Genomic DNA, 57,671 nt, shown 5'->3' with positions numbered 1-57,671 from the left:
ATTTGTGACCGTAGAAGAACTGGTGAACGTAACCGCATGGATGCCGCCCTCCTGAAGCAGCTTCAGCAGTTCCTCATCGTCTTCCCCGCACAGCACGTTCTCATAGGTCACGGCTTCGGTCACGTGCAGTCCCATATCCGCCAGCTTCTCCGGCAGCCACCTGCGTCCTAAATCCCCGCGAGGCAGCAGCACATGCTGACCTGGCTGGAGCTCAGAGCCGTAAGCATCAATAAGGCCTTCCGCCTGAAAACGCTCCTTGAGCACCTCGGCTGTAATGCCGTAATTGCCGAGGGCATCAGCTGTAGCCGGACCAACCGCAACGATGCGGGCAGCGGCCAAGGAACGAATATCCCGCCCATTCTCCTTCAAGTGACGGAAGAAAAACTCCACCCCGTTGACGCTGGTGAAGAACACCCAATCATACGTAGGCAGCTTGTCCAGCGCTTGTTGAATTCCGGCAAGTATTTCATCTGAGGAAGGCATTACCGTTTCGATAACAGGGAACTCATAGGGTTCTCCGCCCAAATCCTCAATTTGCGACACCAATGAGCTGGCCTGGCTTCGAGCCCTTGTGACCAGAATCCGCTTGCCGAACAGAGGCAGTCGTTCCGCCCACTTCAGTCGCTCCCGCTGAAGCACAACCTCCCCAACCACAATAACGGCAGGCGGCTGAAAATTCGCTGCCTTGACCTTATCCTCAATGTCTGCCAGCGTTCCCGTCAGCGTATCTTGCTCTGCACGGGTTCCCCATCTAATAAGAGCCACTGGCGTTTCCGGCGATCTGCCGTGCTTGATCAGCTGACGGCTGATATAACCGATCTTGGCCACGCCCATCATAAAAATCAAAGTTCCTGTTGCATGGGTAACCTTATCCCACTGAATCATACGATCCAGCTTCTCCGGACTCTCATGTCCTGTAATGATGGATAAGGAGGAGGCATGATCGCGATGTGTCACAGGAATGCCTGCATAAGCCGGCACACTGATTGCCGAAGTAATTCCCGGCACGATTTCATAGGAAATGCCATGACGGTACAACAGCTCCGCTTCTTCGCCCACTCTTCCGAAGATGGTCGGATCACCGCCCTTTAAGCGGACAACCGTCTTGCCTTCCAGAGCAAAATCAACCAGCAGCTGATTGATTTGCTCCTGTTTCATCGTATGCCGATCCGGAAGCTTGCCCACATAAACCTTCTGCGCCCCGGGCTTCGTCCACCGCAGCAACCGAGGGCTGGCTAATCGGTCATACACCACGACATCCGCCTTTTCAATACATTCCTTGCCTTTAATCGTAATCAGGCGCGCATCGCCCGGACCTGCTCCCACCAGATAAACCTTACCTGCCATCCCCTCAGCCCCTAACTTGTGCCAGAATCTTCTCCGCTCCTTTGGCTTTCAGCTTTGCAGCTACTTCCACTCCGAGCGATTCAGGGTCGGTTCCTTCCGCGCTTTCCTTCAATATGATCTCGCCGTCAGGAGAACCTACCATTCCTGTTAATTGTATAACGTTTTGTTCTCCGCGGGAATCTCCTGTGTCCACATTCTTCAGGATGGCATAAGCCCCAATAGGCACTTGGCATCCACCGTTCAGCTCGCTTAGAAACTTGCGTTCAGCCGCAACGGTTCTTGCGGTGACCTCATCGTTATAAAGTGACAACAGATGCAGGAGCTCCGAGTCATTTTCACGGCATTCAATGCCAAGTGCGCCTTGGCCTACGGCAGGCAGACTGATTTCAACCGGCAAATGCGAAGTGATCCGGTCCTCCCAGCCCATACGCTGGAGGCCTGCGGTCGCCAGAACGATGGCCTGAAATTCGCCTTCCTCCATTTTGCGAATACGGGAATCGATATTTCCCCTAATCCAATCGATCTGCAGGTCCGGGCGGTATGCCTTAAGCTGACTGGAACGACGCAGACTGCTCGTCCCCACCTTGGCACCTTGAGGCAGGTCATCCAGCGTCGCACCTTCCTTGGAGATCAAGCAGTCACGAGGGTCCTTTCTTGCCGGCACCGCGCCGGATACCAGACCCTCGGGCAGAACAGAAGGCATATCCTTCATGCTGTGAACAGCCATATCAATTTCTCCGTCCAGCATTGCTTGCTCGATTTCTTTAACAAACAACCCCTTGCCGCCTACTTTGGAGAGGGTGACATCCAGAATGCGGTCGCCTTTGGTGACGATTTTCTTGACGGTAAAGTCATAATCCAAACCGTGCTCCTTCGCTAAACGCTTCAAATCATCGATAACCTGTCCCGTCTGTGTCAGTGCGAGGGCACTTTGTCTACTCCCAACCACAATTGTGCGCATCTTCATTCCTCCTGATTGTTCTCGATCCATAGCTTGATTTTGTCCGAATTCCAGGGTACGTAACCTCCGCGGCGAATCTCGCTCAGGACATCCATGCGATATACCTTGTCGAGCAGCCGCCTGCGTACTTCTGCAGACTCTACCTCTTCCCTAATCATCGAACGCATCCTGTATAACAAATCCAAATAGTCCTCATACTCAGGCCCGAACTGTTCTTCCAGCCGCTCACGAATATCGTGTGAAACCTTCGGCCCCGCTCCCGATGTGGATATAGCCAGCGTAAGCCGTCCCCGACGCATCACGGTCGGATAAATAAACGTTCCGGCCTCGCCGTTACTGGCTACATTGGCTAATATTCCAAGACTGTCGGCATCCTCTGCAATCTTCATGTTGAGCTGGGAATCATCCGTCGCAGCGTGAACCAGAAAAGCCCCGTCCAAATCATTGGGCCTGTACTTTCTGTCCGTCCATTGAAGAACCTTGCTCTTGGCTAAGTGTTGAAGCGCCTCGCTTCTTAATACAGGGCTTACAATATGTACGCTTGCCCCGGCATTAAGCAAGGTGAGTGCTTTGCGCTCCGCCACCTTGCCACCGCCGATAATCAAGCATGAACGTCCTCTGCAATTCAACAGCACGGGTACGTATTCATCATACGCCATTCTGCCATCACACTCCTGACCAACTGTGGAAAGCGGACCACGCATTACAAAAAAAAGTTCAGGATGATAAATCCATACCCGATTAATGCCCATATGGCCGCTTCCCTGCCCGATCTTCTCCATAAACGGCGTTTAACAAAATAAACGATATACATCGCAAGTGCCGTCAGTGTAGACAGTACCTTGATATCCAGAAACAAGGTCCAGCGTCCTGCCATTGCCACCGACATCGCCGCTAAAATGAGCGACGCCACCAAAATAATTGTCCCGGCCATCAGCGCTTTATACGAATAAATATCCAGTTTCTCCAGGCTTGGCAGCCGGCGCATCGTATCGTTCCACTGCTTGTGCTTCAGCTTCCGATGCAAAAACATATAAATCGCTGCAAACACAGCCCCAACGGTTAATGCAGCAAAGCTGACACTCGCCAGGGCGATATGGACCAGCAGCAGACGATGCTCCGTCTCCCAGCTGTACATGGCGTTGTCTCCTGTCGTGAACCATAACCGATTGATCAGCATGACACTGAACCCTACAAGGTTCATCAGCAGGACGGCGAATTCCGAACGCTTCATGTAGGCCAGCGCAATCGAAGTAATGGATATGCAGAATGCCAGTAGGAAGAGAAAATCAAACAGCGTAAATACCGGAAAGTGAAGATGTCCCCCTTCCATGGCTCGGATGCCGATTCCGGCAGATTGAAAGAGTGCTGTAATGACAAGAAGCCCTGTGCCTATCCGCTTCGCCACCGAATTGCGTGAAATGCAATCCGAGATATAAAACAGAAGGCTCAGGGCATAGATACAAATGCCGGTGATATAAATTATATTTAACAGCATGGGATGAACTCACCCTCCTCAAAGGGTGGCTGGGGCAAGAGAGACCTTAAGCGGTTTCTCTTCTGCCTGCTGATCTACAGCATTCGGTATCCGTTCAGCTTTAACGGGTGCAGCTGCTTTCTTGATGTTGCTGTGGGCTTCCTGCTCCTTCTCTTCGATCAGGCTTTCCAGCGCAAAGATTTGTGAAAAATACTCCAGTGCTTCTCCGCCCTGCTTGCCGCCCGTCATTTCTTTGATCCGGTTAATCGGATCATGCATCATCTGGTTGACAATGCTCTTGGTCAACCGACGAATGACTTTCCGCTGGCGTTCGTCCAGTTCCGGAAGCTTGTTGAACAAACTTTCCATCGTTTCTTCATGAATAACATTGGATTTTTCCTGCAAGGCTCGAATCGCCGGTCTGACACCGAGCGTCTTCAGCCATGTGTGGAATGCCTCCATCTCTTCTTGAATCATCACTTCAATCTTCGCTGCTTCCACACGGCGCATTTCCATGTTGGTCTCTACGATGCCTTCCAGATCATCGATGTCATACAAGAATACGTTGGACAGATCGCCAACCGTCGGATCGATATCCCGGGGAACCGCAATATCAATCATGAACAACGGACGGGACTGACGTTTCTTCATGCTCTCTTTAACCCGCTCCGCATTCAGAACATATTCATTAGCTCCCGTTGAGCTAATCACAATGTCGACGTCATTCAGTGAATTTACAGCCTCGACAATTGTGCACGGCGTGCCTTTGAACTTGCGGGCTAACTCCTCCGCACGGCCGAGCGTGCGGTTGGCAACAATCACTTCTGCAGCTCCGTTGGCGTACAGATGTTTGACCGTGAGCTCGCTCATTTTGCCTGCGCCGAGAATCATCACTCTTTTATCGTTAAATGTACCAAAAATTCGTTTGCCCAGCTCAACCGCAGCATAACTGACAGATACCGCACTCTCCCCAATCGATGTTTCGGAATGAGCACGTTTGCCAAGCGTAACGGCCTGCTTGAATAACATATTAAACCACGTACCGGTCGCCTGATTCTTCTGCGACGTCAAAAAAGCATTACGCACCTGTCCCAGGATTTGCGTCTCTCCAATGACCATGGAATCCAGACCGCAAGTGACCTTAAACAGATGGGAAATTGCCTGTTCGTCTTCATATATATAGAGGTGCTGTGTAAATTCTTCACGATTAATGCCGAACCACTGTTCCATGAAGCTGCGGATAAAGTAGCCGCACATATGAAGGCGGTCTACCACAACATAAATCTCAGTACGGTTGCAGGTAGCGACAATGACGCCCTCCAATACGCTCTTGGTCGAATTAAGCTGCTGTAACGCCTCAGGCATGTCTTCATCCGAGAATGTAAAGCGTTCTCTGACCTCCACAGGCGCCGTGCGATAGTTCAACCCAACAACGACGATGTGCATTGCATGTTCACCTGCCTATTTCTCCGAGTAGTTTTGCCGTTCACAACGGACTGTCTTGACCCTGTTCATTATATCACAGTATGCTGAGCACTCTTGTCTATTTTATGAAATGTTTATGAAATCCCCATACTTCATCATTCCATTCATAAACATTCTTGACTGTTCCGTAACACCTTACTATTGTGGATAGAGAACACTTGATATATACGTGTAATTTCTTCGAAAGCGGCTTTCAGAGGAATGCGTTTCGTTTTTTGTCACGCTTACTCGTCTCTTCAAAATAAATAACCATGGAAACATCCATGGTTATCAGTATACATATTTTTTAGTGGCTAATTAAACGAGCTCAGCCTGTTTCATCTCTGGCGTTTCGACAGTCATTTCGCCGAGTCCGCGCACGAGTTTCTTAGCATAGCATTTTTCAGGTTTCAAAGCGGATACCAGATAGTCAATAGCTAACTGCGGATCTACTGTCTCCCCGCAGGTATAACAGTCAATCGCAGCAAAACCTCTCTCAGGGTAAGTGTGAATCGAGAGATGGCTTTCCGACAGCAACACCAGCACAGTAGCACCTTGTGGTTCAAACTGCTTGGATTGGACGGACAATACCGTTGCTCCACATGCTTCAGCGGCTTCCACCATCTGAGCTTGTAAAAATTCTGCACTGTTCAATAGTTCAAAATCGACTCCCCAAGTATCAACAGCAACGTGTCTTCCGAAAGTTGAGTATTCCATCTTCCGGTTTCCCCCTTCCTAGGAATAAAATGTTTGAAAAATTTCATCCGCTAGGACCTACGTCATTCACTTCCCGAGGGAATAATCTCTCGCAACATTACATGTCCTGAGTGAATCCTGGTTCCTATATTCTTTTCAACGAGATTAAAAATAACATCTATAACGTTTAATTGCAACACCTTTTTTAAAATTAACCCATAAATATTTTACAGCTCAATATATGTGTGTCTGCACAACTTGGTGCCAGAGAACGACCAAATGGATCTTATCATCATTTATATTCATAAACATACAAGAAACAAATGTATACATTTAAAAAAACGCATAAAAAAAGCTGCCCCTTACGGGCAGCCTTCCCTAGGCTTCTAGCACAAATAACCGTTGATTAAACCGTCGCAGCCGTTCATCTATAGTCTGAGTAATATGTTTATCATTCCCTGCTGCAATCCGCTGGTCCAAAAGCACGTTGATATGGTACTGGATGGATTCAATCTCTTTCTCTGCTTCATTGCTGTTGAAGAGACGCTGCAACTCGCCTGCCGTATTCTTGTACTCATAAATAACAATGCTGTCGCTTCCGGCAATCTGCGTAATTCTGTGCACCGTTCCAGCGTGGTAGTCGTAGCTCATCGTAAAACCGCGATAAATCCGATTCACTCTGCCTGATCCTTTAAAAGCCGCAAACAGTTTGCGTACGGCATTTGTCAGGTGAGGAGTGACCAATCGGCACGACAGCTCACAGACGTACAAGCCATTCTTGCGTTCAAAGGGCAAATGAACTTCTTCCCCGCTTTCATCTTCGAGCACAAACTCCTGCTCTCCGCTATCCATGACTTTTACCCGGTTCGTAACCCGGAAAGCTTGGGTATACTGCAGAAATTGATCCATTTGAACATCCGTCATTTGCATTGTGGCATTAACATATTCTGTGGCTAACCGCTGAGCCATAAAAATCTCCCTCAATTCTTTTAACTTACTACCATTATACAGCAGACCCAGGCGGTCTTTCCTGCCGTCCGAATGAGAATATCCATCATATTTCATAAAAAAACGGAATTAGCCGGAATCAGACTGACATTTCCCACAAGATGCTCACTTTCCTGTAAAGAATGCACCGATTCCCTATATCACCCTTGAAAAAAACATCATCAAACAAACGGGATCAGGCTTGTTCATTGCCTTCCGTTTCCGAATCAAGGGATAACTCTTCCTCTTCGTGCTGAGTCCCCATATGAGACTCCATAATAGCCCATAACTCATCTTTACCCAGTCCGAGCTCAGATGAAAACATCACGAATGAATGATAGGGCTTAAAGCCCAGTGTATCCTTAACGATTTTCACATGCTTCTGACGGCGTGTTTTCGGGATTTTATCCGCTTTGGTTGCAACCACACATACCGGACGGTTGTAATGCTGCAGCCATTCATACATGCTGATATCATCTTTTGACGGCGGGTGACGCATGTCCACAATCAACAGGACAAGCTTCAGCTCTTCCCGGTTAAGCAAATACCGCTCAATCATTTCGCCAAAGGCGGCACGCTGCGTTTTGGACACCTTCGCATACCCATAGCCGGGAAAATCGACCAGATACAGGTCATCATTCACCCGATAATAGTTGAGCTGCTGCGTTTTGCCGGGCGTAGAGCTGGTACGCGCCAGATTTTTACGAGCTATCATACGGTTAATCAGTGATGACTTGCCCACGTTGGAACGCCCTGCCAGAGCAATTTCCGGCAAGGCGTCTTCAGGATATTGGGCAGGTACGACAGCACTGATGACAAAATCGGCTTTCGTAACTTTCATAATTTAGTACTTTCCTCTCTAGTGCACTCCCGCTTGTTCAACGAGCGCATGCTCCAGAACCTGATCCATATGGGATACCGGAACGAACTCAACGTCGTTCTTCACGCTGTCAGGTATATCACGCAAGTCACGTTCGTTATCCTTAGGGAGTAATATTTTTTTGTAGCCGGCACGGTGGGCTGCCAGAGATTTCTCTTTCAAGCCACCAATCGGAAGAACGCGTCCCCGAAGTGTAATTTCCCCCGTCATGGCCACATCGCGGGCTACATGCCGTTTGGTTAAAGATGAAATAAGAGCCGTGGCAATCGTAATTCCGGCTGATGGACCATCCTTCGGAATGGCTCCTTCCGGGATATGGATATGAACATCGAGTTTCTCGTGGAAATCCGGATCAATACCCAGCTCCACCGCCTTCGAGCGAGTAAAACTGAAGGCAGCCTGAGCCGATTCCTTCATCACATCACCAAGTTTACCCGTCAGGGTCAGCTTGCCGGTTCCAGGCACCACCGTAACTTCAATGGTCAGCGTCTCGCCGCCCACTTCCGTCCACGCAAGCCCCGTGACCGTGCCCACTTGATCCTCAAGCTCGGCCATGCCATAGCGAAACTTCGGAATTCCGAGATATTCCTTGATATCTTCAGCCTTAATCTCAATAGATTCCGATGCATGGGTCACAATCTGTTTGGCTGCCTTGCGGCACAGCGCTGCCACCTGCTGCTCCAAATTGCGGACTCCGGATTCACGGGTATATTCCCGAATCACCTTCATCAGAGCTTCCTCGTCCAGTATCAGCTGTTCTGCTTCAAGCCCATGCTCGCTCTTCTGTTTAGGCAGCAAATAACGGTTCGCAATCTGCAGCTTCTCCAGCTCCGTATATCCTGGAATGTACAGCACTTCCATACGGTCAAGGAGCGGTCTGGGAATGTTATGAAGCACGTTCGCCGTCGTAACAAACATGACGTTAGACAGATCAAACGGAATTTCCACGAAATGATCGCTGAATGTGTTGTTCTGCTCCGGATCGAGCACCTCAAGCAGTGCTGAAGATGGATCGCCCCGGAAATCGGAAGCCATCTTATCAATTTCATCAAGCAGGAACACCGGATTCATCGAACCCGCTGTTTTCATTCCTTGAATGATACGTCCTGGCATAGCCCCTACATAGGTGCGCCGGTGTCCGCGGATTTCGGCCTCGTCTCTCACGCCACCTAAGGAGACACGTACAAACTTGCGCTCCAGTGAGCGGGCGATGGACCGGGCGAGCGATGTTTTACCGACGCCTGGAGGGCCAACCAAACATAGAATCGGCCCCTTCATCTTCTTCACCAGCTTCTGAACCGCCAAGTATTCCAGCACGCGTTCCTTCGGCTTCTCGAGACCGTAATGATCCTCATCCAGTACTTGTTCTGCTTTGACGATATCCAGATCGTCTTCGGTCTTACTGCTCCAAGGCAGCGCCAGCAGCCAATCGACGTAGTTTCGGATAACGCCGCCTTCGGCAGAGCTTGCCGGCATTTTCTCGAGACGGTCGATTTCCTTCTCTACCTTCTCATGCACACGTTCCGGAAGCTCAAGCTCCTGAAGCTGACTTCGGAGCTCCTCTACCTCCCCGGTACGGCCTTCCTTGTCGCCAAGCTCTTTCTGAATGGCCTTCATCTGTTCGCGCAAGTAGTATTCCTTCTGGGTCTTCTCCATTTGCTTCTTGACCCGCTGGTTGATCTTGCGTTCCAATTCCAGCACTTCACGCTCATTGTTCAATATGTCTAGAAGCTTCTCGAGCCTTTTGCGAACATCAATGGTTTCGAGAATTTCTTGCTTATCCTTGATCTTCAGCGACAAATGACTCGTAATCACGTCTGCCAGACGACCTGGCTCGTCAATATCGGAAACGGCCGCCAATGTCTCTGGTGTCACCTTCTTGGACAGATTGATATAATTTTCAAACTGAGACAGTACGGTTCGCATTAATGCGGAAACTTCAGGGTCATGGTTCTCCTCTTCAGGCAGCTCGCGAGCCATGACCTCATAGTATTCCTCTTGATCCGTATATTCAATAACCTCCGCCCGTTCCATACCTTCCACAAGCACACGTATGGTACCGTTAGGAAGCTTAAGCATCTGGCGTACATTCGCAACTGTGCCAATCCGATAAATATCCTCTTGCGTCGGTTCTTCAATGTTCACTTCCGATTGAGAACATAGGAGAATCAAATTGTCTTCAACCATCGCCTTTTCTAAAGCCTTTACCGATTTCTCCCGTCCTACATCCAAGTGAAGCACCATGCTCGGATAGACAAGAAGACCTCTTAAAGGCAGTAAAGGAAAACGACGACCTTTGAATTTACTGGGTCCCATCGCTTTCGCACCTCCAACGGCTCTCAATGTTGACACTATTCCTATTTTATCAAATCTGCGTATAAAAAACCAACAAAGTGAAACTTAACATCCTCCAGCGTCCGTGACTTTCCCGTTGCGCGGAGGCGTTGCCTGCAGCAATGAAGCTGAAGAGGCTGGAAACACTTCGTTTCCGGGGAGCTGCACAACCTCCGGAGCGAACGATCCGCCAAAAATGTGGGCGAATACTTCGTCCACCGATTCTACAGGAATTACCCGTAAACCGCCACTTAAATCTTGGAACAACGTTTGCCAATTGTCTTTGGGAATGATTACACGGGTAGCACCTGCCTGGAATGCCGCCTCCGACTTTGGCGATGACCCCGCCAATTGGCTTCACCTTTCCATGAATGCTCATCTCGCCGGTCATCGCGACCTTGTTATCAACCTCAATTCCTTTGATAGCCGATACAATCGCCGCAGCCATCGCAATACCCGCGGAAGGTCCGTCAATCGGCGTTCCCCCAGGAAAGTTAATATGCAGATCATAGTTCTTAGGTGTAAAACCCATAGAGCCCAGGACTGTTAACACATTCTCGATCGATCCCTTGGCCATGCTCTTACGACGCAGCTTCCGCGAGCCTCCGCCAAACTCCTCTTCATCCACAACCCCGGTGATATTGTAGGTACCCCGTCCCTCCTCAACAGGAACCGCAGATACTTCAATTTCAAGCAGCGCCCCCATATTAGGGCCGTATACAGCTAATCCGTTAACAACGCCAACCTGCGGCTTCCCCGGTATTTTTCGATCCGGACGAGGCTGAAGCTGACTGCTGCTGGCGACCCATTCCACGTCCGCTGCACGAAGCGAATCTCTTTTTTCGGTCAGCGCCAGACCAGCAGCCAATTGAATCATATTGACCGCTTCCCGGCCGTTGGAACAGTACTGCTTCACCACTTCTACCGCTTCTGGTGCCGAATTCAGCCCAATCTTCTGAATAGCATCCTCTGCAATCCTTCCAATCTCTTCAGGCAGAAGCGGTCGGAAAAAAATCTCCATGCAGCGCGAGCGAAGTGCAGGAGCAATCTCTTCCGGTGAACGTGTCGTTGCACCCACCAGACGGAAGTCGGCCGGCAGGCCGTTTTGAAAAATGTCGTGAATATAAGCAGGTGTGTTGGCATCCTCAGAATTATAATATGCACTTTCCAGCAGCACCTTGCGGTCCTCCAGCACTTTTAAAAGCTTATTCATCTGGATCGGATGCAATTCCCCAATTTCATCAATAAAGAGGATTCCTCCGTGTGCCTTGGTCACCGCTCCCGGCTTCGGCTGAGGAATGCCTGCAACCCCCATGGCTCCCGCACCTTGGTAAATCGGATCATGAACAGACCCGATGAGCGGGTCAGCTATGCCGCGTTCATCGAACCGGGCCGTTGTTGCATCAATTTCCGTGAACTTGGCGTCATATTTAAACGGAGATTGCGGATTCTTCTTCGCTTCCTCCATCACTACACGAGCAGCGGCTGTTTTGCCTACCCCTGGCGGGCCGTATACAATAACATGCTGCGGATTGGCGCTGCAGAGAGCAGCCTTTAAGGCTCGCAAGCCGTCCTTTTGCCCCACGATGTCATCCATGGTTTGCGGTCTTGTTTTCTCAGCCAGCGGTTTTGTTAACGATATGGACCGCAGTTTGCGGAGTTTATCAAGTTCCTTACGCGATTCCCGATCCACCGCCGTCTTGCTTGTTTTCTGTCCGCGCAATAAATTCCAAAAATAAATGCCGATGATGACTGCAAAAAACAGCTGCACCAGCATTATCACAATACTTAAGTTCACAAGTCATTCCTCCTGTACTCCATTATGTCTTCATCGAATCGTTAATACATGGTAGTATTGCCGATTCCTCGAATGGTAAAACGCAGATAGCGAAAAAGTCATGACATTGTTGGGAAGACACTCCCCTGCTGCGGCGTATGACATCCTGCTAAACAGAAAAGCGGCAGTCTCTTGAATTCAAGAGACTGCCGCTTTTAAAAAGTGCAATTATAACGTTTATAAAAACCAAGTTATTAAGCTTAAACCGTGGATTTGTGCTTGCGGCCCGGGATTTCGCCGGTTTCCTCGTACACCTTCACGATGTTGTCGATTTCCTTCTTAAGCTCCTCCACCATGGTGGCTTCTGGAACTTTACGTATCATCTCCCCATAACGGAAGAGTAGGCCCTCGCCACGCGCGCCGGCAATACCGATGTCGGCTTCTCTAGCCTCACCAGGTCCATTGACTGCGCATCCCAGAACGGAAACTTTAATCGGCACTTTGATCTTCGAGATGTATTCCTCTACCTCATTGGCAATGGAGAACAAATCGATATCCAGCCGTCCGCAAGTCGGGCAAGATACCAAGGTTGCCGCATCCGAGATGAGGCCGAATGATTTTAGAAGCTCCCGGCCCACTTTGATTTCTTCCACGGGATCAGCACTCAAGGAAATACGCATCGTGCTTCCGATTCCCAGGGACAACAGCGCTCCGAGACCGGCAGCGCTCTTCACCGTACCGGAGAACAGCGTCCCGGCTTCGGTAATTCCCAGATGAAGCGGATATGGAATAACTTCAGCAGCCTTTGTATACGCCGCGATAGCCATCGGTACGTCAGATGCTTTAAGCGAAACGATGATATCGTGGAAATCCAGTTCTTCCAGTATCCCGATATGATACAAGGCGCTTTCCACCATAGCTTCCGGTGTAGGATACCCGTATTTTTCGATAAGATGATTCTCCAAGGAACCGGCGTTAACCCCGATCCGAATCGGAATCCCCTTCTCCTTACAAGCCTTCACGACAGCTTCGACTTTCTCACGCTTGCCGATGTTGCCCGGATTGATCCGAACCTTATCAATACCATTCTCGATAGCCATCAAGGCAAGTTTGTAGTTAAAATGAATGTCCGCCACAAGCGGAATATGAATGCGTTTCTTGATTTCTTTTATAGCAGCGGCAGCTTCTTCATTGTTCACCGTTACCCGAACGACCTGACAACCTGCTTCTTCCAGACGCAAAATCTCGGCAACGGTTGCCTCCACATCTGCGGTCTTGGTGGTGCACATGCTTTGAATAATGACTTCGTTCTTTCCCCCAATGGTGAGGTTCCCCACCCTGACGGGCCGTGTGTCTTGTCTCAAAAACATGGTACGATCTCTCCCATATAACGCCAAAGCTCCACTCCAGCAAAGCCCGACTGGACATAACTGGAAGTGGAGAATCAGCGTAGATTTATTCCACGCCTAATACGCTATGGCGTATTAAGCACTTTCTTCTTGTTTCTTGTCATCTTCGCTTCCCTTGCTCTGCAGCTCAGGAATCACTTTATCGCGAACAACCTGCTCCGTGATGACGCAATCCTTGATGTCATCTCTGGACGGCACTTCGTACATAACATCCAGCATAATGCCTTCAATGATCGAACGCAATCCGCGTGCACCGGTATTCCGCTTAATTGCCTCGCGGGCAATCGCTTCTAGAGCACCTGGCTCAAACTTGAGGTTGACATTGTCAAATTCAAGCAGCTTTTGGTACTGTTTCGTGAGCGCGTTTTTCGGCTCGGACAGAATGCGTACCAGCGTTGCCTCATCCAGCGGCTCCAAAGTGGAGACTACAGGCAGACGGCCAACAAATTCCGGAATCAAACCGAATTTGAGCAAGTCTTCCGGCAGAACCATGGTCAGGTATTCACCTGGCTTAAGATCCTTTTGGCTCTCTCCGGAGGCATTGAAACCGATGACCTTCTTGCCGATCCGGCGTTTGATATACTGCTCCAGACCGTCAAATGCACCACCACAGATGAACAAAATGTTCGTTGTATCGATCTGAATGAATTCCTGATGCGGATGCTTGCGTCCTCCTTGCGGTGGAACAGAAGCAACGGTACCTTCAAGAATTTTCAGCAAGGCTTGTTGAACACCTTCACCGGATACGTCACGCGTAATGGACGGGTTCTCCGATTTGCGGGCTACTTTATCGATTTCATCAATATAGATAATGCCGCGTTCTGCTTTTTCCACATCATAGTCTGCTGCCTGGATCAGCTTCAGCAGAATGTTCTCTACATCTTCACCTACATAACCGGCTTCTGTCAGTGAAGTTGCGTCCGCAATAGCAAACGGAACATTGAGAATTTTAGCCATCGTTTGTGCAAGCAATGTTTTACCGGAACCTGTAGGTCCAAGCAGCAAAATATTACTCTTTTGCAATTCAACATCCTCAATCTTGTTCTGGGTGTTGATGCGCTTATAGTGGTTGTAGACAGCAACCGAAAGGGATTTCTTCGCTTGATCCTGTCCGATTACGTATTGATCCAGAATGTCACGAATATCACGTGGCTTCGGAATATCCTTCAGATCCACTTCTTCCTCATGTCCGAGTTCTTCCTCTACAATCTCGGAGCACAAGTCAATACACTCGTCACATATATAAACACCGGGCCCCGCAACCAGTTTGCGGACCTGCTCCTGGGATTTACCGCAGAAGGAGCATTTCAGCTGCCCTTTGTCATCGTTAAATTTAAACATGCTATTACCACCCCTTAAGATTTGGTCGGTGAAGACAGAACATCGTCAATAATACCGTACGCCTTCGCTTCCTCCGCGCTCATGAAAAAGTCGCGGTCTGTATCGCGTTCGATTTTTTCAAGGGGCTGACCCGTGCGCTCCACATAGATTTGATTCAGCTTATGTCTGGTCTTGATGATCCAATCTGCATGGATTTGGATATCGGATGCCTGACCCTGAATACCCCCGAGCGGTTGATGTATCATGACTTCACTGTTCTCGAGAGCATAGCGTTTGCCTGGTGCTCCGGCAGTAAGCAGCAGCGATCCCATACTGGCGGCCATACCTACGCAAATGGTTGACACATCAGGCTTAATCAACTGCATCGTATCATATATACCCATCCCGGCTGTAACCGAACCGCCAGGAGAATTGATGTACAAAGAGATGTCCTTTTCCGGATCTTCCGCAGCCAAAAACAGCAGCTGGGCAATAACAAGATTGGCAACATCGTCATCGATCGCACTGCTGAGGAATATAATGCGATCCTTCAGTAATCTTGAGTAGATATCGTAAGATCTTTCGCCTCGACTAGTTTGCTCAACAACCATAGGTACAAGACTCATGCGACCAACCTCTTTTCCTTGAAAAATATACGGCAGTGTTACAAAAGTTATTCTAACATGTTCGCAGCACGATGTCATTTTTTAACCCTGTTTACATTCTATGAACTTCCCAAGAATTATATCCTGCCAACTTGTCTCATTATGTATGTCGAAATTAATAACCAATTCATGTCATAATTAGTATTAAATTGGCTATTGTTAGGTAAAAATAAGGCACGCATGAAATGTACGTGCCTTATCGAATGTGAGGGCAGCTTTTCGCAGCTGCCTTTTTATTATTCTTCAGTTGCAGTTTCTTCTTTTTTCTCAACAGGAGCGCCTTCCACACTGTTTTCCAGCAAGAAGTCGATCGTTTTGCGAAGAAGCAATTCTTCACGAAGGCTGTCAAGGGAACCGTTAGCACCCAGGATGCTGCGGATTTCTTCAGCGGAACGTTTGTACGTATCAGCCATATTTTCCAGCTCTTTGTTGATTTCCTCTTCCGTTACTTCGAGCTTCTCTTCTTTTGCGATTTGCTCCAGCACGAGGTTGTTGCGAACGCGTTTTTCAGCGTCTTCTTTCATTTGTCCTTCCAGATCGTCACTGCTTTGGCCGGAGAAGCTAAGGAACATTTCCAGGTTCATGCCTTGTTGACGAAGACGGTTGTCGAAATCGCGCATCATGTTTTGAACTTCGGATTGGATCATAGCGTCTGGAATTTCAATTTCAGCATTAGCCGCTGCTTTTTCAACAGCTTCGTTCTCGCGAACGCCTTGTGCTTCTTGCTCTTTGCGAGTCAGCAATTGTTTCTTCAGATCTTCCTTGTACTCATCAAGGGTATCAAATTCACTAACGTCTTTAGCGAATTCATCATCCAGCTCAGGAAGCTGTTTGCGCTTGATTTCGTGTACTTTCACTTTGAAGACAGCTTGCTTGTTAGCTAACTCAGCTGCATGGTAGTTCTCTGGGAACGTAACTTCCACGTCTTTGAAATCTCCAGTAGCCATACCAATGACTTGATCTTCAAAGCCTGGAATGAAGGAGTTGCTTCCGAGTTCAAGGGAATAACGCTCAGCTTGTCCACCTTCAAAAGGCACACCGTCAACGGAACCGTCGAAATCGATCACTACGATATCACCGGATACAGACGCGCCTTCATCGATTACAGCAAGCTCAGCATGACGTTGTTGCAGACGCTCGAGCTCTTCGTTCAGTTCCTCTTCAGAAACTTCAGCGGCTACAGCAGCTACTTCAACACCTTTGTAATCACCCAGTTTAACTTCAGGTTTCACTGTTACTCTAGCTTTGAACTTGAAAGTTTCACCTTTAGCGAATTGCTCGATGTCCACTTCCGGACGATCTACAGGGAAAATATCCGCTTGATCTACAGCTTCGCTGTATGCTTCTGGAAGCAAGATGTCGATTGCATCCTGGTACAAGCTCTCTACGCCATAACGAGCTTCAAAAATCGGGCGAGGCACTTTACCTTTACGGAATCCAGGTACATTTGCTTTTTTAGCTACTTTATTAAAAGCTTTGTCGAGGGCGGATGCAACGCGATCCGCATCAACCTCAACGTCAAGAACGCCAAGGTTCTTCTCTATTTTTTCCCAAGTTGCTTTCATTTATGCTTTCCCCTCCAAAATAATTCACGTGGTCGGCGCAATAATGTATCACGTACCGAATAACCACTATAGTATAAACAACATTAAATCCTTTTTCAAGGGCGAACCCTTATGCTACGATACCGTAAACGTTTTCCAGGCTATGGCTATTCTTCCACACCCGCTGCCACAAATTGCTTGAGAGATCGGTAGGCTCCCTCATAGCGGAACCGCATGGTGTCCGTTATACCGTAGAGCGGGCGGATTTCCTCCTCATTCCGAAACCCCTTCAAACTCTCCGATACAATGTCATGGAGCGCGGCCGCCCATATGTCAAGCGTAGATTCTTCTTCATCCAGCATGGAATGGTAATCTTCGGTACCGTAAATGGCCATTATGAACTGGGACCATAGTTCTTGTGCAAAATAAAATAAAGTCGGTTCATGAATTTCCGTCTGATCTGCAACTCGCTCCAATATTCTCGTTATGGCAAGCGGAAAACTCCCCGGGTCCAGCGGCACCGTGTCGATCTCAATCTCTACGGCTTCCTGTCCCCGATGAAGGCTTACATTTCCCTCCATGCCCCTTCTTCGGAGTGTTTGCAGCACTCGAAATTGCAGCAGGGGATGAAGCGGCGTATCCTGCAGCCACTCAACCAAAACCGCATCAATCTCCGGACGATCCAGATAGGCGAGCTGTTCCAGTGCCAGAATGGTCTGTTCGGTCAACGGTCCGTTCATAACGGAAGCGAGCAGCTTGTCGGCATATCCGGCATCCTGAGCAACTTTTTCCTTAACCATCTGCCTCGCCATTTCCGCTTCGTCTGGATCATCCTCTTCGATATCTGCATCGGAATCAACCGAACGAGGTACAGCCTGTTCTGGAAACGCAGCTTCAAGCCATTCGAGGAGCGAATGCCACTCTTCATAATGCCGTTCATTCTGTCCGCCGCATCTCAGCAGAAAACGCAAAACTTCCATCGCTTCACCGTAACGTTCGTTCTCGAGCATAACCGTAAGCTGAATCTGGTAATAATCCAGCGTCTTCGGAAACAGGATGATGTTCTTATCCTCATGTTCTTGGGAGTAAGAGTCCTTGATAAGGACACCTCCTTTCTATTCCTGTTTTTCATATTCGTTGATTATAGCATATGTACTGCCAAGTTAAAAAAAGAGCGCGGTCTATGCACTTTCCTGCCGTTCTGAAACATTCCGGCGACGCCTTTATTGAAATCCATCTTATGTCTTATCAATATAACCCGGAATGACACACTAATAATCTGGCAGATTCAAAAATGTTCGCAACTTAAAATAATTGTTGAATTTCCCCAATGCATGTGATAATATATTTTTTGCTTGAAAAATTTCTGTGTCCCAGTAGCTCAGCTGGATAGAGCAACGGCCTTCTAAGCCGTCGGTCAGGGGTTCGAATCCCTTCTGGGACGTAAAATGAAGAAGCAGCCACTTATCATCGTGGCTGCTTCTTTGCGTATTCCAGAAGGGGCGATGAACCCGGAATCGGGTTCGCCTTAGCTTACGCTTCGGGAGGGGTTACTTCGCAGCCGGCCTGCAAGATCGCATCCCTTCTGGGACACAGTCCGCATATGAACTCCATAGGCCACAATCACAACTTGAACGGACACCAGGAGCGTTATTTCAGAAAAAACGTCCCGTTTTAAAATTTAGCGGACACCACAGCCGTTATTTAGCAATTTAACAGGCAAATCACCCTCTTTTGGCGTTTATAACGGCCCTCAGGTCCGTTAGCATATCTGTTAGAGCTTTTTCACCATATTAGCGGCTTCTGAGTCCGTTATGGCGACCCAGCTCCATATGAATCAGTGGATACGGCTTGCCTGCACCATCCAGTTCCGAGCGGCCCGTCTGCACAAAACCGTATTTTTTGTAAAAAGCGTGGGCTCCGGCGTTCTGTTCATTTACATCGACAGTAAGTTTATCCCCCTTCAACGATTCGGCATGCCGAATCAATTGGCTCCCCGCTCCTCGCCCATGATGCTGTGGATCCACAAACAACATTTCGATTTTCGAGCCGTCCAGGCCCATAAATCCAACGGGCTTGAAATCCTTGTTCAAGCACACCCATAACTCCACAGCTCGAAGTGCTCCATTTTTCACCATTTTATAATAAAAACGGAGATCCTCCTCTGTAAGGAAATCATGCGTGCTGCACACAGCGCGATGCCACAGCTCCACTAATTGATCATGATATTCTTCTTTATAAGCAACAATATGACCCGTCATCCGAAATTCAACCCCTTCTCAGGAAAATCACTAGGTAAATGTAATGATATTGTACAAATCACTCCATACTATTATATAGAAATCCTTAATAGTATTCAGGTCTTTATCGTTCAGGAGGGATATAGGATGCCATTATGGCTTATGTACGCACTGCTGTCGGCGGCCACCGCTGCACTTGTCGCTATTTTCGGCAAAATCGGCCTGCAAAATATCGATGCCAATTCAGCCACTGCCATTCGATCTGTCATCATGGCACTGTTCCTGCTGGGCGTGGTGGCCGTTCAGGGTAAATTTTCCGAGCTCGGGGAAATCCTCGTGCAGAAGAAAGCCTTAAGCTTCATTGTGCTAAGCGGAATTGCAGGAGCCATGTCCTGGCTGTTTTATTTTTTGGCACTGAAATACGGTAAGGTATCGCAGGTCGGGCCCATCGATAAATTAAGCGTGGTCATCGCCGTGATTCTTGCCTTTTTGTTTCTTGGAGAGAAAATATCCTGGATTAACGTGATCGGCGTCGCACTCATTGCTGTTGGTGCCCTGCTCGTTGCCGTAAAATAAAGCCGCTTATCAGGCGGTTTTTCTCATGATCCACTCATAGATAGAACCTATTGAATCTATCACATTTATATATTTCTAATTATAAACAAAACCTGTCACAATGAGGTTATTCATAAAAAAGGGGGGAGTCTTACGATGTCGGAGCAAATATGGAAGCCTCGGGATTACGATCGGCAGTTGTCGTTTGTTTCAGCTTATGGAAAAGGTTTGGCAGAGCTTCTGGCGCCTCGAGCCGGCGAGCGGATTCTCGACCTTGGGTGCGGGACCGGTGATTTGGCTTATGAAATATCTACGGCCGGTGCATACGTGACCGGTATGGACTCAGCCGTGGAGATGATTGAGCAGGCCCAAACTAAGTATAAAAGCCTTGCATTCCGCGTTGGAAATGGCGAAAACTTCACGGTCGAAGCACCTTATGATGCTGTCTTCTCCAATGCGGCGCTGCACTGGATGAAGAATGCTGCAGGTGCAGTCCGCTCTGTGCATGGCGCACTAAGGAGCGGCGGCCGATTCGTCGCCGAATTTGGAGGACAAGGCAATATTGAAACGATCTATGAAGCCCTAAGAACTGTATTCGCCGACCATTATGGAATCGATGCGGACACACGAAATCCGTGGTATTTTCCTAGTGTGGCAGAATATGCGACTCTGCTGGAAGCCCAAGGGTTCCGGGTCCGTATGGCACATCATTATGACCGTCCTACCAAGCTGTCTGAGGGCAAGGAGGGGGTTCGGTATTGGCTCCTGCATTTTGGCGATCATTTCTTTACCGGATTTACAGCTGAAGAAAGGGAGCATGCAATTGCCCGCATCAGCCAAATAAGCTACGACACGCTCTGGCATGAGGATGCCTACTACGCAGATTATAAGCGCTTGCGTATCATTGCGGAGAAGCTTTAACAATTTTATGGTTGATTTTCTAAATAGATTGGTTATAATATGAAAAACTTGAAAATGTGATTTTCGTTGATTGGGAGAGTAACTGCTTCAGACTTTAGTCCAAGCGAGCCGGGAGGGTGGAAACCGGTACAAAGTCGGCCGTGAAACGGACCCAGGAGATGGTCTTCCGAATTGAAGGATTGTAGGAAGCCCCGGCTTACACCGTTATTGTATGAAGGTGGTTGAACCCTTGCCGGTTTAACAACAAGAGTGGTACCGCGAGCACAAGTCCTCGTCTCTTTATTGAGATGAGGGCTTTTTTTATTTTTCCGAGGTATTCTTATTTTTTCAAAGGGGGATTTACCGTGTTAAGTCAATTAATGATTACCAGTGTTCAACAAGCAGCAATCCAGGTGTGTGACTCTTTCGGCATCAAGCTGCCGGAATCCATCCCAGTCCGGGTCGAGCAGCCCTCCAGCATGGAGCACGGGGATTATGCAACCAACATCGCAATGCAGCTTGCCAAGCTGCTTCGTAAGGCTCCCCTGCACATTGCCGAGTTAATTAAAACAGAGCTTGAGCAGGATGTTCCCTTCAAACAACTGGTCTTTGCCACGGAGGTCGTGGCTCCAGGTTTTATCAATCTGCACATCGACTGGGAAGCGTGGGCCAACCACCCATTTGAACTGCCGCCGGCGACCCATGAAAAGATTGTTATCGAGCACACCTCCATCAATCCGAACAAATCTGCGCATATCGGTCATTTACGGAATTCCTGTATCGGGGATACGCTGGTCCGGCTGATGAGAAAGCTTGGCTATAAGGTGGAGGCGCATAATTATATCGACGATCTTGGCAATCAGCTGGCGGATACGGTTGTTGGAATGCTCCATACCCCGCTGTCCAAGGAACATGCCAGATTCGGTGATTACTGCTGGGATGTGTATTCGAGCACGAATAAAGCATACGAAAGAGAACCTGCACTGGTTCAACATCGGACGGAAGTTCTCCACGCATTGGAGGAGGGACATCAGAATCTTTCCTGGATCGGATTGCTCGTAGCTGAAAGAATCGTTAAAGAGCATCTTGAAGAAATAGAAGCAGTTTGGCATTGGATACGACCTTCTGGTATGGGAGAGCAGCATTGTCAGAGAGGGATTTTGGGATTCCGCCTTCGAATTGTTGAAGAACACCTCGCTGTTCCATCAGGAAACCGAGGGTAAGCTGGCAGGCTGCTGGGTGCTCAAACAATTAGGGGGAGATAAGGCAGACGATCCCGATTCCGAGCACAGCATGGACAAAGTGCTGGTACGCTCTAATGGCATTTTGACTTACACCGCCAAAGATATTGCTTATCATTTGTGGAAATACGGACTGCTCTCCAATGATTTTGTATATACAAAATTCGACCGAAGATGTTTGGACCACGAGCACTCAGGGTGAACAGCAGGCATATGGCAAAGCCGATATGGTTATCAATGTCATTGATTACAGGCAGCAGTACCCACAGCTGATGGTGAAGCAGGCACTGGAAGGCTTGGGATTCAACGAAGAAGCCCTGAACCTTCGACATGTCAGTTACGGCGTGGTTTCACTCAGTCCTTCGGCAGCAGCGGATCTTGGAATCGACACTTCCGACGGAAAGGCGTCCTATGCCATGTCCGGACGTCAAGGGATCGGGATCAAAATTACCGAGCTTATCCAGCAAGTAGCCAATGTCATCGAAGAGACCCGTTCGGATAAAAACGGATTGTCCAGCCATGCGATAGCAGCAGCCTCCATCCGTTACTATCTGCTTCGCTTTGCACTGCAAACCGAGGTTGTGTTCGATCTGAAACAGGCCACGGAAATTTCGGGAAATACGGGAGTCTACCTGCTCTATTCCTACGCGCGTGCACTTAGTGTTCTCAATAAAGCGCAGGATGCCGGTGTCTTGTCCTCTATGCCTGCTCACTTCCCTGACATGGAAAAAGCAGAGCATGCGCTGCTGAGGCATATCAGCACCTGGCATGATACCCTTTATGCTGCCGGACGAGAGCTATCCCCAAGCGCCATCTGCAACTTCGCGTATGAGCTGTGCTCCTTGTTCAACAATTTTTATTCGGCATGTCCGATTCTGAAAGCCGAGGCAGACGTACAGCGTTTCCGGATATGGCTCACTTCGCTGTTTAAGGATACCCTTGGCGAAGCTTTGGAAGTGTTGGGATTGCCAACGCCGAGCCGGATGTAAAGGAAACTCTGTGGGAGGTTCCTGAATGCAGCTGTAGTTTCTTTAAAAAAGCCGCCCATTCTTATTCAACAAGAATAAGAATGGGCGGCTTTTTTCCTTTATTGCAGCCCTCTGACGGTCAGTCTGACCTGAACTCCATCCGTTGCTGGCTCTTCCCGAAGAGTCCAGTTGACAGCCAGTGCCTCCTTCAAGCGAGCCAACTGCTCCTCCTTGAGCTTTAACCCCTCAATGATTCCCTCACCCACACGGAAGTCGGATTCCGAGCTGAGGTGAAAGGTTTCCTCCAGCCATATTTTCAGACCGTTTCGGGTATTAAACGTAATTTTGTAGCCCTCGATAACGGCTTTTTCCAAATCTTCCCCATGCTCTCCCGCATAGGCGAACAGTTCCCCGTAATGAAAATGACCATTCTGAGCAATCTGAAATCTCTCATTCTCTCCCGAGCGTACTGCCTCCAGCAATTCAGAGGAGGTGAGTCCCGATTTTCTGGCGTGCTCCAATAAGATAGCGGTATTCTGTGATATTTTAGTAAGCTGCATGCTTGATGCCTCCTCAATATATATACGAAAATATTTTTTCTTCTATTATAAGATGAAATGATTATGAAGTCAGGTCTTCTCAAAACATAAACTAATCGTGTCATGGATATCCTTCATTTGCAAGAAAGGCGGTCCTTGATTGGACACAAAAACACCGCCATAAATGGCGGTGCCTCTTTTACGTCCCAGAAGGGATTCGAACCCCTGACCGACGGCTTAGAAGGCCGTTGCTCTATCCAGCTGAGCTACTGGGACATATATGTATGAAATGCTTTAAAACAGTAACGAAGTATATTATATCGCATATTCGGCATTTTTTAAAGAACTTTTTTTGAATACCCTCATTACAGAATCAGGAACGCGCTTACTGGGTAATATGTATATCATCAGAATGACTTTAGGAGTGTGATACCATGAGACAGCTTCTGTCCTCTTTATCGTATTTCAGCATCTTTTTTGTCGCCGTTTCTTCTCCCCCTCATCGTGTGGATTCTGTCTCCGGACGCCTACGTTGCCAAGCACGCCCGCCGTGCATTATTCTCGCACGTATTCCCGGTTATCGCAGCGATACCCATGATCTATATGGCCGTAACCTCGGGGTCCTTCGGCTCCATTATCGGGTATCTCATCCTGTTCGGGATCATCTACTTCGGAGCATTTGTATATAACATCATCATGGGCATTCAAGTATTGCGGGAAACGGCTTACTAAACACATCAGATGATTGAAGGGCCATGCAGCTATCATGCTGCATGGCCCTTCTTGTCTAGGCTTCCAAAGAACTTTGCCAATCTTTTTCCTAACCCCTAAAAATACTGAGGTCCTTCGCTGAGCCGCTGATTCAACTGCTCGTACAATTGACCGGTCGAGAGGAGCTGCTGTTTAAAGGTATCCCGATCCTCCTCGGCCGTGGAATGAACACTATTCTCGAACGCTTCGTCCGTAGCATCCACAAAAGCATCATGCATGCTGTTATCAAACCAGTCGAGCTCCATGCTGGCGTTGCTCCGGACGATTCTCACCAGTTCGTAGCCTCCCAGCGGAGACGATGGCGTCAGGTAAGCCAGCAATGCGCTTTCTCCCTCCGCTTCAGGATATACCTCCACCTCGGCGCATGGCGCACCGTTAACTTCGGTAATCCGTCGAATTTTTGCGTCTCTAATTGCGTACATCATGCATTCTCCTTCATGGGATGTGCAGGCTTCTGCACAATCCTTTTTTATTTTCACGTCATATCGGAGAGCAATCGCAGCTCCTCCATCTGCTGACGCGTTGCCGGCGTACCCAACTGATATATCGTCCGGTACACATTATCCAAGGAAGATTGAAACAGGGCATTGGAGCTTTGTTGCGGCGTATCCGGCCAAGGAAACATGTATCCAAGTGCTTCTTCTTCCTTCTCCTGCATCATATCCAGCTCAATCCGGACTTGATCAGCCTCTTCCGGCGTAGCTTCGATCTCCCATTCATAAGGGCTTGCCCCCTGCTGAGTCAACACAGAACGGCTTTGCACGGAGACGTAATAGGTTGACTTATCCATGGACGCTTCTCTCCTTTGCTTTGAAATTCGTCCTCTTTCTTAGTTTTCGTAAAAGGACAGACATTTTATGCCTTCCTTCGGCATATATCTGTATCACTTTGGCGACGTAGGATTAAAAAGTTGGGACAGCGTATGACAAAGACAAAGAGAGGATGAACCGTCATGTGCGGAATAACCGGTTTTATACAATGGAGCGGCGATTTGACGCAGGATTCGCAGCTGCTGGTAAAAATGACAGAAAGTTTGGCTCACCGCGGACCTGACGGATCCGGCACCTGGATTTCCAACCCGTGCGCATTTGGACACCGAAGACTCAGCGTGATCGACCCCGAAAATGGAGCTCAGCCGATGATCATTCATCAGGAAGAGGAAGTCTACGCCATTGTATACAACGGGGAATTATATAATGCTGCTGAGCTTAAAGACGAATTGATACGACGCGGACATCGTTTCAATACCAAGTGTGATACGGAAGTGTTGTTAGTCTCCTATATCGAATGGGGCCCCGAGTGTTTGGAACGCCTCAATGGAATATTTGCCTTTGCCATTTGGGACAGTGCGCAGGAACAAGTGTTTCTGGCACGGGACCGGGTGGGAGTAAAACCCTTGTTCTACAGCTACATCGACGGAACCTTGGTTTTCGGCTCTGAACCCAAAGCACTGCTGCAGCATCCGAAGGTGGAGCCCGTGGTCGGTGCTGAAGGACTTGCCGAAGTGTTCATTATCGGTCCTGCACGGACCCCGGGGCATGGCGTCTATAAAGACATCTCCGAACTCCGCCCTGGCATGGCGATGATATTTAACCGGGAAGGGTTGCGCAAATACACCTATTGGAAGCTGGAAAGCAAACCGCATGAGGATGATGTAGACCAAACGGCAAGCTACTTGCGCGATCTCCTCCGGGATACGGTAGAGCGTCAGCTGGTATCTGACGTGCCGGTCTGCTCCCTTTTATCCGGGGGGCTTGATTCCAGTGCGCTTTCTTCCCTTGCCGTCGATTACTATAAGCGGACGGGCCAAGGACAAGTGCATACCTACTCTGTCGATTATGTGGACAACAACAAGCACTTTCAGTCCCATTCCTTCCAGCCTGGCGCAGATGCGCCATGGATTCAACGGATGCACGATGAGCTTGGGACGAACCATCACTGGATTGAATTCGATACTCCCGAATTGGTTGAGGCGCTGGATACCTCCACGCAAAAGCGCGACCTGCCCGGCATGGCCGACGTTGATGCATCGCTGCTCCTCTTCTGCCGAGAGATCAAAAAAGGCGCCACCGTTGCCATATCGGGCGAAGCTGCCGATGAAATATTTGGCGGGTATCCTTGGTTTCACCGGGAAGACATGCTGAACTCCGGCACATTCCCATGGTCGGTCGCTCCGGACATGAGAGCCGGACTTCTGTCTGCCGAAATCCGGGACTGGATCAGACCCCTGGAATACCTGGGAGACCGCTATTCGGATGCGGTAGCTGAAGTCCCTAAGCTGGGCGGCGAGACTGGCCAGCAAGCCAAAATGCGGGTTATGTCCTACCTCAACATCACCCGCTTTATGCCAACCCTGCTGGATCGCAAGGACCGGATGAGTATGGGCGTCGGACTGGAGGTCCGTGTGCCTTATACCGATCATCGTCTGATCGATTATGTGTGGAACATCCCATGGAACATCAAAACAGCAGGCGACCGTGAAAAGGGCATTCTGCGCAAGGCGCTGGAGGGCGTGCTCCCGGATGATGTCCTGTACCGCAAAAAAAGTCCGTATCCCAAAACCCACAATCCGAACTACCTGACCGCCGTCAAAGCGCAGGTACTGTCCATACTGGATGATGGCACATCTCCGCTGCTTCCGCTCATTGATACTGCGCGGATACGGGAGCTGGCCTCTTCTCCGGACGCGTCCTCCAATCTCCCTTGGTTCGGTCAATTGATGTCCGGCCCGCAGCTGTTTGCCTACCTGGCCCAGGTTCATTTCTGGCTTAAAGAATATAACGTATCCATACGTTAAATCTTATTCTACTGAAAAAACAAAGAAACCATACCCGCTCACGCCGGTATGGTTTCTTTTTGCAATCATCTCGATTCAGCTCAACGCCTGCAGATACGCAACCAGCTTGCGAAGGGCTTCTCCGCGGTGACTGATTAACTGCTTCTCCTCCAGGGAAAGCTCTGCCATCGTTTTCTCATGGCTTGGCAAGTAGAACAGCGGATCGTACCCGAAACCGCCGCTTCCGGATGGATCGGAAGTGATCCACCCTTCGACATGCCCTTCCGCCTCCAGCTTTTCTCCTGAAACCGGATCGTACAGCACCAGCACGCAGACGAATCGGGCCGGGCTTAACAAGGGCTGCTCGGTGTCCTCACCCAGTCTTAATTGCTCCAGCTCGCCGATCAGCTTCTCGTTATTATCATCATCCGCGCCATGCTCACCTGCATACCTTGCGGAATATACACCCGGAGCGCCGTCCAGCGCATCCACGCATAATCCGGAATCATCTGCAAGCACAGGCAATCCCAGTGCATCACCGACCGCTTTGGCTTTCTTGAATGCATTGGCTGCGAAGGTAACTCCATCTTCAACGACATCAGGCAATTCAGGGTAATCGTACATACTCTTGACTTCCACGCCAAGCGCAGCAAAAGCATGTGCAAATTCCTTCACTTTCCCCTGATTGCGGGTAGCTACAATGAGAGTATCCCCAAGTGTCAGCGTCATATCTTAGACTCCAGTTCCCGCATTCACGGAACCGATTTTGGCTGCAATGGGTCCGAGTGCTTCCTGTTGACGCTCGATCAGCTCGCGGATTCCTTTTTCCCCAAGCTCCAGAATCTGATCCAGCTCCTCGCGCGAGAATGGGCTTTCTTCGCCGGTTCCTTGAACCTCAACGAATTTACCCCCTCCGGTCATAACCAGATTCATATCCACCTTCGCTTTGGAATCTTCTTCATAGTTCAGGTCCAGCAGCGCCTGTCCTCCAGCGATACCCACACTAATCGATGCCAAGTAATCCGTGATCGGAAATACTGCGAGTTTATGTTGTTCTGCAATTTTATTTACCGCTATGGCCAGGGCTACAAATGCTCCTGTTATGGAGGTGGTCCGCGTTCCGCCATCCGCCTGGATCACATCGCAGTCCAGCGTAATTGTCCGCTCGCCAAGAGCATACAGATTCACAACAGACCTGAGCGCTCTGCCGATCAGCCGCTGAATTTCCATCGTCCGGCCAGTGAGTTTACCGCGATTGGCTTCCCGCTGATTCCGAGATTGTGTTGCGCGCGGCAGCATTGAATATTCAGCCGTCACCCAGCCCTTTCCTTGTCCTTTCAGAAACGGGGGAACTTTCTCATCCACGGTTGCCGTAATCAGCACCTTGGTGTCTCCCATTTCGATGTACACGGAGCCTTCCGCATATTTATTCACATGGGTCGATAAATTCATCGGTCGAAGCTCATCGCTCTTACGTCCGTTAGATCTCATGTTTTCTGCCTCCTACTTCTTATCGCAATCCTGATTAGCATTCCCTATTCTACCAAAGTGCAGGCACAAAAGCACCTTTTTGGGGTGCATCTTGTCAAACAAAGCGATAAAATCGTCAGATCGAAATTTCGTTAATAAATTCCGGACGGCTTACTGGCTCACTGTAGTTGCGGCTGTCCGTTCCAACCACCTCAGCCAGATCGTTCATTCGGATTTTCACCTTCGCATTTTCCGAATTTTCGGAAACCGTAAGCACGACAGCCTGCAGCAGCTCGGTCGGAACCTGCTCCCCCTGTTCAAACATGCTGTCCTGGAGCGATACGGTTACGGCGCCGTCCTCCCCTGTTTCAATGGATGCAACGGTTGTGTCATCCGGAATGACTTCAACGAGTCCATCACCATACTGCGGTCCACGAATCAGCTCATTCAAGGCGGCCTGGACCGCATCTTGTCCGGTCGGAACAAGTCTTGTTACCGGTACATAGTACTGGATCCCGTCTGGCGTTAATGAGGAGAAATAAACGGTAACCGGTGAGGAAGCGGAGTATAACGCATCATCTGCCTTCTGCAAATTAATGCCCATCGCACGAGACAGCGGACGATCCAGCGGCGTGTGATTCACCGGCATCTCCGTCAGCTTGACTCCATCCACCCATACCTGCATCTGCTCAATGCCTTCATGTCCTGTCAGCGTCCACGTCAACGCCTCCAAAATTCTTCGTTCATCTGCCGCTTTATATTCCGTAAACGATTTATTAAATTCAACAACAGCCAGTTTGTTCTCCTGATCTACCGTCACATTATTGATTTGGGTACCGGCAGGCAGCACGGCCTGGAAGCCCTGTGGAACAAAGCCCGCGTAGCGCCCTCCATTCACAAGCACTTCAAGGGATTCGGCCACCTCATTGGCACCCTCGACCTTCGGAATCCCCAAGGTTACTGGTGCCAGCATTCCTCTCGTATCGGATAAATAAACCGTGGTTTGTGTGCCAATGTCGCCCTGCGCCGCTGTAGATCCGGCCGTATTCAGCATCTGCTTCTCCACTTGTGCAGGCGGTGGGTCAATCGCTTCGGATTGTTTACCGGAAAACACACCACAGCCGGACAATACGATCGGAACAGCAAGCAGCCCGGCGGCGGAAAGCCTGCGAAGATTGCGTTTGTTACTTTTCATGTATTGTTCCTCCCTAACATTTTTTTGTACAGGTTGTACTCCTATGTATACGAGCCCTTTACCAAAAAAATAACTCTCAGTTTTGCCCTTTCTGGACAAAGGGGTGCCGGAAAAAGTACAATCGTCGTAAGCATCTTCATCAACCCACAAAAATGAGGTGAGTTCCATCATGGCAGAAAACGATACAAATATCCCTTACAGTCTGAACAGCAAAAAGGTAGCAGAAGCAACACGGAGCCTGCTGCATGAGCGTGGAATCAAATTGGAGGAAATCGCAGAGCTGGTAATGATCCTTCAAAAGAAATACTATCCGAATTTGACGATGGAAGAATGCATCGAAAATGTGGATGCCGTGCTCAGCAAACGCGAGGTGCAAAATGCGGTATTGACCGGAATCCAACTGGATATTTTGGCGGAGGAGGGCAACCTCATCTCTCCGCTTCAGGAAATGCTGGCCAATGATGAAGGGCTATATGGCGTGGATGAGGTTCTGGCATTTTCCATCGTTAACGTGTACGGTAGCATCGGCTTCACCAATTACGGGTATATCGACAAACTCAAGCCCGGCATTCTGGAGCAATTGAATGATAAATCAAGCGGCAGGGTCCATACCTTCCTGGACGATATCGTCGGTGCGGTTGCCGCAGCCGCCAGCAGCCGGATCGCCCATCGCAAGCAAGCGGACCGGGAGATCGAGTTGTACGGCACGACCGAAGAACTCCCCAAAGAATAAACCATTTCAAAAAGGAGATTCGCAGCTATCGCGAATCTCCTTTTTTATCGCCTATCAATTGGACTCCTCCACCTTGACCTAATCGAAGGAGCCCGGTAATTTCAAAGAATCATAGACGATAGCGCGCTTACCGAAATCTAAGCTTCTCCAGGCTTGGAGATGAGTTCCTTCTATAATAAAGAGGCTCATCTTCGGCTATGAAAAATCGGGCTGTCCAATTGCATAAAACGGTAAATCTATCTAGTCATTTTTGCAAGCCTCAATCATATCCTATGATGAAGAACAATCCAATAGAGCACTTATGGATACCCCGCCAATCTCTATGACGGGGTTCTTTTTTTGTCAGAAAAATAGTAGACTACCTGTTCATACTGACCTTTACGGAAGCAATGTCCCAGATGTCGGATGCATAGCGGTGAATGGTATTGTCGCTGGAGAAATGACCCGAATGGGCAATATTGATAATTGACTTCTCGGTCCAGGCCCTGGCATTCAGATAGACGTCATCGATATCCGCCTGGGTCGCAACATAGCTGGAAAAGTCCTCCAATACAAAAAATTCATCATTGTGATCCAGCAGGGACTGCAGGATCTGACCGAATTCCAGCTCGTGACAGCAGAACGGGCCTGAGGATATTAATTGATCCAGCACACGGGCGATTCTCGAATCCTGCGCATACCTCTCTCTGGCTACATACGCCCCGGTCCGGTAATATTCCAGCACATCCGCAAGTTCCAGACCAAACAGGAACATATTATCTCTGCCCAGCAGCTCAAACATCTCCACATTCGCTCCATCCAGCGTACCGATGGTCAATGCGCCATTCATCATAAATTTCATGTTACCCGTGCCGGATGCCTCCTTGCCGGCGGTTGATATCTGCTCGCTCACATCGGCAGCGGGAATAATCTTCTCGGCAAGCGAGACCGAATAATTCTCGAGAAACAGCACTTGAAGTTTGTCATTTACCTCCGAATCGTGATTAACGACATCCGCTACGACATTAATTAACTTGATGATGCTTTTGGCTAAATAGTAACCCGGCGCTGCCTTCGCCCCAAAAATGACGGTACGCGGTACACGATCTGCCCCCGGCTGATCCTTAATCTCGTTATAAGCATGGATGACACGCAAAATGTTCAGCAGCTGCCGCTTGTAGCCATGGAGCCGCTTAACATGGACATCAAATATCGAATCAGGATTAATCTGTATCCCTTGTTTATGGGCAATATAGTCCGCAAGCCGTTCTTTATTGCTCCGTTTGATTCGCTGAATTCCTTGCTGAAAGGCAGAATCCGTCTTTAATGACTGAAGCTGTATCAGTTGAACGGGATCCGTGATCCACGAGGTACCGATGCCTTCGCTGATGAGCTGGCTCAATCCCGGATTGCTGTGCATGAGCCAGCGGCGGTGGGTAATCCCGTTGGTCTTGTTGCTGAACCGCTCCGGATACAGCTCATATTGCGGTTTCATCACCTGCGTCTTAAGCAGTTCAGTATGCAGAGCTGCTACGCCGTTCACATGATAGCTTCCCACGATGGCCAGATTGGCCATTCGTATCTGATCGCTCTCCACAATCGCGAGCTGTGAAATACGCTCTTGGTCGCCTGGATAACGATCCAGCAGCATGCTGCAGAAGCGTTTGTTGATCTCTTCAATGATCATGTAAACGCGAGGCAGCAGCTCTCTGACCATACCAGCCGGCCATTTTTCCAATGCTTCGCTCAGCAGGGTATGATTGGTATAGGACACGGTCCGGCTCGTAATGTCCCAAGCCTCATCCCAACCCAAACCCTTGTCGTCAACAAGAATCCGCATCAGCTCGGGTATGACCAGTGTAGGGTGTGTATCATTAATATGAATTGCGACATATTCCGGCAGCTCACGATACATCAGCCCCAGCTTGTCAAACGTTCTGAGGATGCTCTGAACCCCCGCGGAACAGAGAAAGTACTGCTGCTTCAGCCGCAGAAGCTTGCCTTCGTAAGTCCGAATCATCCGGGTACAAAAATTCCGATATGGATTCAACCGACCTGTTATATTCTAAAAATTTATAATAGCTGTTATGTTGATTGGCCGTACGGATTCTGGACAAATCCGTTGCCGATTCGGCGCTCCACAGGCGCAATGTATTCACCTGCCCCTCGCCATAACCGATCACAGGCACATCATAAGGGACGGCCAGAACACGTTCGTAGTCCACCGTGTGAAACACCGTTCGTTCTTCCTGCATACCGATTTCCACATGACCCCAGAAGCGTACTTCCACCGCTTTGTCCGCCCGCCGCTCTTCCCAGACGTTACCCCGCTGGAGCCAATTGTCAGGCAGCTCAACCTGATAACCATCAATAATCTTCTGTTCAAACAATCCATACTTATAACGAATCCCGCATCCATGGCCTGCATAACTCAGTGATGCCAGCGAATCCAGAAAGCATGCTGCAAGACGCCCAAGCCCCCCGTTGCCGAGACCTGCATCCGGCTCCTGCTCCTCAATCTCTTCCAAATTCCAGCCCAGCTCCAGCAGACCGCTCCGGACCATGTCCAGCACGCCGAGATTCAGCAGATTGTTTCCCATCAGCCGCCCGATCAAAAATTCCAGCGAGAAGTAATATACTTGTTTCTGCGCTGTATCCCGGTAGGTCCGATTGGCTGCCGCCCATTGCCGTCCGACATACTCCCGGATCATGCCCCCGAGTATTTTATAAACATCCTCAGGCGCTGCTTCCTCAAGCCCCTTCCCCAAACGACTCACCAATTGCTCCGTAAAGACCTGCTTGAATGTTTCCTTGTTGTTAAACAAAAGAAAGTTCCTCCTGACGGACTCGTTTTATTTTTGATATCAGATGGAGATGTCCTTGGCAATTACAAAGGGCTTGCGAAAATCGCCCTGAAGTTTATGATCCCGCGAGATGATCACGTCTTTATCGAGTATGACGTTCTCAAGCCTTACGTTTTCACCAATAACGCACTTTTGCATAATAATCGAATTGTGAATGCTCGCACCTCTTTTTACCTGTACCCCTCGAAACAGAATGCTGTTCTTGACTTCCCCATCGATCTGACAACCGTTGGCTACCAGCGCATTGCTTACATCGGCGGAGTTCAAATATTTTGCCGGAACCTCGTACTTGATTTTGGTGTGAACAGACTGCTTGCGAAACAAGCTGTTGTATGCCGTGGGGTTGAGAAGATTCATGCTGGTGCGGTAATAGCTTTCAAGCGAGTTGATCACCGCATGATATCCGCGATATTCGTACCCTGCAATATTCAGCTTATGACGGTTGCGCATGATCGCATCCCGAAAGAAATTGCTGCCGCCATGGGCTATGCAATGATCCGCCATCTCAAGAAACAACGATTTCTCCATCACAAACAATTCCATGTAGACCCCATCGTGCTTGTGTTCGTAATGAATGTCCGTTACGATGCCATCCTCGTTGACATCCAGGTGTGTGCAGGAACGATGCTCATCTCTCGGCTTATCCACTCTTGTGTATACCAGTGTTACATCAGCGCCCTGCTCCAGATGGTATTCATACACCTCGTTCAAATCGACCGTACTGATATGCTGACTGCCGGAATGCACGATATATTTTGCAGCCCCCCGCTCAAAGAAATCCAGATTGTTATAAATATGTCGCAGCTCGCCGGCGGACACATCCGTCTCATCATTCCAATCCGGTGGAAGGATGAATAAGCCGCCCCGCTTACGATGCATATCCCACGGACGACCTTCACCGAGATGATCCATCAAGGATCGGTATTTCCGGCGAACGAAGAGCGCGATATCCTGGATGCCGGCATGCATCATGTTCGACATCACAAAGTCAATCAAGCGATACCTGCTCGCAAAAGGCACAGCCGCACCGCAGCGGTAATACGTCAATTCATTCAGCACATCCCGTTCATGCTCCAAATTAATAATCCCCATGAGTTCTCTCATCTGCGATCCCGTCCTAACCTTGATTAATGTGGGACGAAGACGATTGAAGCAGCTTCAGCACGTCTTCATCATTACCGCTTACAAGCACGATCTGGGATGGATCTTCCGGAGGCGGACCGATGGTTGTATGGTCTTCAATGACCATATCCTCGGTCACGATGGCACGGTGTATGCGAACATGGCTGCCAATACGCACCTTGGGCATGATAACCGAATCGGTGATGACACTGCCTTCCCCTATCTCAACGCCATAAAAGAGGACCGAGTGCTCCACCTCGCCGCATACGGTGCAGCCTTCATTAATCATGCTGTTCCGCACGACCGCGGTTGGCGAAATATACTCTGCCGGCTGATTCGGATTCCGGGTGTAAATCCGCCATAACGGATCGTTTAAGTCCAGCTTGGGCTTCTCGCTGAGCAGATCCATATTGGCTTCCCATAGGCTTTGGATCGTGCCGACATCCTTCCAATACCCGTCGAATGGATAGGCGTACAGCGTTTTCCCGTCATCCAGCATATTCGGCAGAATGTCTTTGCCAAAATCATGACTCGTTCCCGGAAGCTCCGCATTCTGCAGTAAGTAGGATCGCAGCAGCTTCCAGCGGAACAGATATACGCCCATGGAAGCTGTAGTGCTCTTGGGCTGTGCCGGCTTCTCCTCGAATTCATAAATCCGGTAGTTCTCATCCGTATTCACCATGCCGAATCGCTTCGCTTCGTCCAGACTGACTTCAATGACAGAGATGGTGCAATCCGCATCCTTCTCCTTGTGGTAAGCCAGCATGCGGTCGTAATCCATCTTGTAGATGTGGTCTCCTGATAAAATAAGGACGTGCTCGGGATCATACTGATCAATAAACTTGAGGTTACGGAAGATTGCATCTGCCGTCCCGCGGTACCAGGTAGTCCCGTCTTCGCGTTCATGGGGCGGCAGCACGAATACGCCCCCATTCAGCCGGTCCATATCCCAGTCGCTGCCTACACCGATGTAGGAATGCAGCACCAGCGGCTCATACTGCGTGAGCACACCGACGGTGTCAATTCCAGAATGGGAGCAGTTGCTGAGGGGAAAATCAATAATCCGGTATGTACCCCCAAAATAAACAGCCGGCTTCGCCAGTGTCTTTGTCAGACCCTTCAGCCGTTTGCCTTGACCTCCTGCGAGCAGCATGGCAACCACATCTTTTTTCTTCATGGCAGATTCTCCTTTTCAGGGGCTTATGAGATACGAATCCTATAACATGAAAATTGCAGATTGAAACCCAAGTAATGGAGTGGATCATGGTGGTCAATGATTAAGACTAAAGATGATACAAGAGGGAATGCTTGCGCTTATACAGCACAGGTAACATTAAATATATGCGGGTTATTAGAAAACTCTGACTCCGGATAACGAAGGATCCCCCTAAGTTGAAGCGCTTTCCTATCCTAAGAATGTACTCTGCTGCTGTCTTACAGGGGATGTACCTACCAAGCATCCAGACGCAGCGGTTCGAGACGCTTTTTGCGGGGTATCCCATAGCGGATGCTCCACAACGTATCCCTTCTGATCTATTAAACAAAAAACCGCCCTTTCTACGCATGATGGAAGCAAACGTACAAGCAGACGGTTTATTCATGTCTTGATTATATCAGGAATGCCGCTATTTCCGCACAGAAAAATAGCACATTCCGTCCTCGTGTTCCACCATCTCGGCTTCCCTGCGATCGGTGAGCTCGGCAAGATGGGCAAGCGCTTCGCACATGGCAAAGCGCAGCTGGTGGATGCCGAGCTTATCGCCGAAGAGGGCGGTGCAGACCTCGAAGGCGGTTAGCCGTCCGGCTGCGCCCAGCATGCCGGCGATTGCCATCAGGCGCTCCTCGTGATGAACGAGGAGCGTGTCGATCCGTTCACGGACATACGTGAACGGGTGGCGGTGTCCGGGATACGCAGTCCGGACATGCAGTTCCCGCAGGCGGCGCAGCCCTGCGAGGAAGAGCGCCAGCGGCCCGGCGTCGCTGCCGGGCAGCAGGCTGACGTTGGGCGAGATTTGCGGCAGCACGGCATCGCCGCAGAGCAGAACGCCGCTGTCGGCATGGAAGAACGACAGATGCCCCGGAGCATGGCCTGCGGTTTGGACCGGTATCCATATCCGGCTCCCCATCCGGAAAGGCAGGTCCTCCCCGATGTACGAGACTTGCGGCTGCGGCGTAACTTGGGGGAAGAAGCTGTTCAGATGCTCCGGCAGCTGGTCAAGCCAGGATTCCGGCATGCCATGCAGCCCAAAGAACGACGGAAGCGCGCTGTCCATAGTAGAATCCGGGCCCCACATCAGCATCGCTTCCTGATGGGCACGCTCGGACATCCAGACCTTCGCACCGGTGCGCTCCTGAAACCATCCGGCCAGCCCATAGTGATCCGGATGATGGTGAGTCAGCACAATCGAGACGATGTCGCTGATTCCGATATCGAGCTGCTCCAGCGCAGCCTGCCATTCCTGCTCCGAGGAGTCCGTACGCGGGCCTGGGTCAAGGATGGTGACACCATCATCTCCCCGCAGCACATAACTGTTCACCCAGCGCAAAGGATTAGACAGCGTAATTCTTCACCTGACTGAGCTGATGCTCTTCTATATGATTAATCCCGGGGATTTGTCCCTTCTCTTCCTGATTCATCGTAGATGCAACCTCCATCTGCATTGTGGCTTCAAAACCTGACCCTTTCATCATAAGCTTGTAATCGGGATATGTATACAAAAGGCTGAGCTCGTTGGGAGCGGTGTTCAAAGAAGAAGGCACCCCCGTATGGCCCATACCATCTTGGAGATGCCTTTTCTTTCGCGCCCCTCCAAGTCCCTCACAGGGACTTGCACCGCCGCCGACTTCCTTCCACACACCCTTTTTCCCCAGGCTCATCCTTCCACTCCACTCCAACTCAATGAACGCTCGACTTATACTGGGAAGGGGTAACGCCGGTCCACTTCTTAAAGGTGGAGCTGAAGTGCCGCTCCTCCTGATAGCCGACCAGGCGAGCGACGGCGTAGATTTTCAAATTTCGCTGGAGCAGCTCCTTAGCTTTCTCAATCCGGTATTGATGCAGGTAATCCAGAAAATTGACGCCGAGCTCCTGCTTGAACAGGGAGCTTAAATAAGTATTGGAGATATAAGCCTCGCGGGCGACCGCCTCCAGTGTAAGGTTGGTATTGTATTTCTCCTTGATCAGCTCCAGTACGGACTGTACCGTACGGTGCAGGGTACGGTTGGAGGAGCAGGCTTCCACAAGATGCTGCATGATTTTTTTCACGATGGTAGCCAGCTCTTCCAATGTCTCTACTTGCGGCAGCTGTTCCATCGAATTCACCAGTTGGTTCTTCCACTCAAACGCCCCGATCCGGTGCTCCTTGGCGATTCTTTGCAGACTGATCATAAACGTTGTCGCCCGCAGGTTCACCTCCTGCTTGCTGTAATGGGATTGTGTCTTAAACATCTCCAGCCATGCGTCCAGTTGATCAAGTGCCTGCTCGAAACTTCCATGCCGCAAGTAATCCAGCATCTCCATTTCACATAAGTCAAATCTCTCATTATCCAGAATGGATGTGGACTCCGTACTATTATCATATCCGCTATCTTCGCCCCGCAGCTTCTCGGAATAGAAGAACACGCCGCCTCTGCCTTGATAGAAACGGGACTCCATCGCCTGAACCGACTCCTGATAGGAATCGTGGGCCTGATTGATCGATGCCTTCCATGAACCTAATGCAATACTGACGGTCATCTTTAAATATTTCTCCAAATTTCCCTGCAGCACCCGGATTTGGGGCTCTAATCTTTCTTGGGACGGAGCCGTGATCAACGATGTGTTGGCCGAGCCTCTTCTGCCCCTCTCCGCCATGCTGGCGACCCACAACAGATCGTTGCCTTCCTGGAACACTTCGATCCGCCCGCCATATACATTGTCCAGTGTTTCCTTCACAATGTTAACTGCCGCGTAGCGAAGAAGAACGACATCCCGTTCATCCAATGGAATTTGAGACGTATCCACGCGAATTAGTCCTACCTGAACACCTGCATTCTGGATATCCATCTGCAGCTCCAGCATGAGTCGGCCCCTGTCCTCCAGCGGAACAGCGGGATACCGTGTCCATTGGGACAGGACCTGACTCTTCATTAATGGAATGTTGCGGTTCCAGGATTGGTCCCTTTCCTTAAGCCTGGATTCGCGCGCTTCCTGGAACTCTGCCGCCTTCTTAGCCTCCAGCACTGTCCTAAGAATCTCTTCCGGGCGGCAAGGCTTCAGTATAAAATCGGAAGCGCCAAGTCGAATGGCTTGTTTGGCATAACTGAATTCATTATATCCGCTAAGAATGATCGGCCTGAACTTAAACCCGCGAGACTGCGCCTGCTCGATCAGTTCCAGTCCATCCATATGGGGCATCCGAATATCCGTCAGCAAAATGTCCGGGCTGCAGCTTTCCATGATTGACAACGCCTCGCTGCCGTTTCCCGCTTCCCCGCAAATGACAATCCCGTGGGATTCCCAATCAATTAACCGCACCATTCCCTCTCTTACCGATATCTCATCTTCCGCTATGAGCAGTTTCATAAACAGATCAATCCCCTTTCCTCTCCAGATGGATGACGGCACAGGTTCCTTTGCCTTCCCTGCTATCCAGTTCAAGGTAGGCACCGGATTGGAACAATCTCAGCCGATCCTGAATATTCAAAAGCGCGAACCCGGTTCGCAGCTCATCTTCCTTAGCCTCCAAACTGCGGTTCTCCACCCGCTGCAAGCCGGAAAGCAGCTTATGCAGCTGCGACTCTGTCATCCCGATCCCGTTATCCAGCACCTCCAGCACCACCGAATTGTCAAACCCGTACGCCTTCAGGGTAATAAAACCGTTCCCGTTCAGCGGCTCAATCCCGTGTATGATCGCATTTTCGGCCAGAGGCTGCAGAATAAGCTTGGGTATCATAAAGGAGGAAACCTCCTCGGCAATCTCAATCGAAAAATCAAACCGGTCCATAAAGCGGCGCTTCTGTAAAAATAAATAATTCCGCACCAGCTCCATTTCCTGTTCAATTGTGAAGAAATCCTTGCCGTCGTTCAGACTGAGCCGGAATACCTGGGATAAGGAGTACACCATGTCCGCTATATCCTTCTCGCCCTTTCTCTCGGCCGTCCAGCTGATCGTATTCAGTGTGTTGTATAGAAAATGGGGGGATATTTGCGCTTGCAGCGTTTTCAGTTCCGCTTCCTTCTGCTTCAACTGCGTAGCATACACATCATCGATTAATACCTTGATCCGCTGAACCATCGCATTGTATCCGGTCCCGAGCTCCCCGATCTCATCCTGTCCGGTAAAATGCACCCGCTGCGTAAAATCCCCCGTCTGGAGCTTGCGCATGGAGCGCGAAAGCTTCATCAGCGGCTTCGTAATCATATTGGACAACAACCACGTGATGACAAGACTAATCAAGAAACAAAGAACCGCCACGGCGACCGTCAGCTGTCCGATCCGTCCCAGCTCACTCACCAGCTTCTCCCTTGTATTGACCACAACGACATGCCAGCCCGTACTCGGAGAAATCGTCTGTGTAATCATCCAATCCGGCGATTCCTTCCACAGCCCCAGTCTCTCTTCCGTTGAGAACCTTGTTTGAGCCGCTTTCGTCCCGTTATAGGGTAGCTCTGTGTCATATTTTCCGATCCAGCGCTGATCCGTAGCTGTAATGATGAGCCCGTCTTCGCTAATGACAAACATCTCGGTTGCAAGCGTGGGCTGGCCCAGATACAATCGGCCGATACGGGCTGCGTCCACGCCAATCATAATCAGCCCTGCCGGTTTCAAGTTATAGATGTTGCCGATGACGCGCGACAGAACGATTTTGTGATAATGATCCCCGACAAAAATATCGTCCGACGGCTTCACCAACCCATAGACGGGACTGCCCTTAGCCTTGAGCGCAGCTTCATAATAGGGACCCTCCATAAAATGGGACAATGTCATCGCACTCGTAATTCCCGCCTGATTGGTTGCGAAACGGTTCCGAAATGTTCGTAGCCGGGTTTCAGCGTGTATAATATCATACGATTGGATCGGAATCGCTGGCAACCATCATATTGGAGATGGTTTTGAAAGCTTTTTGCCGTTCCGCAGGTTGATAATCGGATTCCAGCAGTCTCTGTATCTCATCATCCAAAAAGAGGTTGTTGGAGAAAAACAGCATTTCTTTTGCGACACTGTCGATCTGATCGGCTGTTTTTTGAGTGAGCTGATTCTGGGTCTGCTTCATCTTGTCCATCACTTCATTGGACGATATTTCATAAGCGATCCATCCCATAGCAACGATAGTTGCCATCAGAAGCGGAACGAACCAGAACAGCAGCTTAAACCGGATCGGCATGCCGGCATACCACCGCTTGTATCGTGGGGTGTCCTTCATGAATGCAATCACCTGTTTTCAGAAGAATATGTGAAGGATTGAAATTACTGTTATTATAGCGGATTCCTTCTGCAAAAAGTTGCGCTCCATCCCAACACCTGAAAAATGCATACATCCATCTGAAATTTTCGGCATGTTGCACACTTCCTCTGCCCGGTATGATGAATCTTGCAAGCTGAAAAATATCAATAAAGGTGGGTTAACCAAATGAAACCTATGAGATTATGGCTGCTGACCGTTATCATGGCTGTCCTTCTGGCAGGCTGCGGCGGCTCCGGCGGAACCACTGCAACCGACCCGGGATCGAATCCGAAACCGGATGAAGCCGGTACAGATCAAGGCACGAAGACCGAGGAAGCAGTAACATTGAAGATGTTCACAGCTTATGCTGACCGCGCGAACGGCCCGGGAAAAATAGAACAGGAAATCATTGACGCCTACATGCAGGAAAACCCGAATGTACAAAATCGAGGTTGAGGCATTGCAGGATGAGCCGTACAAAGACCAAAATCAAAGTGTATGCCTCCACGAACCAGCTGCCGGACATTATTCAGGCATGGGGACAACCATCCTTCCTCTCCCCGCTGCTCGACAACGACATGCTGCTCGAATTGAATCCGGCTGACTTTGATGGGAGTCATTTTGTTGCCGGTTCGGTTGACGGCTTCAGCAAAGATGGAAAAATGTACGGGATTCCCCGGAATACGGACTATGCCGTTCTCTATTACAACAAGAAGATTTTTGACGATAACGGCTTGAAGGTGCCCACCACGGTGTCGGAGCTGCTGGATGTCGTGAAACAGCTGCGGGCCAAGGACATTAACCCTGTAGCGATTAACGGGATGGAAGGCTGGACGCTGCCGATTATGTTCGATTACTATGCACAGCGTGCAAGCGGCGATTTTACACTCATGGATAAAGCCTTTAACGGCGAAATTTCTTTTACGGATCCCGGCCTTATTCAGGGGGCAACAGATATGCTGGCTTTTGCTGAAGCCAAAGGCTTTGCAGATGGCTGGCTGACAGCTGATTACGGCACGGCCAGAAATCTGTTTGGACAAGGACAGGCGGCGATGTTTTTCATGGGGAACTGGGAAGCGAGCTTGGCTACCGATGAGAACTTCTCCGAGGAGTTCCGTCAAAATGTCGGCGCCATCTCCTTCCCTGCATCCGACAAGGGCGCGCAATCGGACATTGCAGCATGGTATGGCGGCGGTTACGCCATCTCCAAGAACACCAAGCATGCGGATGCTGCTATCGCATTCATGAAATACTTCTTCACACCGGATAACTGGACCAAAAAAAGTATGGCAATCGGGCGCAGGCACGCCAGCGCAAAAGTTCGATCCATACTTAACGGGTGAAGAGACCGAGCTGCAGAAGCAGCTGATCGATATTTTCACCAATATGACATCGTCAGCCGGCACGCCGCTTCAGGACATTTCCAGCGATGAATTCAAGCAAAAATCGATGGAAATCCATCAGCAGCTGCTGTCTGGCAAAATCACGCCAGAGCAATTCGCCAAGGATCTGGATGCCGCAGCTGCTAAAGCAAACGGCAAATAATAATAATGAAAAAACAGGAGCGTTCCAGCAAGGTCTATCAGACCGGTGGGTGGGGCGCTCTTTTTTTCGTCTTGAACAAATTTTTATATGAGACGGAGGATTTTTTTACCTTTGTATGGAATAAATATACTTAGATCTGTTTACATTTGTAAACATAATCAATAAAGGAGGGTGAAATAAGCATGGATCAGGAGTTCCGCAAGAAGATGTTTCGGGGAGCCAAGATTGAAGACACCATCCTAGAGCTGGAGAAGCTGAGCCTGTTATGCGAGAGCTACATGGACAAGAGTGAATCCATTGACCGTCAACGGTTCTATGAAGGAATGGCTATCGCCTATACCACTGTCGCTCTAAAGCTGAAAGGAGAGTTTGATTATATTGATCGGGACGTGATCGGTCATCTCTACGAAGCAGCTGCACATAACAAACCCCAGGAACCATCAGCACCTGTTCATACCGGGTCTTGCTCATTCTGCAATCGGAGCAAGGATGAAGTCGGACCATTGGCTCTCGGACCTGGAGTGTCCATCTGTGGGGAATGCCTGGAATTTGGCAAAGAAGTCATGGGAGCGCCACAACCCTGATTCTAAAATTCACCTTGTAACTAGGAGGATCAAGCTTTTTGTCCAGTCGGTTGAATGGGCCACGATTCATCCTTGCCAACATTCGATGTAGATACTTTAAATAGAATCCTCCTTTTGCGATCTAACAGATCGATGAAAAGGGGGATTCTTGCTCTGCCTTTTAGCGCATGAACATCCCCTTATTTACAGGTTTATCATCCGGTAGATGATAACCACCCTTTCGTCTTGGTCGCATAGGCCGCGAATGAAGGTCTCGATTCTTCAGATGAAGTACGCTGTTTTTACAAATTCCCGTTCTTAATTTGTTTCGCCGGGGATCTTGACTCTCTCGCCGTCATGCTAGGAATCGGAGGCTAATCCGCGTTGTAATGGTCTGATAAAACAACCTCTGAAAAATGAATACACTCATCGTAAATTTCCGGCATGTTCACTGCCCTCCGCGCTCGGATACGATAGCAGTATCGGATATTGGGGGCTGCGGAAAGCGTTCGGCCCCCCAAGTTTATGAAGAACGGAGATGTTGAACACCATGCACAAAGTACTCAGTGACAAAAAAGCGATCTTTCTGCTCATCGCTCCGGGCTTGATCTTGTTTGTATTCATGATCTGCATCCCGATTTTCATGAGCGCTTATTACGGCTCCACTGATTGGAGCGGCATCGGTCAGTACCAATATGTGGGCCTGAGTAATTATAAGGAGATCCTGTTCGAGGATCCTGTATTTTGGAATTCACTCTGGAATGCACTGCTGCTCACGGCTGCCACGCTTGTGATTCAGCATCCGATTGCCATCCTGCTCGCCATCTTCCTTACGCATTGCGGTAAATACGAGAAGATATTCCGGACCATTTTTTTCATCCCGGCCGTCATCTCGATTGTCGTCACCGCCAAGCTGTGGAGTGGCATTTTCCATCCCAATTACGGATTGCTCAACAAATTCCTTGAGGGCATCGGGCTCGGCGTATTGAAGCATGATTGGCTCGGCGATCCGAACACCGCCATCTGGTGCATTATTGTGGTTGTCATGTGGCAAGGGTTTGGATATGCGCTGCTGCTGTACTACTCCGGCCTGCAAGGTATTCCCAAGGATTTGGGGGAAGCCGCCAAAATCGATGGCGCAACCCATACACAGCTGTACAGCCGGATTATGATTCCGCTGCTGGCTCCCATGATGCGGGTAGCCATCATCATTGCGGTCACCACCTGCCTTAAACAGATGGAAACCGTATTTCTGATGACGAACGGCGGACCAGCCAACAGCACGCAGTTCTTGGGCAACTATATTTACAAAGTCGCTTTCTCCTCATCCCTTTATGGATACGGGAATGCCATTTCGGTGCTGTTCATCGTGTTCTGCCTGATTCTTACGGTTGTGCTGAATAAAGCTTTGAAAAAAGATATCGGGGAATTTTAAAAGGAGGGGTTACCGTTGTTTTCAACCATACAGCCATCAGCTCAAAAACCGCAGACTAAACCTGCTTCAAGCCGGATTGTCCGGCGCAGCCCCTGGCCTAGACTAGCACTGTTTGCATTTATGATCGTTGTTGCCTTGATCCAGCTCTTCCCATTAATCTGGCTGGTCGATTACTCGCTGCTGAAGAGCGGGGATTTCTTCGGAAAAAACTTTCTGGTATGGCCCGATCCGCCCCAATGGGCAAACTATAAAAATGCGTTCACCTATGGCCGTGTGCCATTATTCTTCTTTAACAGCCTGCTGGTTACCGTTATCACGGTTGCGGCTTCGGCCGTGCTGGCACTCATGATGGGTTATGCCTTTACCCGGATGAAATGGAAGCTGAGCGGCTTCTTTCTCGGTTTCGTCATGCTTGGTATGATCATTCCGATTCACGCCACGCTGCTGCCGAATTTCATCCTGTTTCACAAGCTGGATATGCTGAACAATCTGTTTACCTTGATTCTTCCTTACACGGCAATTGTCATTCCGATCAGCATGTTCATCATGACCGGGTTTCTGGAGACCATTCCCCGGGCCATTGAGGAATCGGCTGTGATGGATGGCGCCGGTATATTCGGCGTTATCTTTAAGATCATCTTCCCGATCACGAAACCGGCAATCGCCACGATCTGCGTGCTGAATTTTATCAGTACGTGGAATGAGTTCATTATGGCCAACACCTTCCTCACCAGCGAGGACATCAAAACGATCCCCTTCTCCATCATGAAGTTTGCAGGAGAGTACTCCTCCAATTACGGTGCGCAATTTGCCGTTATGACCATCATCGCTCTGCCAACCATTCTGATCTATCTCCTCTTCACCGAGCAGATGACCAAGGGCATTACGGCGGGAGCAGTGAAGGGATAGGTCCTGTCTGGATGAAGCAGCAACCTAGAACCCTCGGAAGGCTGCAAGTCCTCTCACATTAGACCCCCCCCTGAAATCATGAGAGAGACAAACCTGAGGTTTGCTCCTTCTGTTTCAGGGGCGTTCTGTTTCATATATAAGTGGGTCTCATTGCGGAATTCATTCCTCAATCCCGTACCCGGGCAGCTGCCTCGCACGCACGCTGGATGGCTGCCGCGGCCGGGAGATTGACCTTAACTCCGTCTTCGACCCTATCCCATTCGACCTCGCCGGAAGCCGCGCCGCGTCCAATGATCAGGCGCTGCGGAGCGCCGTGTCGAGACTCGGCATCCTTGAACTTCACCCCGGCACGCTCATCACGGTCATCCAACAGCGGCTCCAGACCCGCCTTGATCAGCTCCTTGTATATATGCTCAGCCAGATTCATCTGGGCCTCATCCTTAACCGCAACAGGAATAACGTGAACCTGGAACGGGGCTACGGACATCGGCCAGACCAAACGCTCCCCCGAAATCCGCTGCTCGGCGATAGCAGCCATGACGCGGGAAACGCCGATACCATAGCAGCCCATAATAAGCGGTTTCTCCCGTCCATCGGAATCGAGGTACATGCCATTCATAACTTCGCTGTATTTCGTCCCCAGCTTAAAGACATGACCCAGTTCGATCCCGCGATGAAACTGAAGCGGAGCGCCACAGCGCGGACAAGGCTCTCCTTCCTTCACATTCCGGAAGTCGCCGATGTATTCCAGTGAGAAATCTTGCCCGGGGCGAACCCCCTTCAAATGAACATCAACCTGATTGGCTCCTGTTATGCCAGCTGTCATAGAGGCGACTTCGTAATCGACGAGTACTTTCAGTGACAGGCCTACCGGTCCCGCAAACCCTACCGGAGCTCCCGTCGCCTGCACCACTTCTTCGGCGCTCGCCAATTCTGCAAGCTCCGCCTTCAAGTAGGACTTCACCTTGGTTTCATTCGCTTCACGGTCACCCCGGATCAGCACGGCATACAGCTGGCCGTCCACTTGATAGATCAGTGTCTTGATCAATTGCTCCGGGCCCACTTGAAGAAAGTCCGTCAGTTCCTGGATGCTCTTCACATTCGGTGTGACTACCCGCTCGATGGCCGAATCTCCGTCGACCTTCACCGAATCCACGCTGCCCTGCCTCGCTGGAACGACGGATTCGGCACGTTCCAGATTCGCCGCATAACGGCAGTCTCTGCAGGATACAACGGTATCCTCGCCAATATCTGCAAGCGCCATAAACTCATGGGTCTCTCCTTGTCCGCCGATGGCACCGGCATCCGCTTCCACCGCCCGGAACGTCAGACCGCAGCGCTCAAAGATTCGTTCATACGCTTCATACATGCTCCGGTAGGACACATCCAGGCCCTCCCAGTCCCGGTCGAAGGAATACGCATCCTTCATCAGGAACTCCCTCCCCCGCAGGAGGCCAAAACGCGGACGCCGCTCGTCCCGGTACTTGCTCTGAATCTGGTACAGATTGACCGGCAGCTTCCGATAAGAGGAAATTTCTTGACGCACAATCGACGTGATCACTTCTTCGTGGGTCGGTCCGAGCACAAACTCCCGGTCATGACGGTCATGCAGCCTGATAAGCTCCGGACCGTAAACGTCGTACCTGCCGGATTCCTTCCACAGCTCAGCAGGTTGTACTGCCGGCATCAGCATCTCCTGTGCTCCTGCCGCATCCATTTCCTGGCGAATAATCCCCTCGATCTTTCGCAGGACCCGCCATCCGAGCGGCAGATACGAGTAGATCCCTGCCGCCGTCTGACGGATATAGCCGCCACGGAGCATCCATTGATGGCTCAGCGCCTCCGCCTCGGACGGCATATCCCTCATCGTTGTCATCAATAATTGGCTTTGCCGCATGTTCCTCATACTCCTTTTTCATCCATGAAATTACCTGCCGAACGCAAAAAAGCACATCCGCCTCCTAGGGACGAATGTGCTCGTGGTACCACCCTGATTCGATCTTGTCCGACGTATAAACCAATCTTCCAAGAAACTCAATGCGGCGGTAACGGGCCCGGGCCGGCACCGCTTGTTCACGGCGCAACTACAAGGTAGGAAGAACGCAGTCGGACGGTTGGAAGCCTTTCAGCCAAGGGCTTCTTCTCTGTCACGCCGAGGGTTGCAATTCTCATGTCCTTGATGATCGTTATTCACGGGAAATTCATTTTCCAATACATTACAGCCGGGAAACCGCAATGTCAAGCACAAATAGGCCGGGCCCCTTTATTTAATGGGCTATATGGTCCAGCACTTGCTGCAGTATGCCGATGACATGCTCATCTTCATACGTGTAATAGTATGTATTGCCATCCCTGCGGTACTTCACCAGTCTCAAGCTGCGCAAATAGCCGAGCTGATGGGATACCGCCGACTGGCTCATGCCAAGCACCTCGGCGATATGGCCGACAGGACACTCCTCTTGCGACAGCAAGTGGAGAATCCGGATTCGCGTCGGATCCGATATGGCCTTCAGAAGACGTGACGCTTCCATGGCCTGGTCTTCATGCAGCAGCTCATGGTGCTCTTTTTCCATAAATTTATCCCCTCTTCTCCGTGATACCTTAACAATTTCGCGGGCATCCCGCGACACTCCTGCCTAAAGCTCGGAGCCCCGGTGTCTTTTGCCAAGGGCAATCCTGCGTTATTAAGCCCCTTCGCTATAGAGCCAATCATACTTGCCACACAGCCGGTAGCCCAGATGATCTTCCTTACCTTAAGCTCCGTTACATCCACGAATCGAAAGCCTGCAGCGACGGCAGCGACGGCTCTCTTTTTCAACACCACTTTACCGTACTTGACCGCTTGTTTCAATTCATAACCAAATATCGGGTCTCCCTGGCACCTCAGCCTGCGACTGACCCATGAGGACCTCCCGGCTGTTAAAACGTAATGTCCAAGCCACCTCTCAATAAATTGGATAAATCCAGTTGACAATACACGCATTCGGTCATACTATAGGCATAAAGTTGCTTCGAGGAAACAATATATGCTCGGCCCAATTTATTAGGGAGAGGTTAAACTTTATGGATGAGACAAAACATCTTCAGCATTTGCAGCAGGCAACGCTCGGAGAGCGCTTCCTGATTGAAAAGGTGGATATCCGTGGAGAGCATAAACGGCGGCTTCTGGACCTCGGATTTGTTCCGGGTTCCGTGATTGAGGTTCTGAAAGCCAGTCCGCTCGGTGATCCCACCTCTTATAGAGTAGCAGGTACCGTCATTGCATTAAGAAAAGAAGAAAGTCAGTTAATCTGGGGTAAGGTGATGTCATCATGAGAACTTATACCGTTGCGCTGGCGGGAAACCCGAACACGGGAAAAAGCACGCTGTTTAATGCCCTGACCGGCCTAAAGCAGCACACCGGCAACTGGTCCGGCAAAACGGTCAGCCTGGCGAGCGGCAATTATGAATACAAGGACACCCGCTTCCGGTTTATCGATCTGCCGGGAACGTACTCCTTGTTCTCCAACTCTGCGGACGAAGAAGTGGCGCGTGATTATATTATTTTCGAGAAACCCGACGTTACGCTGCTGGTCCTGGATTCAACCGCTCTGGAAAGAAGTCTTAATTTAGCGCTTCAAGTGCTGGAAATGACCGATCGGGTCATCGTATGCCTTAACCTGATGGATGAAGCGAAGAAAAAAGGCATCAAAATTGACGCCCGCAAGCTCACGGATCAGCTCGGCGTTCCTGTCATTCCGATATCGGCCCGAAACAATGACGGACTGGACACCTTGTCCGAGCAGCTGCTTCTCATGTGTACAGGACAGACTCGGACGACACCCTACCGGATGAAATACAACGAACAATTGGAGTCTCAGATTTCCAGGCTCGAGTCTGAATTAAGGGACATCTTTGGGGATGAATATCCCTCCAGATGGCTTGCGATTCGCTTTCTTGACGGAGATCAGAAGCTGATTGCAACACTCAAGCACAGATTATCGGTTTCGGATAAAGGAGGGATGACACATGGAGCAGCTCAAGCGCTTGGAAGCTCTAACAGCGGCCATTCCTGCTGAGCAGGTAGAGGATGTACGAGAAGACATCGTAGGCGAGTTGTTCAAAAAATCGCGCGAGCTGTGCAGTGACGCCGTGACTGTGACCAACCGGGAGCTTCTGTACCGTTCCGAGCGGCTGGACCGCATCTTCACCTCCAAGCTGTGGGGATTCCCGATTATGCTGGCCATGCTTGGCATTATTTTTTACTTAACGATAGCCGGGGCTAACGTGCCATCTTCCATGCTGGCGAGTTTCTTCGGCTGGATTGAAGGATACCTGACCTTGGCCTTTCAAGCGCTTCATGCTCCGGATTGGCTCCATGGGATCCTGATCCTCGGATTGTTCCGGGGTACCGCCTGGGTCATCAGCGTGATGCTGCCTCCGATGGCCATCTTCTTCCCGGCTTTCGCTCTGCTCGAGAATTATGGCTATTTGCCACGGGTTGCGTTTAACCTGGACCGTCTGTTCAAAAAAACGGGAGCACACGGCAAGCAGTCCCTTACCATGGCGATGGGATTCGGCTGTAATGCTGCAGCCATCATGTCCACCCGGATCATTGAATCGCCGCGGGAGCGGATGCTCGCCATCCTGACAAATAACTTCGTGCCCTGCAATGGACGCTGGCCGACGCTGATCCTGCTGGCCTCCCTGTTCATGGCTGCAGGCTTTTCAGGTGGAGCCCAGACGCTCGTGACCGCTTCCGTTGTCATGGGCATGGTGCTGATCGGTGTCGTTGTCACACTCTCGGTATCATGGGGGTTATCCAAAACCGCTTTGAAAGGCGTTCCTTCCCATTACACGCTGGAACTGCCTCCATACCGGAAACCTAAAATTCTGAATACCATTCTGCGGTCTACCCTGGATAAAACCATCTATGTCCTGCGCAGAGCCATTATCGTAGCGGCACCCGCAGGTGTGCTGACCTGGATTCTCGCCAATATTCATATTGGCGATTCCAGCATTTTGCTTCATTTTGTTCATTTTCTTGATCCGTTTGCCCAAGCACTCGGACTCGACGGCTTCATTCTTATGGCCTTTATTATCGGACTTCCTGCGAATGAGATCGTGCTGCCGATCCTGCTCATGGGGTATTTGGCTACAGGTTCTCTCACTGAGGTTACCGATATGTTTGCCCTTAAGCAGATCTTTCTGGATCAAGGCTGGACCTGGCTGACCGCTCTTAACATGATGCTGTTCTCACTGCTTCACTATCCGTGCGGAACCACGCTCGTCAACATCTGGAAGGAAACCAAAAGCGCCAAGTGGACGTTCCTGTCCTTCGCCATCCCGACCGCAATCGCGATCGGTGTCACGTTCATTGTTGCGCAGGTGGTCCGGGCGCTGGGCTGGGTTTAAGTATAACAATAGCATGTACAATAATAACAACGAGCCGCATCAAGAAAATTCTTGGAGCGGCTCGTTGTTATTTTCTCTATCTGCATGTTATGAAACCCTATCCTATCCCAACTTTAACCTTTAACCGAACCTGCGGCGATGCCTTCCACGATTCGATCACTGAGGAAGAGGAACATCAGCAGGATTGGCAAGATACTGATCATCAAGGTTGCGCCAATGGCGCCCCAATCGGTGGTGTACTGTCCGATAAAGTTCTGAACGCCCACCGTCAGCGTCTTAAACATGTCCGAGCTAATGAAGGTGTTTACAAATATGAATTCATTCCAGTTGTATATCATATTGATGATGGCTGTCGTTGCCAGAACCGAGCCCGTCATCGGAAGAACAATCCGGAAAAAGACCCGATGAACCGAGCAGCCGTCCATCACCGCCGCCTCTTCCACTTCCTTCGGCAGCGTATAATAGAACCCCAGCAGAATCATAATCGTAATCGGCATGTTGAAAGCCACGTAGGACAATATCAAAGATATCGGATGGTCCGTCAATCCCACTTTGTTAAAAATGCTGAACAGCGGGATCAAGGTGGAATGCACCGGTATCATCATCGCAACCATAAACAATCCGAGGACAAAGGAACTGCCCTTCCACTTCATTCTTGTAATGGCAAACGTAACGAGGCTTCCCAGGATGACCGTGAGCGCCGTCGCTGCAACGGTAATCCAAACGCTGTTCAGGAAATATACGCTTATATTTCCTGCGCTCCATACCTTCTCGTAATTCTCCCAACGCGGATTCATCGGGAGGGACAGAGGAGGCAGATCGAATACTTCCTGGTTGTTTTTTAATGAGAACAGCAGCAGCCATACGAGCGGAAACAGCTGAAATACGGCTACACCGATCAGCACGACATACAGCAGCATGTAGCCAAGCTTGCGTCCCGCTCCATTTCCGGATCGGGCACGCCCTTCCTGGAGCTGTCCTGTGGCTCCGGAGATCATGAAGCATCCCTCCTTATGAATATTGGATCGTTTCTTTTGATGCCGTTAATTTACGAATGACCCACGTTACGATCAGGCAGATGACAAGCAGGAAGAACCCGATGGCGCTGCCGTAACCGAAATCATAAGCGCGGAAAGCCGTGTGATACATATAGGACGCCATCACTTCACTCGAGCCGTTAGGCCCCCCGTCTGTCATGACAAAGATCAGATCAAAGTACTTCAGGGAACCTACCACCGCAAGCACGATCGTAACCTTGATCACTTCCATGATGAGCGGAAGTTTGATTCTGAACGCGATCTGCATGGAGGTTGCTCCATCGATTTTTGCTGCCTCCACAAGCGAAGCCGGAATATTCTTTAATGCCGCATAATAGATCAGAATATAGAAACCCGCATACTGCCACAGAATCGGAATAAACAATGCAAACAATACGAGTGACGGCTCGGCAAGCCATGCCGGCGGATTCGATATCCCGATGGATTCCAGGAAGCTGTTCACAATCCCGTTGGTCGGATGATAGATGCGAAGCCACAGCTGGGCAATTGCAACCGATGACAACAGCATCGGGATCAGATAGATTTTACGGAACAGGTTGGCGCCTTTGATCTTCGAGGCCAGCACCATCGCTACAGCCAGATAGATAATAAGGCTGGCAGCCGAGAATACGGCTAACAGCAAGGAGTGCCATGCGCTGTCCCAAAATTTCCCGTCCGTAAGCAGAGCCTGGTAGTTATCGAGTCCGATAAAGGTCATCGCGCCGATTCCGTTCCATTCGTTCAGTCCGTAATAAGCGGTCAGGATGATGGGAATGTAGACAACGGCCATAATGACAAGCAGAGCAGGCAGTACATACAGCGCGATGATTTTTTTGTTGGACATCACTTTATCCAAAGTGTCCGACTCCTTTCTTCTTATCGTCTTGAGGAAAGATTATCCGGCAATAGCTGCCGGATAATCAGGTCCTGTTTCTTGGTTGTCTGAGTCTTATTTGCCTTTGGTAATCACTGCATCATGCTCTTCGGAGAATTTCTCCGGCGTTACGGCTTTACCGAAGAGTGCCTGGATCATGTTCAGATGCGTTTCAGCGGCATTGGCCTCCATTTGAACGTCTGCGAACAGCGTGATGCTGCTGGCCTGGTTCATTTCATCAAACAGATCAATGTACAGCTGTGGAAGCTCCAGGGTGGATGTATCGACTTTGGTTGCTGGAATGACGCCTGCTCCTGTAACCGATTGTTCGCCCCATTTGGTTACGAAATACTCAACAAACTTCTTGGACTCCTCTTTCACCTTGGAGTTTTCGCCGATGAACAAACCTACGCCCGGTCCACCTACCCAGCTGTTGATATCGCCTTTTCCGCCTTCAACCGTCGGGAACTTGAAGAAGCCGACACTGTCGCGGAACTCTTTCGGGATCTCCTCATTTGTTGTAAAGTTCGGCAGTTCCCAAGTGCCCATCATATACATCGCTGCTTTGTTGTTCAGGAATTCGGATTTGGCTTCCTCGTTGGACAAGCCGTTGAATCCTTTGACAAATGCGTTGCTATCCACCAAAGATTGAACCTCGGCGGCCGCCTTTACAAGCGATTCATCCTTGAAAGAACCGGCACCGCTAATCGCATTGGCAAGCGCTTCTTGCCCGCCGATCCGGTCTGCCAGATACATGTACCACAGGGATCCGGTCCAGCGATCCTTATTCCCGAGTGCAATCGGGGCAATCCCGTTATCCGAGAGCGTTTTCACGATTGTCTTGAATTCCTCGTAGGTTTGTGGAACCTCCAGGTTAAACTGTTCAAAAATCGCTTTATTGTAATATACGGGAGCGATATTGAATTCTAGTGGAAGCGCATACGTTTTGCTGTCAATGGCATAAGCTTCGGTGGTACCGGCTACAAACTTGCCATTCAGCTGACCCTCAAGCAAATCGTCTACAGGAGCAAACAGATTGCCTTCGACATAAGGCTTCAGGAATCCGGCTGCCCAGGTTACTCCAACGTCCGGAAGCTCATTCGAAGCAGACAGCACTTTCAATTTGTTTTTATACTGCTCATTATCCAGTACTTCCTGTTTGATCGTAACGTTAGGGTTTTCCTTCTGATATTCTTCGATAATCTGATTCACAATTTTGTTCTGTCCGGCGGATACGCCAGCTGGCCACAAGTGCATGAAGTTCACCGTAACTTTATCGCCTTCGCTGCCACCGTTGCCGGAATCTCCTGTGCTGCTGTTGTTAGATCCACAACCAGCCGCTACCAGAGCGAGACACAATGTCAGAAGCAGAACCGTCCATTTTTTGTTGAACACGTTTACAACCCCTTTTCTAGTATGCTGTTCGCGTAATGAAACCGCTTTAATCAAATTGTATCAGTGAGGGGATGATTCTATAAGGTCATAACGATTGGGACTAATTCCACTATTATTAGATTTCTTCTCCGCTGTCCGATACGCTCTGGCGATATTGGCTCGGGCTTACTTCTTCAAGGTCGCGGAACACTTTCACAAAATATTTTGACGTCTGGTAACCCACCTTCTCCGCAATCTCTGAGACAGGCAGCGCTGTGCCGGCCAGCAGCTCCTTGGCCCTCTGCACTCTGCGGCGCGTCATATATTCACTGAAGGTGAGCCCTGTCTGCTCTTTAAATAACACGCTGAAATAGCTGGAGTTCAGGTGCAGCACCTCGGCCACTTCCTTCAGCGATACCGAATCCTGGAGATGCAGGTCTACATACTTCAGTGCTTCCTGCACCTGGATGCTGTATCCCTTATCCTGCTGTGCTGCCTCCAGCAGTTTCGGATCCACCAGTTTCTCCATTCGCTCAATCCGTTCTAGTTTATCCCCGCGCTCGAGCGCTGACTCTACTGCGGCTACCAGTTTTCGTTTATCCAGCGGCTTCAGGAGATAATCCACCACGCCGTACTGCAGTGCTTTACGGGCATAATCAAATTCCGAATAGCCGGATATCACGATGATGACCGGGGGATGCTCTAATTCATGCAATCTTTCAATAAGCTCAAGTCCTCCAATCTCAGGCATGCGGATATCGGTCACCACCAGGTGAGCCACTTGCTCCTGCAGCCACTGGAGCGCCTCTACACCGCTTGCAGCCGTTGTTATCCGGCAGCGGCCGGATGACCAAGCCTCCAGCGTCTTCCTTACGCCTTCTCTCGTTCTCGGTTCATCATCAACGATCAGTATCGTTTTCATGCTATTCCCCCTCCCCCTTTATGGCCGGAAAATCATTCGGTATTTCAAATGAGATGGTGGTTCCCTGACCAACCACGCTGTCAATGTGCAGACCGGCTTGCTCGGAAGCGTAGTACAGCCGGATTCGCTGCTCTACATTGGCAAGGCCGACCCCGCTGTTTTTAGAGGATGCCGCATAACCTTTTTCCATCGATGAATAAAGAGTGGCTACCGTTTCCTCGTCCATGCCGGGACCGTCATCGGTAATTGTGATGACCGTGTATCCCGGATGATCAGCAGCTTGTGCACGCACGATTACGGTGCCTGGACCCAGCCTCTGCTCCACCCCGTGCAGAATCGCATTCTCCACGATTGGCTGAATCAGCAGCTTTGGAATCGGCACATGACGGCTCGCTTCATCTGCCTCAATTCTCCAGGACAGCCTGTCCAGCATCCGCATTTTCATAATCATCAAATAACGCTCCGCATGGTCAAGCTCATCCCGGATCGATACCCATTCATCCTCGTCTTTTCTGTTGATAACGTAACGGAACAATCCAGACATCGCGACCACGATTTGAGCCAGTTCCTCTTCCCCCTGATCATCCAAGGCCCAGTAAAACGCTTCCAAAGTATTGAAAAGAAAGTGCGGATTGATCTGCGCTTGCAGAGCCTTAAGCTCCGTTCGGCTCTGAATAATCTCCTTCTCGTATACAACCTCGATTAATTCGTTCAGCGAGTCAACCATCTGGTTGTACGAATTGTTAAGCTCATTGATCTCCATTGTCTTCGAGGTGACCGGAATCGGTTTAAGGGTTCCCAGCCTTACGCCGCGCATGGCTTTGATCAGATTCAGAATCGGCCGGATGATCATGGTGGTCAGGATAAAGCTTAAGAATAGAAACAGCAGCGCACCGACGCCCCCGGATACGATAATAGCGGTCCGCAGCACCGCTATGCCTTCGGTAGTATAATCCACAGGCGTCAGGATAACCAGGTTCCACCCCGTCGCCTCCGACTGCTTCTGCACGGCGATGAAGTCCTCATTGCCAATGGCAACCGTCTCCCCTTCACGATGCAGAACATCCTTCGCGTCCACCGCTGTCGCAAAATCCGATGATATTTCATTTCCCGCCTGATCAAACAGCCCCATCGTTTCACGCGAATCGCCAGCCGTGCCGCCAGTGGAATCAGCAAGCGCAAAATAATCCTTCTCCAGCTTCACAAGCAGGTATCCGCCATGGGCAAAGGAATGGTCAATCAGCCGGATTCTCCGAACAGCCACCACCACGTCCGGGTCCTTCGGATCCTGTCCGAACCAAACCAGCCTCCCCTTTCCCGCATCGGCCGCCAAGATCCAATCGACCCCGACCCGGCTCGTCAGACTGCCTTCATCCAGCGGAAACAGCCGCCGGTAGTCCGTCGTATATAATTCAAGTGAACGAATGCCTGTAGCGTAAGATTCATACTTGCGGACCTCCTGCTGAAGCGATTGCCGTTCTCCGAAGCTAATCGGCTTGCCAGCAGTTTCCTGTGCCAGATAGCGCTGAACCGTTGCGTTGGTAGAAATTTGCGCCGTGAGTGTATCCACCTGCTTGAGCAGCGCATCCAGCTTGCCTGTTGCCTGCACAGCCGTCTGCTGAATATGCTTCTCGGCGCTGTTGCGCAGCAGTACGGATACCTGGTCGTATACAAAAACCCCGACTAATGCCAGCACAATGATCATCACCAGCATAAATCCAAGGAAGATTTGATTCCGCAGTGTATTCAGCCTGCCAAACCTGTTCAAGTTCTCACACTCCCTTTCGACTAGGAACTGTTATTCACTATACACAATCTTGCCGAAGTTAGGGAGTCCTCGTCAACCCGAAGCGGGTTGCATCTATATGTACTTTTTCACTAAAAAAAGAGGCAGCGCGCAGTTTAGGTTTCCCTCGCACTTCCTCTTATGATACAGCTCCATATGATGGGCTATACCGGATATAATTCCTGATGCTGTTCAAGCTCTCTTCTGCATTCGTTACATAAACCTCTTACGGCACCGGCATCATCCGCGCAGAAGGTCAGTTGGCGCTTGTGTCGGCATCGACTGCAGGGCTGAGCGTTATTTTCGCTGCCGATTTTCACGTTTGCTTTTGATTTTAACTGGATGACGTTGCTTCCCCTAACGCTGCTCGACTTACGCTTCATTCCTGTAACGGCGAAGACAACAAGGATGACAACGACCATGGTTCCCAATATCCATCCCACGTTTATTCCACCTCCAACATGTGCAGGCTATTTGTACTAAATAGCTAGTCTACCCGATTCATTTTCACATGACATCCGATATGTAGTTACGCACCAAACCCGTTGCCATTTATTAAGAAGCTGCTACCATCCATTTTAACACAAAAAAGCCTTCTCAATCCCGGTAAGAATCGGGAAGGAAGGCTTTCGCTGTGCTTTCGTTACGTGCAACCGGCATGGTGTCAGATCTTCAACTCACCGAGTTTTATCAACTCAACGACAGCTTGCGAACGGCCCTTAACATTTAGCTTCTGCATGACATTGGAGATGTGGTTACGCACCGTCTTCTCGCTAATAAACAACTGCCCGGCGATATCGCGAGTCGTTTTGTCTTGCACTAGCAATTCAAATACTTCGCGTTCACGGTGGGTTAACAAGAACTTGCTATTATGGTCGGTCCCCTTCAATGGTGTCACCCCTCCTTGCCCGGGTATGTGTGGTCTAACAAGGGTAAGGGATACAGTCAACTCATCTTATGTTGGAGAAGGGGGGAAGGTGCGGAAGGGGCCATCAATTTGGGCGCTGGGTTCATGTTGATGATTTTTATCCTTGATTCCTCCCGAAGGTTCCTTTATGATGTGGGGTAGTAAAAATTATTTTCTTTATTTTTTCATTTTTTTAAAAATAATTTTCAAATCAGATCCCATCCGTTATGCCCACAAATAAGCTCACCGGGAACCTTGAAGGAGGCTTTTGATGACACCAATCTT

At 49.9% G+C, this 57,671-nt stretch carries 51 protein-coding genes, 2 tRNA genes, 4 pseudogenes and 1 other annotated feature (2 of these 58 only partly in view); of the genes and pseudogenes, 17 read left to right on the top strand and 40 right to left on the bottom strand.

The annotated features are described in order from the left end of the window. The 15 genes and pseudogenes from cobA to PVOR_RS08640 form a co-directional block, all read right to left on the bottom strand. Window positions 1–1,347, bottom strand: partial view of a uroporphyrinogen-III C-methyltransferase gene (gene cobA, locus PVOR_RS08710; protein WP_006208791.1) — the 5' portion only. The gene continues 210 nt to the left of window position 1, outside the view; 1,347 of the gene's 1,557 nt are visible here — the first part of the coding sequence; its start codon is at window positions 1,345–1,347; the stop codon falls past the left edge of the window. Window positions 1,348–1,351: 4 nt separating this feature from the next. After that, window positions 1,352–2,308, bottom strand: coding sequence for a hydroxymethylbilane synthase (hemC, locus tag PVOR_RS08705; RefSeq protein ID WP_006208790.1), 957 nt, complete (start codon window positions 2,306–2,308; stop codon window positions 1,352–1,354). A 2-nt stretch (window positions 2,309–2,310) separates the two neighbouring features. Next, window positions 2,311–2,967 carry a precorrin-2 dehydrogenase/sirohydrochlorin ferrochelatase family protein gene (locus PVOR_RS08700; protein ID WP_006208789.1) on the bottom strand — a complete coding sequence of 219 codons (657 nt, stop codon included), beginning with the start codon at window positions 2,965–2,967 and terminating at the stop codon, window positions 2,311–2,313. Window positions 2,968–3,011: 44 nt separating this feature from the next. Continuing rightward, the gene (ccsA, locus tag PVOR_RS08695; protein ID WP_006208788.1) at window positions 3,012–3,806 is read right to left on the bottom strand and encodes a cytochrome c biogenesis protein CcsA; all 795 of its coding nucleotides are present in this window, start codon (window positions 3,804–3,806) and stop codon (window positions 3,012–3,014) included. A gap of 18 nt (window positions 3,807–3,824) precedes the next feature. Further along, window positions 3,825–5,231: a glutamyl-tRNA reductase gene (hemA, locus tag PVOR_RS08690; RefSeq protein ID WP_006208787.1), complete on the bottom strand. Its 1,407-nt coding sequence runs from the start codon at window positions 5,229–5,231 to the stop codon at window positions 3,825–3,827. 336 nt (window positions 5,232–5,567) lie between these two features. After that, window positions 5,568–5,966, bottom strand: coding sequence for an adenosylmethionine decarboxylase (gene speD / locus PVOR_RS08685; protein WP_006208786.1), 399 nt, complete (start codon window positions 5,964–5,966; stop codon window positions 5,568–5,570). Between the two features lie 357 nt (window positions 5,967–6,323). Further along, window positions 6,324–6,914 (bottom strand): hypothetical protein, encoded by a 591-nt coding sequence (locus PVOR_RS08680; RefSeq protein ID WP_006208785.1) that lies wholly within the window; start codon window positions 6,912–6,914, stop codon window positions 6,324–6,326. 214 nt (window positions 6,915–7,128) lie between these two features. Continuing rightward, window positions 7,129–7,773, bottom strand: a complete 645-nt coding sequence (yihA, locus tag PVOR_RS08675; protein ID WP_006208784.1) for a ribosome biogenesis GTP-binding protein YihA/YsxC — start codon at window positions 7,771–7,773, stop codon at window positions 7,129–7,131. An 18-nt stretch (window positions 7,774–7,791) separates the two neighbouring features. Further along, the gene (gene lon / locus PVOR_RS08670; protein ID WP_006208783.1) at window positions 7,792–10,128 is read right to left on the bottom strand and encodes an endopeptidase La; all 2,337 of its coding nucleotides are present in this window, start codon (window positions 10,126–10,128) and stop codon (window positions 7,792–7,794) included. A gap of 84 nt (window positions 10,129–10,212) precedes the next feature. Continuing rightward, window positions 10,213–11,923, bottom strand: a pseudogene (gene lonB, locus PVOR_RS08665) (ATP-dependent protease LonB). 260 nt (window positions 11,924–12,183) lie between these two features. After that, a complete protein-coding gene (ispG, locus tag PVOR_RS08660) occupies window positions 12,184–13,293 on the bottom strand; it encodes a flavodoxin-dependent (E)-4-hydroxy-3-methylbut-2-enyl-diphosphate synthase (protein ID WP_006208781.1) in 1,110 nt (369 codons plus the stop codon). A gap of 114 nt (window positions 13,294–13,407) precedes the next feature. Next, a complete protein-coding gene (clpX, locus tag PVOR_RS08655) occupies window positions 13,408–14,673 on the bottom strand; it encodes an ATP-dependent protease ATP-binding subunit ClpX (protein ID WP_006208780.1) in 1,266 nt (421 codons plus the stop codon). A gap of 14 nt (window positions 14,674–14,687) precedes the next feature. Then, window positions 14,688–15,278 (bottom strand): ATP-dependent Clp endopeptidase proteolytic subunit ClpP, encoded by a 591-nt coding sequence (gene clpP / locus PVOR_RS08650; protein WP_006208779.1) that lies wholly within the window; start codon window positions 15,276–15,278, stop codon window positions 14,688–14,690. Between the two features lie 275 nt (window positions 15,279–15,553). Continuing rightward, a complete protein-coding gene (tig, locus tag PVOR_RS08645) occupies window positions 15,554–16,882 on the bottom strand; it encodes a trigger factor (RefSeq protein WP_006208778.1) in 1,329 nt (442 codons plus the stop codon). A 146-nt stretch (window positions 16,883–17,028) separates the two neighbouring features. Then, window positions 17,029–17,871: a hypothetical protein gene (locus tag PVOR_RS08640; protein ID WP_006208777.1), complete on the bottom strand. Its 843-nt coding sequence runs from the start codon at window positions 17,869–17,871 to the stop codon at window positions 17,029–17,031. A gap of 360 nt (window positions 17,872–18,231) precedes the next feature. Here PVOR_RS08640 and PVOR_RS08635 point away from each other — a divergent pair. Continuing rightward, a tRNA-Arg gene (locus PVOR_RS08635) sits at window positions 18,232–18,305 on the top strand. A gap of 349 nt (window positions 18,306–18,654) precedes the next feature. Here PVOR_RS08635 and PVOR_RS08630 read toward each other — a convergent pair. Beyond that, window positions 18,655–19,122 carry an acetyltransferase gene (locus PVOR_RS08630; protein ID WP_006208776.1) on the bottom strand — a complete coding sequence of 156 codons (468 nt, stop codon included), beginning with the start codon at window positions 19,120–19,122 and terminating at the stop codon, window positions 18,655–18,657. A 126-nt stretch (window positions 19,123–19,248) separates the two neighbouring features. Between PVOR_RS08630 and PVOR_RS08625 the strand changes: the two genes are divergently transcribed. The 3 genes and pseudogenes from PVOR_RS08625 (at window position 19,249) to PVOR_RS08615 (ending at window position 22,786) form a co-directional block, all read left to right on the top strand. Further along, window positions 19,249–19,677 carry an EamA family transporter gene (locus PVOR_RS08625; RefSeq protein ID WP_006208775.1) on the top strand — a complete coding sequence of 143 codons (429 nt, stop codon included), beginning with the start codon at window positions 19,249–19,251 and terminating at the stop codon, window positions 19,675–19,677. A gap of 135 nt (window positions 19,678–19,812) precedes the next feature. Then, on the top strand, window positions 19,813–20,577 hold the full coding sequence (locus PVOR_RS08620) for a class I SAM-dependent methyltransferase (protein ID WP_006208774.1): 765 nt from the start codon (window positions 19,813–19,815) through the stop codon (window positions 20,575–20,577). 57 nt (window positions 20,578–20,634) lie between these two features. Continuing rightward, window positions 20,635–20,859: a binding site (T-box leader), on the top strand. Between the two features lie 62 nt (window positions 20,860–20,921). Beyond that, a pseudogene (locus tag PVOR_RS08615) lies at window positions 20,922–22,786 on the top strand (arginine--tRNA ligase). Between the two features lie 98 nt (window positions 22,787–22,884). On the opposite strand, the gene PVOR_RS08610 reads toward PVOR_RS08615, so the two are convergent. Together PVOR_RS08610 and PVOR_RS08605 are read right to left on the bottom strand one after the other, a co-directional pair. Then, entirely contained in the window at window positions 22,885–23,325 is a 441-nt protein-coding gene (locus PVOR_RS08610) for a hypothetical protein (RefSeq protein ID WP_006208770.1), read from the bottom strand. A gap of 181 nt (window positions 23,326–23,506) precedes the next feature. Continuing rightward, a tRNA-Arg gene (locus PVOR_RS08605) sits at window positions 23,507–23,580 on the bottom strand. 158 nt (window positions 23,581–23,738) lie between these two features. Here PVOR_RS08605 and PVOR_RS08600 point away from each other — a divergent pair. Further along, a pseudogene (locus tag PVOR_RS08600) lies at window positions 23,739–24,036 on the top strand (DUF4870 domain-containing protein). Between the two features lie 95 nt (window positions 24,037–24,131). Here PVOR_RS08600 and PVOR_RS08595 read toward each other — a convergent pair. After that, a complete protein-coding gene (locus PVOR_RS08595) occupies window positions 24,132–24,497 on the bottom strand; it encodes a hypothetical protein (RefSeq protein ID WP_006208768.1) in 366 nt (121 codons plus the stop codon). A gap of 53 nt (window positions 24,498–24,550) precedes the next feature. Then, window positions 24,551–24,865: a hypothetical protein gene (locus PVOR_RS08590; RefSeq protein WP_006208767.1), complete on the bottom strand. Its 315-nt coding sequence runs from the start codon at window positions 24,863–24,865 to the stop codon at window positions 24,551–24,553. Between the two features lie 162 nt (window positions 24,866–25,027). Between PVOR_RS08590 and asnB the strand changes: the two genes are divergently transcribed. Beyond that, on the top strand, window positions 25,028–26,872 hold the full coding sequence (gene asnB / locus PVOR_RS08585; protein ID WP_006208766.1) for an asparagine synthase (glutamine-hydrolyzing): 1,845 nt from the start codon (window positions 25,028–25,030) through the stop codon (window positions 26,870–26,872). Between the two features lie 75 nt (window positions 26,873–26,947). Here asnB and PVOR_RS08580 read toward each other — a convergent pair whose 3' ends face one another. The 3 genes from PVOR_RS08580 to PVOR_RS08570 all read right to left on the bottom strand — a co-directional run bounded on the left by PVOR_RS08580 (window position 26,948) and on the right by PVOR_RS08570 (window position 29,516). Next, window positions 26,948–27,580, bottom strand: coding sequence for an XTP/dITP diphosphatase (locus tag PVOR_RS08580; RefSeq protein ID WP_006208765.1), 633 nt, complete (start codon window positions 27,578–27,580; stop codon window positions 26,948–26,950). Window positions 27,581–27,583: 3 nt separating this feature from the next. Next, entirely contained in the window at window positions 27,584–28,342 is a 759-nt protein-coding gene (rph, locus tag PVOR_RS08575; protein ID WP_006208764.1) for a ribonuclease PH, read from the bottom strand. A gap of 115 nt (window positions 28,343–28,457) precedes the next feature. Beyond that, window positions 28,458–29,516 carry a GerMN domain-containing protein gene (locus PVOR_RS08570; protein WP_006208762.1) on the bottom strand — a complete coding sequence of 353 codons (1,059 nt, stop codon included), beginning with the start codon at window positions 29,514–29,516 and terminating at the stop codon, window positions 28,458–28,460. A 169-nt stretch (window positions 29,517–29,685) separates the two neighbouring features. On the opposite strand from PVOR_RS08570, the gene PVOR_RS08565 reads away from it, so the two are divergent. Next, window positions 29,686–30,249, top strand: a complete 564-nt coding sequence (locus PVOR_RS08565; protein ID WP_006208761.1) for a phosphatidylglycerophosphatase A family protein — start codon at window positions 29,686–29,688, stop codon at window positions 30,247–30,249. A gap of 358 nt (window positions 30,250–30,607) precedes the next feature. On the opposite strand, the pseudogene PVOR_RS08560 reads toward PVOR_RS08565, so the two are convergent. The 8 genes and pseudogenes from PVOR_RS08560 to PVOR_RS08525 all read right to left on the bottom strand — a co-directional run bounded on the left by PVOR_RS08560 (window position 30,608) and on the right by PVOR_RS08525 (window position 40,619). Then, window positions 30,608–33,053: pseudogene (locus PVOR_RS08560) on the bottom strand (glycogen/starch/alpha-glucan phosphorylase). 39 nt (window positions 33,054–33,092) lie between these two features. Beyond that, entirely contained in the window at window positions 33,093–34,196 is a 1,104-nt protein-coding gene (glgD, locus tag PVOR_RS08555) for a glucose-1-phosphate adenylyltransferase subunit GlgD (RefSeq protein ID WP_006208758.1), read from the bottom strand. Window positions 34,197–34,209: 13 nt separating this feature from the next. After that, on the bottom strand, window positions 34,210–35,391 hold the full coding sequence (locus tag PVOR_RS08550) for a glucose-1-phosphate adenylyltransferase (RefSeq protein WP_006208757.1): 1,182 nt from the start codon (window positions 35,389–35,391) through the stop codon (window positions 34,210–34,212). A gap of 448 nt (window positions 35,392–35,839) precedes the next feature. Beyond that, window positions 35,840–36,751, bottom strand: coding sequence for an MBL fold metallo-hydrolase (locus PVOR_RS08540; RefSeq protein WP_234972813.1), 912 nt, complete (start codon window positions 36,749–36,751; stop codon window positions 35,840–35,842). A 13-nt stretch (window positions 36,752–36,764) separates the two neighbouring features. Further along, window positions 36,765–37,091 (bottom strand): hypothetical protein, encoded by a 327-nt coding sequence (locus PVOR_RS31550; protein WP_006208753.1) that lies wholly within the window; start codon window positions 37,089–37,091, stop codon window positions 36,765–36,767. Window positions 37,092–37,110: 19 nt separating this feature from the next. Beyond that, window positions 37,111–38,853 carry a response regulator transcription factor gene (locus PVOR_RS08535; protein WP_160163981.1) on the bottom strand — a complete coding sequence of 581 codons (1,743 nt, stop codon included), beginning with the start codon at window positions 38,851–38,853 and terminating at the stop codon, window positions 37,111–37,113. After that, the gene (locus tag PVOR_RS29140) at window positions 38,786–40,183 is read right to left on the bottom strand and encodes a cache domain-containing sensor histidine kinase (protein ID WP_006208751.1); all 1,398 of its coding nucleotides are present in this window, start codon (window positions 40,181–40,183) and stop codon (window positions 38,786–38,788) included. Before PVOR_RS29140 ends, PVOR_RS08535 begins: the two co-directional genes overlap by 68 nt. A 76-nt stretch (window positions 40,184–40,259) precedes the next feature. Next, window positions 40,260–40,619 carry a hypothetical protein gene (locus PVOR_RS08525; protein ID WP_006208750.1) on the bottom strand — a complete coding sequence of 120 codons (360 nt, stop codon included), beginning with the start codon at window positions 40,617–40,619 and terminating at the stop codon, window positions 40,260–40,262. Between the two features lie 207 nt (window positions 40,620–40,826). Here PVOR_RS08525 and PVOR_RS29135 point away from each other — a divergent pair, with 207 nt between their 5' ends. From PVOR_RS29135 to PVOR_RS08505, 6 genes are all read left to right on the top strand, one after another. Beyond that, entirely contained in the window at window positions 40,827–41,096 is a 270-nt protein-coding gene (locus PVOR_RS29135) for a hypothetical protein (protein WP_006208749.1), read from the top strand. 11 nt (window positions 41,097–41,107) lie between these two features. Further along, a complete protein-coding gene (locus tag PVOR_RS29130; protein WP_006208748.1) occupies window positions 41,108–41,983 on the top strand; it encodes an ABC transporter substrate-binding protein in 876 nt (291 codons plus the stop codon). Between the two features lie 43 nt (window positions 41,984–42,026). Then, the gene (locus PVOR_RS30585; protein WP_006208747.1) at window positions 42,027–42,185 is read left to right on the top strand and encodes a hypothetical protein; all 159 of its coding nucleotides are present in this window, start codon (window positions 42,027–42,029) and stop codon (window positions 42,183–42,185) included. A 182-nt stretch (window positions 42,186–42,367) separates the two neighbouring features. Beyond that, on the top strand, window positions 42,368–42,769 hold the full coding sequence (locus PVOR_RS08515) for a ClpX C4-type zinc finger protein (protein WP_006208746.1): 402 nt from the start codon (window positions 42,368–42,370) through the stop codon (window positions 42,767–42,769). A gap of 529 nt (window positions 42,770–43,298) precedes the next feature. Next, entirely contained in the window at window positions 43,299–44,183 is an 885-nt protein-coding gene (locus PVOR_RS08510; RefSeq protein WP_006208745.1) for a carbohydrate ABC transporter permease, read from the top strand. A gap of 15 nt (window positions 44,184–44,198) precedes the next feature. Then, complete coding sequence (locus PVOR_RS08505) at window positions 44,199–45,092, top strand: carbohydrate ABC transporter permease (protein ID WP_006208744.1); 894 nt, start codon at window positions 44,199–44,201, stop codon at window positions 45,090–45,092. A 166-nt stretch (window positions 45,093–45,258) separates the two neighbouring features. Here PVOR_RS08505 and PVOR_RS08500 read toward each other — a convergent pair whose 3' ends face one another. Both PVOR_RS08500 and PVOR_RS08495 read right to left on the bottom strand, forming a co-directional pair. Further along, the gene (locus tag PVOR_RS08500; RefSeq protein ID WP_006208743.1) at window positions 45,259–46,989 is read right to left on the bottom strand and encodes a proline--tRNA ligase; all 1,731 of its coding nucleotides are present in this window, start codon (window positions 46,987–46,989) and stop codon (window positions 45,259–45,261) included. Between the two features lie 370 nt (window positions 46,990–47,359). Next, complete coding sequence (locus PVOR_RS08495; protein WP_006208742.1) at window positions 47,360–47,665, bottom strand: ArsR/SmtB family transcription factor; 306 nt, start codon at window positions 47,663–47,665, stop codon at window positions 47,360–47,362. 490 nt (window positions 47,666–48,155) lie between these two features. Here PVOR_RS08495 and PVOR_RS08490 point away from each other — a divergent pair, with 490 nt between their 5' ends. The 3 genes from PVOR_RS08490 to PVOR_RS08480 are packed head-to-tail and all read left to right on the top strand — an operon-like array spanning window position 48,156 to window position 50,486. Next, entirely contained in the window at window positions 48,156–48,407 is a 252-nt protein-coding gene (locus PVOR_RS08490) for a FeoA family protein (protein ID WP_006208741.1), read from the top strand. Continuing rightward, window positions 48,404–49,150 carry a FeoB small GTPase domain-containing protein gene (locus PVOR_RS08485; protein WP_006208740.1) on the top strand — a complete coding sequence of 249 codons (747 nt, stop codon included), beginning with the start codon at window positions 48,404–48,406 and terminating at the stop codon, window positions 49,148–49,150. Before PVOR_RS08490 ends, PVOR_RS08485 begins: the two co-directional genes overlap by 4 nt. Beyond that, entirely contained in the window at window positions 49,101–50,486 is a 1,386-nt protein-coding gene (locus PVOR_RS08480; protein ID WP_006208739.1) for a nucleoside recognition domain-containing protein, read from the top strand. The genes PVOR_RS08485 and PVOR_RS08480 overlap by 50 nt, the downstream gene beginning before the upstream one ends. A 113-nt stretch (window positions 50,487–50,599) precedes the next feature. On the opposite strand, the gene PVOR_RS08475 is transcribed toward PVOR_RS08480, so the two are convergent. From PVOR_RS08475 to PVOR_RS08445, 7 genes are all read right to left on the bottom strand, one after another. After that, window positions 50,600–51,484: a carbohydrate ABC transporter permease gene (locus PVOR_RS08475; RefSeq protein WP_006208738.1), complete on the bottom strand. Its 885-nt coding sequence runs from the start codon at window positions 51,482–51,484 to the stop codon at window positions 50,600–50,602. Between the two features lie 13 nt (window positions 51,485–51,497). Next, on the bottom strand, window positions 51,498–52,379 hold the full coding sequence (locus PVOR_RS08470) for a carbohydrate ABC transporter permease (protein ID WP_006208737.1): 882 nt from the start codon (window positions 52,377–52,379) through the stop codon (window positions 51,498–51,500). Between the two features lie 93 nt (window positions 52,380–52,472). After that, window positions 52,473–53,792, bottom strand: coding sequence for an extracellular solute-binding protein (locus PVOR_RS08465; RefSeq protein WP_006208736.1), 1,320 nt, complete (start codon window positions 53,790–53,792; stop codon window positions 52,473–52,475). Window positions 53,793–53,907: 115 nt separating this feature from the next. Then, window positions 53,908–54,693 (bottom strand): response regulator transcription factor, encoded by a 786-nt coding sequence (locus tag PVOR_RS08460; protein ID WP_006208735.1) that lies wholly within the window; start codon window positions 54,691–54,693, stop codon window positions 53,908–53,910. A 1-nt stretch (window position 54,694) separates the two neighbouring features. After that, window positions 54,695–56,461: a sensor histidine kinase gene (locus PVOR_RS08455; protein ID WP_006208734.1), complete on the bottom strand. Its 1,767-nt coding sequence runs from the start codon at window positions 56,459–56,461 to the stop codon at window positions 54,695–54,697. Between the two features lie 182 nt (window positions 56,462–56,643). Then, window positions 56,644–56,922, bottom strand: coding sequence for a hypothetical protein (locus tag PVOR_RS08450; protein ID WP_006208733.1), 279 nt, complete (start codon window positions 56,920–56,922; stop codon window positions 56,644–56,646). Between the two features lie 221 nt (window positions 56,923–57,143). Continuing rightward, entirely contained in the window at window positions 57,144–57,368 is a 225-nt protein-coding gene (locus tag PVOR_RS08445; RefSeq protein ID WP_006208732.1) for a helix-turn-helix domain-containing protein, read from the bottom strand. A 289-nt stretch (window positions 57,369–57,657) separates the two neighbouring features. Between PVOR_RS08445 and PVOR_RS08440 the strand changes: the two genes are divergently transcribed. Then, window positions 57,658–57,671, top strand: the 5' portion of a protein-coding gene (locus tag PVOR_RS08440; RefSeq protein ID WP_006208731.1) for a MurR/RpiR family transcriptional regulator. It continues 862 nt past the right edge of the window; 14 of the gene's 876 nt are visible here — the first part of the coding sequence; its start codon is at window positions 57,658–57,660; its stop codon lies beyond the right edge, outside the window.

This window comes from Paenibacillus vortex V453, from assembly GCF_000193415.1.
Classification (GTDB): Bacteria; Bacillota; Bacilli; order Paenibacillales; family Paenibacillaceae; genus Paenibacillus_AQ; species Paenibacillus_AQ glucanolyticus.
This window is presented reverse-complemented; position numbering and strand designations above follow the sequence as displayed.

Coding starts and splice junctions, on each gene's coding strand:
- PVOR_RS08595 (WP_006208768.1), bottom strand. CDS start 24,497: ATGTACGCAATTAGAGACGCAAAAATTCGACGGATTACCGAAGTTAAC.
- PVOR_RS08700 (WP_006208789.1), bottom strand. CDS start 2,967: ATGGCGTATGATGAATACGTACCCGTGCTGTTGAATTGCAGAGGACGT.
- PVOR_RS29130 (WP_006208748.1), top strand. CDS start 41,108: ATGAGCCGTACAAAGACCAAAATCAAAGTGTATGCCTCCACGAACCAG.
- PVOR_RS08485 (WP_006208740.1), top strand. CDS start 48,404: ATGAGAACTTATACCGTTGCGCTGGCGGGAAACCCGAACACGGGAAAA.
- clpP (WP_006208779.1), bottom strand. CDS start 15,278: ATGAGTCTTGTACCTATGGTTGTTGAGCAAACTAGTCGAGGCGAAAGA.
- PVOR_RS08625 (WP_006208775.1), top strand. CDS start 19,249: ATGCCATTATGGCTTATGTACGCACTGCTGTCGGCGGCCACCGCTGCA.
- rph (WP_006208764.1), bottom strand. CDS start 28,342: ATGAGATCTAACGGACGTAAGAGCGATGAGCTTCGACCGATGAATTTA.
- PVOR_RS08610 (WP_006208770.1), bottom strand. CDS start 23,325: ATGCAGCTTACTAAAATATCACAGAATACCGCTATCTTATTGGAGCAC.
- yihA (WP_006208784.1), bottom strand. CDS start 7,773: ATGAAAGTTACGAAAGCCGATTTTGTCATCAGTGCTGTCGTACCTGCC.
- lon (WP_006208783.1), bottom strand. CDS start 10,128: ATGGGACCCAGTAAATTCAAAGGTCGTCGTTTTCCTTTACTGCCTTTA.
- PVOR_RS08620 (WP_006208774.1), top strand. CDS start 19,813: ATGTCGGAGCAAATATGGAAGCCTCGGGATTACGATCGGCAGTTGTCG.
- ccsA (WP_006208788.1), bottom strand. CDS start 3,806: ATGCTGTTAAATATAATTTATATCACCGGCATTTGTATCTATGCCCTG.
- PVOR_RS08580 (WP_006208765.1), bottom strand. CDS start 27,580: ATGACGCTGACACTTGGGGATACTCTCATTGTAGCTACCCGCAATCAG.
- PVOR_RS08500 (WP_006208743.1), bottom strand. CDS start 46,989: ATGCGGCAAAGCCAATTATTGATGACAACGATGAGGGATATGCCGTCC.
- hemC (WP_006208790.1), bottom strand. CDS start 2,308: ATGCGCACAATTGTGGTTGGGAGTAGACAAAGTGCCCTCGCACTGACA.
- PVOR_RS08480 (WP_006208739.1), top strand. CDS start 49,101: ATGGAGCAGCTCAAGCGCTTGGAAGCTCTAACAGCGGCCATTCCTGCT.
- clpX (WP_006208780.1), bottom strand. CDS start 14,673: ATGTTTAAATTTAACGATGACAAAGGGCAGCTGAAATGCTCCTTCTGC.
- PVOR_RS08460 (WP_006208735.1), bottom strand. CDS start 54,693: ATGAAAACGATACTGATCGTTGATGATGAACCGAGAACGAGAGAAGGC.
- PVOR_RS30585 (WP_006208747.1), top strand. CDS start 42,027: ATGACATCGTCAGCCGGCACGCCGCTTCAGGACATTTCCAGCGATGAA.
- PVOR_RS08510 (WP_006208745.1), top strand. CDS start 43,299: ATGCACAAAGTACTCAGTGACAAAAAAGCGATCTTTCTGCTCATCGCT.
- glgD (WP_006208758.1), bottom strand. CDS start 34,196: ATGAGAGAACTCATGGGGATTATTAATTTGGAGCATGAACGGGATGTG.
- PVOR_RS29135 (WP_006208749.1), top strand. CDS start 40,827: ATGAAACCTATGAGATTATGGCTGCTGACCGTTATCATGGCTGTCCTT.
- PVOR_RS08680 (WP_006208785.1), bottom strand. CDS start 6,914: ATGGCTCAGCGGTTAGCCACAGAATATGTTAATGCCACAATGCAAATG.
- hemA (WP_006208787.1), bottom strand. CDS start 5,231: ATGCACATCGTCGTTGTTGGGTTGAACTATCGCACGGCGCCTGTGGAG.
- PVOR_RS08495 (WP_006208742.1), bottom strand. CDS start 47,665: ATGGAAAAAGAGCACCATGAGCTGCTGCATGAAGACCAGGCCATGGAA.
- PVOR_RS08630 (WP_006208776.1), bottom strand. CDS start 19,122: ATGACGGGTCATATTGTTGCTTATAAAGAAGAATATCATGATCAATTA.
- PVOR_RS08640 (WP_006208777.1), bottom strand. CDS start 17,871: ATGCTCGAGAACGAACGTTACGGTGAAGCGATGGAAGTTTTGCGTTTT.
- PVOR_RS08550 (WP_006208757.1), bottom strand. CDS start 35,391: ATGAAGAAAAAAGATGTGGTTGCCATGCTGCTCGCAGGAGGTCAAGGC.
- PVOR_RS29140 (WP_006208751.1), bottom strand. CDS start 40,183: ATGACATTGTCCCATTTTATGGAGGGTCCCTATTATGAAGCTGCGCTC.
- PVOR_RS31550 (WP_006208753.1), bottom strand. CDS start 37,091: ATGAGCCTGGGGAAAAAGGGTGTGTGGAAGGAAGTCGGCGGCGGTGCA.
- PVOR_RS08565 (WP_006208761.1), top strand. CDS start 29,686: ATGGCAGAAAACGATACAAATATCCCTTACAGTCTGAACAGCAAAAAG.
- asnB (WP_006208766.1), top strand. CDS start 25,028: ATGTGCGGAATAACCGGTTTTATACAATGGAGCGGCGATTTGACGCAG.
- PVOR_RS08525 (WP_006208750.1), bottom strand. CDS start 40,619: ATGAAGGACACCCCACGATACAAGCGGTGGTATGCCGGCATGCCGATC.
- tig (WP_006208778.1), bottom strand. CDS start 16,882: ATGAAAGCAACTTGGGAAAAAATAGAGAAGAACCTTGGCGTTCTTGAC.
- ispG (WP_006208781.1), bottom strand. CDS start 13,293: ATGTTTTTGAGACAAGACACACGGCCCGTCAGGGTGGGGAACCTCACC.
- PVOR_RS08570 (WP_006208762.1), bottom strand. CDS start 29,516: ATGAAAAGTAACAAACGCAATCTTCGCAGGCTTTCCGCCGCCGGGCTG.
- PVOR_RS08490 (WP_006208741.1), top strand. CDS start 48,156: ATGGATGAGACAAAACATCTTCAGCATTTGCAGCAGGCAACGCTCGGA.
- PVOR_RS08475 (WP_006208738.1), bottom strand. CDS start 51,484: ATGATCTCCGGAGCCACAGGACAGCTCCAGGAAGGGCGTGCCCGATCC.
- speD (WP_006208786.1), bottom strand. CDS start 5,966: ATGGAATACTCAACTTTCGGAAGACACGTTGCTGTTGATACTTGGGGA.
- PVOR_RS08590 (WP_006208767.1), bottom strand. CDS start 24,865: ATGGATAAGTCAACCTATTACGTCTCCGTGCAAAGCCGTTCTGTGTTG.
- PVOR_RS08515 (WP_006208746.1), top strand. CDS start 42,368: ATGGATCAGGAGTTCCGCAAGAAGATGTTTCGGGGAGCCAAGATTGAA.